This window comes from Rhodospirillales bacterium, from assembly GCA_023898785.1.
GTDB lineage: Bacteria > Pseudomonadota > Alphaproteobacteria > Micavibrionales > Micavibrionaceae > TMED27.
Genome location: CP060239.1, coordinates 2,187,263 through 2,235,379, shown reverse-complemented (window position 1 = coordinate 2,235,379; position 48,117 = coordinate 2,187,263). Strand labels below are relative to the sequence as shown.

Genomic DNA, 48,117 nt, shown 5'->3' with positions numbered 1-48,117 from the left:
AATAAATTCTGCTACGCTCTGCCAATAATCAATTATATAAGAGACAAAAATGCTGACAGGACCGGAAAAATCGAGAGTGAAAAAATTTACAGTCGGTATGGACGAAAACACCGCCAACGCGATGCTCAACCTGTTCATACTCACAAAACCCGGCTGTGACGCCGCCGCGGGCGATTTAATGATGGCCGCGCACGGCCACTACCCAAGAGTTTGCGCGAGCACAATCGGCGCATATCAACCCTATGGCCTTGTAAGAGCGGACGGCTCAATCCCCGCCCCTGTCAAACTCGCCATCCAAAAAGCCGTTGCCCAAAACTATCTGGTCATGCACGGCCCCAAAAACCCGGTTCTCAAACCAGATTTACGGGATTTCTACGAATATTCACTGACCCTGTTCCGCACGACATTGAAAAGTTTCACACCTGCCCTGCAAAGCCCGAAGGGCATAGCGGGGGCCCAGTCTTGTCCTGCCGTAGCTTTAGCGTAGTAGGCAGATCGGAATGGGATGGGGCGTTTCACTCCCACTATACCCCATCGGATCATTGAGCTTCAATAAGCAGTTTTTCAACCAATTCATGTGCTTTTTTATGAATTTTATCACTATATATTTTTGAATTTGTTTCAGTGAAGACTTCCTGCATTTCATCTGGAAAGCCATTCAAACAAAAAATTTTATCTATATCTAAATCTTTTTTCTTAATTTCAAATTCCTTAGGTATAATAAGCGCACTAAATACCTGACCATCACATGGCACTGTACAACTTGACCACGTTCTCCCCCCTAATGGTACTGTATGAGTAACCAAATTTCTTAAATTTGTTGTATATTCCAACCAATCCTTCCATGAGTCCTCCAGAATCTGGTTATAGGGATTATTTTGCAGAAACTTAAACTTCTCTTTTTTCTTGTTTTCACAATACCCCCTGATATTTCCAACCCATCCAGCCTCATTTGGTTTAATTCTTCCTAACGAAAGAGCTGCATCAATCATTTGTTTATTTAAAAGAGAATAAGAAACATCTGATAGCCGCACTATTGCTGATAAAAAAGCCTCAAGCTCAATAATTGAAACCATAAAGGACCAATAATGCGCCTTTTCCTCTGAAGAAATATTTCCTAAACTTGTTTTCCAGTCCTCAGGCGGTTGCAAAGTTCCTCTTTGCCAACCTCCACTAGTGACTTCAAGTTTCTGCGCAGCATCCAAATTACGTTTGTGATAATCGACCGCCTCAATCAAAAATATAATGCGCAAAAAGTCATTATGTTTTTCCGAAGAAAGCTTTTCGATTACATGATACAGATATTGGCTTTTTACAGATATAGTCATGAACCACCAGTACAAGAGAGAATTATTCTAAACAACAAAAAAACCGCCCAAACAGGCGGCATTTTGGAATTCGATGTAAACAGGTTTGAAAACATCAAATAGACTTTAAAGATCTGGCAGCGATCTACTCTCCCACGCCTTAAGACGCAGTACCATCGACGCTAAGAGGTTTCACGGACCAGTTCGGGATGGGATGGAGTGTTTCACTCTCGCTATAACCACCAGATCATTAAAACCTACTTGATGAAAAAATCCAATATCGTCAAAACCAAGCTTTCATTTCACGAATGCGGATTTACCGCTGCGCGTGAGCATAAGCGCAAAGCCTATGCGGATATAAATTCAAGCCAATCGAGCAATTAGTAATGGTTAGCTTCATATGTTGCCATACTTCCACATCCATCCTATCAACGTGGTGGTCTTCCACGGCTCTGATAGGGAGTCCTGGTATTGAAGGGGGCTTCCCGCTTAGATGCTTTCAGCGGTTATCCTGTCCGAATATAGCTACTCTGCGGTGCCGCTGGCGCGACAACAGATACACCAGAGATTCGTCCACCCCGGTCCTCTCGTACTAAGGGCAGCTCTTCTCAAGACTCCAACTCCCACGGCAGATAGGGACCGAACTGTCTCACGACGTTCTGAACCCAGCTCACGTACCTCTTTAAATGGCGAACAGCCATACCCTTGGGACCTGCTACAGCCCCAGGATGAGATGAGCCGACATCGAGGTGCCAAACAGCGCCGTCGCTGTGGACGCTTGGGCGCTATCAGCCTGTTATCCCTAGAGTACCTTTTATCCGTTGAGCGATGGCCCTTCCATGCGGAAACCACCGGATCACTATGACCGTCTTTCGACACTGCTTGACCTGTCAGTCTCACAGTAAGGCGAGCTTATGCCATTGCACTCAATGGACGATTTCCGACCGTCCTGAGCTCACCATCGCGCGCCTCCGTTACAATTTGGGAGGCGACCGCCCCAGTCAAACTACCCACCATACAGGGTCCCGGAACCGGATAACGGTTCGCGGTTAGACAACACAAAAGCCAGGGGTGGTATTTCACCTGTTGACTCCATGACAGCTGGCGCCGCCACTTCAAAGTCTCCCACCTAGGCTACACATGACAGTCATATTGCCACTGTAAAGCTATAGTAAAGGTTCATAGGGTCTTTCCGTCTGACCGCGGGTACGAGGCATCTTAACCTCGAGTTCAATTTCACTGAGTCTATGCTGGAGACAGTGGGGAAGTCGTTACGCCATTCGTGCAGGTCGGAACTTACCCGACAAGGAATTTCGCTACCTTAGGACCGTTATAGTTACGGCCGCCGTTTACCGGGGCTTCAATTCAGAGCTTGCACTCCTCCTTTTAACCTTCCGGCACCGGGCAGGCGTCAGACCCTATACGTCGTCTTGCGACTTCGCAGAGCCCTGTGTTTTTGATAAACAGTCGCCACCCCCTGGTCTGTGCCCCCCCACCAAAGTTGCCTTCAATGGGGGCATCCTTCTCCCGAAGTTACGGATGTAATTTGCCGAGTTCCTTCAGCATAGTTCTCTCAAGCGCCTTGGTATTCTCTACCATCCTACCTGTGTCGGTTTCGGGTACGGTCTAATGTGGAGGCTATTTCCTGGATGTCCTTCACCACCCCTCCAATCCAATAAGAAGGAATGATTTACGGCCACCGTCACACATCCACTGGCCCACGAATATTAACGTGGTTCCCATCGACTACGACTTTCGTCCTCGCCTTAGGGGCCGGCTTACCCTACGCAGATTAGCTTTACGTAGGAACCCTTAGGATTTCGGCGTGAGTGTTTCTCACACTCATCTCGTTACTCATGTCAGCATTCTCACTTCCGATACCTCCAGGCAACCTCGCGGTTACCCTTCGCAGGCTTACGGAATGCTCCGCTACCACGCATACAAAGTATGCATCCTAAGCTTCGGTGAATAGTTTGAGTCCCGGTACATCTTCGCCGCCAGAAGTCTTGTTTAGACCAGTGAGCTATTACGCTTTCTTTAAAGGGTGGCTGCTTCTAAGCCAACCTCCTGGTTGTCATGGACTTCCGACTTGCTTTCGCACTTAACTATTACTTGGGGACCTTAGCTGTAGGTCTGGGTTGTTTCCCTTTTCACCACGGACGTTATCACCCATAGTGTGTCTGCCAGGAAAGCACTCTTCGGTATTCGGAGTTTGGTAAGGTTTGGTAAGGCTCGCGCCCCCCTAGCCCTTCCAGTGCTCTACCCCCGAAGGTGTATAACCTGACGCTCTACCTAAATAGATTTCGCGGAGAACCAGCTATTACCCGGTTTGATTGGCCTTTCACCCCTAGTCACAGATCATCCCGTACTTTTTCAACAGTAGTGGGTTCGGTCCTCCATTGCGTGTTACCGCAACTTCAACCTGTCCATGACTAGATCACCGGGTTTCGGGTGTAATCCACCATACTATGTCGCCCATTTAAGACTCGCTTTCGCTGCGCCTCCACCTAACGGCTTAAGCTTGCATGATAGACTAACTCGCTGACCCATTATACAAAAGGTACGCCGTCACACGATAAACGTGCTCCGACTGCTTGTAGGCATCCGGTTTCAGATCTGTTTCACTCCCCTTATCGGGGTTCTTTTCACCTTTCCCTCACGGTACTTGTTCACTATCGGTCAATCAGGAGTATTTAGCCTTAGAGGATGGTCCCCCTATATTCAGACAAGATTTCACGTGTCCCGTCCTACTCGAAGACCTAAAGAATTTTTACGTATACAGGACTATCACCTACTTTGGTGTGGCTTTCCATCCACTTCCACTTATTAACTTTAGGCCATTGGGCTGATCCGCGTTCGCTCGCCACTACTAGCGGAATCTCGGTTGATTTCTTTTCCTCCGGGTACTGAGATGTTTCACTTCCCCGGGTTTGCCTCTTAACGCTATGTATTCACGTTAAGATACCTCAAAAGAGGTGGGTTTCCCCATTCGGAAATCCCCGGGTCAAAGAGTGTTGACCTCTAACCGGGGCTTATCGCAGCCTGCCACGTCCTTCATCGCCTCTGATTGCCAAGGCATTCACCAGATGCCCTTCAAAACGCTTGAATTCATATCACGCGCAGGGATAAATCCGCCGCATAACAAAGCGAAAAGCTTTGTTTGCAAACTTTTTCAACACTGCGTTCATTCTAAAATTGGAACAAGAATGAAAGAAATGAACATGTCCGGGCCTTTTGAACACCCGAACATTAAGTTCTCAGTTTTGTCAGACATTGGAGTTCATATCACCATTAAGCAAAGAGCCCTATGAAAAGCCCCTCACCCTACAAGCGGTGATACAAACGATCATTTAAACATCCACGGGACAAGCCCGCGAACATCAAAATGATGTCATTTCATCAGTCATTGTTTAAGTAGACAAAAACTCTTGGGGAGATTTTTGTCCCAATGACTAATTTTCAAACCTATTTACGATGTATAAGAACGACGAAGCAAACCAACGATTTGTTCGTATTATTTAGAGAAATTCACATTCCTCATTTAAACTTTCAACAAAAGCTTAAACGAAAAATGGTGGACCCTAGCGGGATCGAACCGCTGACCTCCTGAATGCAAATCAGGCGCTCTCCCAGCTGAGCTAAGGGCCCTCTTTTCGCCTTTTAAAACGAATATTTTTTATTCAGGAGCAAGTGATTTTTGACGCCGCGTATTTCACATACACAAGAATAAAATCACGCCGCTCATGAATAAAAATGGTGGGCCTGGCAAGACTTGAACTTGCGACCTCACGCTTATCAAGCGTGCGCTCTAACCAGCTGAGCTACAAGCCCTCACCAACGGATCAACCGCAGGTCGGGCCCGATATAAAAGCCCAATCGGCCGATCCAGTAATTCTTATCAAGGAAAGAAGAAATATGCGGGCAACAGTACTCGCTCTTCCGTGTTTCACGAAAGAGATGCACCAAATAGCAACCTTAGAAAGGAGGTGATCCAGCCGCAGGTTCCCCTACGGCTACCTTGTTACGACTTAGTCCCAGTCGCTGATCCTACCGTGGTTCGCTGCCTCCGTAGTTAGCACACGACCTTCGGGTAGAACCAACTCCCATGACTTGACGGGCGGTGTGTACAAGACCCGGGAACGTATTCACCGTAGCATTCTGATCTACGATTACTAGCGATTCCAACTTCATGCTCTCGAGTTGCAGAGAACAATCCGAACTGAGACTACTTTTAGAGATTAGCATCGCCTCGCGACGTAGCTGCCCACTGTAGTAGCCATTGTAGCACGTTTGTAGCCCTACACGTAAGGGCCATGATGACTTGACGTCGTCCCCGCCTTCCTCCGGCTTGTCACCGGCAGTCTTGTCAGAGTGCCCAACTAAATGATGGCAACAGACAATAAGGGTTGCGCTCGTTGCGGGACTTAACCCAACATCTCACGACACGAGCTGACGACAGCCATGCAGCACCTATTCACTCCCCGGCCGAACCGAAGACAATCATCTCTGAAAGTCCCAGGAGGATAGTTAAGTGTAGGTAAGGTTCTTCGCGTTGCTTCGAATTAAACAACATGCTCCACCGCTTGTGCGGGTCCCCGTCAATTCCTTTGAGTTTTAACCTTGCGGCCGTACTCCCCAGGCGGTGTGCTTAAAACTTTCGCTCCGTCACCGAAAGCTGAACTCCCGACAACTAGCACACATCGTTTACGGCGTGGACTACCAGGGTATCTAATCCTGTTTGCTCCCCACGCTTTCGTATCTGAGCGTCAATAACTGTCCAGTTGGGCGCCTACGCCACTGGTATTCCTCCTAATATCTGCGAATTTCACCTCTACACTAGGAATTCTCCCAACCTCTCCAGTATTCTAGACAAGGAGTTTCAAAAGCAGTTCCAGGGTTGAGCCCTGGGATTTCACTTCTGACTTTCTTGTCCGCCTACATACGCTTTAAGCCCAGTTATTCCGAACAACGCTTGCTCCATTCGTATTACCGCGGCTGCTGGCACGAATTTAGCCGGAGCTTCTTGTAGTGTTACCGTCATTATCTTCACACTTGAAAGAGCTTTACAACCCTAAGGCCTTCTTCACTCACGCGGCATGGCTGGATCAGGGTTGCCCCCATTGTCCAATATTCCTCACTGCTGCCTCCCGTAGGAGTCTGGTCCGTGTCTCAGTACCAGTGTGGGGGATCATCCTCTCAGACCCCCTACAGATCGTCGCCTTGGTGAGCCTTTACCTCACCAACAAGCTAATCTGACGCGGGCTGATCCCTCGGCGATAAATCTTTGGACCGGAGTCATTATAAGGTATTAGCTACCGTTTCCAGCAGTTATTCCTTACCGAGATGTACATTCCCACGCGTTACGCACCCGTGCGCCACTGCCCCGAAGGGCCGTTCGACTTGCATGTGTTAGGCCTGCCGCCAGCGTTCGTTCTGAGCCAGGATCAAACTCTTAAGTTTGAATCCATCAATGCCCAAAAGAATTTTTGGTATTGAAGTAATGCGTCATCATAAAGACGACGACTTCTTCAAAGACCTGCTTAATTTGCTGCTTGGTTAAAGCTTGTACACTCTAACCAAACTGTTTGTGATCATATAAATGATCACGTGCGTCATGAAAGACATACGCTTAAATTAAACAACAGTCTTCTTTATTTAAGTGCATTCAATACACACCTCACAAATGAGGCCAAAGCACTGCTGCCTGCGTATTCCTTCTTTCCTATTCACGATGTTCAAGAACCTATCCGGCACAAAACCGAATAAAAAGAAGCCTTAGAACTTCTTGTTATTCGTCTCTGAACTTTTCAAGCGATGATCCTCTTATAATCCGCCATAATCAGATCGTCAACTCAGCAATCAAAAATCTATGATTTTTAGTGCTTCACGCCGCGCTTCAGGCTCCCCCGTCTCGAGGCGTGGAGGGATATATACGCATCTCGCTCCCGCCCGTCAAACCTTTTTTTCATCTTTTTTTAATTTTTTTAAGTCCACCCCGAAAAAACAACAAAAAACACCCCTGCACTTACCTTCCAACAACAAAATATTAAGAGTTTAAACAAGATAGGGGCAAATAAAACACATACTCCCAAACAATTATATAATAATGGATTTTATTTCTACACACGCTACACTAGACAAACGCCTTCGCGCTAACGCTGGATATTCCATGACGCTCAAATAAAAAACTTTAAGGAGTCATCCCATTCCCGTATCTCTAATTCTTCTTCACATTGCAGGTGCTGTTTGCTTGTTGCTTTGGGGCACACGTATGGTCAAGCTCGGCTTTGTGCGCGCCTACGGCACATCGCTTCATCGAGCCTTGTTATACAGCACACGAAATCGCTTTTACGCCTGCGCTTCCGGTATTGGTGTAACATCCCTCTTGCAAAGCTCAACGGCAACAGCCCTGCTCCTTATCTCCTTTGTCAAAAAAAGCACCATTCCACTGACTGCCGCACTCGCTGTTCTTATCGGCGCGGACATTGCCACAACGCTCGTAGCTCAAATCCTAACCCTTAACTTATCTTGGTTGTCCCCGGCTCTTCTGATTTTAGGCGTTTCCGGACACATTATGCATGAACATGGCGGGCGCAAACGCCACATTTTTCGTATTGTGATTGGACTGGGGCTCATGCTGCTCGCACTGACTCTGATCAAACAGGCATCTGCCCCACTAACACACTCAGGCACATTGCCCCTAATTTTAGCCCCCCTTGAATTTGATCCAATCACTGCAATTCTATTTTCCGCCATATTGACATGGGTCATGCACTCCTCACTGGCCGCAGTCCTCTTGTTCGCCTCATTGGCCAGCAACAACATCATAGACTTAGAGCTTGGAGCGCTGCTGGTACTGGGAGCAAATCTCGGTGGAGGCTTTATTCCCTTTATAGCCACCTATAAAGATGGAGTTATCGCCCGACGCATAACATTTGGAAACATTATCATGCGCACCGCTATACTGGCGCTGACCTTTTTCTTTATGGACACAGCTCTGGGAGTTGTTGAAATTATGAGTCTCGATACAGCCCGCGATCTCATCAATCTGCATATGGGATTTAATCTCGTGCTGGCATTTCTTTTCTTACCAAACGTGCAATGGATTGCCAGACTGTGCGAGAAGCTTCTTCCTGAAAAAACATCTCTGCCACCAAAAGCTTATACCCCGCTTTATCTTGATAATAAGGCGCTAACCACTCCGGTCGTCGCCCTGGCCGGCGCCGCACGCGAAACATTAAGGATGGCGGAAATGGTCCAAGATATGCTGGAAAAAACCATTGAAGCCTTCAAGCAAAACGATACCACACTAGCCAAAGCAATCAGCGAAGAAGACAATACTATCGATCGCCTATACTACGAGATTAAACTTTACATGACAAAGCTGACGCAAGAAGCCCTCGACCCCAAAGAATCAGATCGCTACCTTCAAATCATTACCTTTGCCACTAACTTGGAACATATCGGCGACATTATCGACAACAGCCTGATGGAACTGGCTAAGAAGAAAATAAAGAAAAAAGAACGTTTTTCCGATAAAGGATGGGCCGAGATTAAGGACTTTCACCGCAGTGTTGTTGAAAATATGCGCATGGCTCAAACAATCTTTTTGTCAGAAGACCCTAGTCTGGCCCGAAATTTAATTGAACAAAAACGGATCGTCAGCGATGCTGCCAAATCAAGTTCAGCCCTGCATTTTGAACGCTTGCGTTCAGGATTGCCTGAAACCATCGCCACCAGTTCGCTACATCTGGACATCATCCGCGATTATCGCCGCATCAACAGCTACGTCACATCCGTAGCCTATGCAATTTTGGAAAACGCTGAAAAATACAAAAAACAGCGAAAAAAACGCTAAATAACCAGCACTAAAAACAATTTTTTACAAAACCCTCAAGGCTCTCCACGCCCACAACCAGCTTGATCATATAAATACTCATACCTCCTGTATAGCGTCACCGAGCCTAAATGCCAACTTTAAGGGGATAGCCCTATGAAAGGAATTCACAAGACTGCATATGTATGCGTATACTTACAAAGGTTGAATAGATTCAATTTCTTACGGGCATATTCTTGGCTCATGTCCTTTCAGGCACATATCATCTTAGGCATCACGTTATTTGGCTTAACAATATTTAGCCTGACCGTAAGTGCGCCTGCCCAAAACGCTCAGGCCGTCGTCGCCCCATGGAGCGTTGATAACACGGACGCACAAAGTCGCATCCGGCAATATCAAAATTTTAAACAGCTCCAGACCCGGCCCCTTCAAGAATTGAGCGCAAATGACACCAGCTATGAATACAGCCCGTCAGCCCTGCAAAAACACGCAAATAGACGCGCACAACAACCGTACAACCCACTATCCCAACGCCTCCCAGAACCGAGACCACCTCTCCCTTCACAAACGCAAACAGTCCTTTCCGCCCTCGAAAATATGTATTCCGAGCGTATCATCGATAATTTGAATCAGTTTGGCTATGATTTATTCGGTGTCCCAAATAGTAACCTGCGCGGTGTTCTTGAAAACGCGGCTAAATCGGCACCTTCAATCCCTTCCGGTGCAGTGCAAGATGATTTTATACTCGCTGGCGGCGATGAACTCGAAATCTTCTTCACGGGCCAGCGCACCGATCGCGGAACCTACAACGTAAACTCACAAGGCCTGCTCATCATCCCGGATTTCCCACCGATTCCAGCCGCCGGACGCTCAATCGGTCAAGTCCGAATCTCCATCGAAGCCGCAGCCGGAAACCTCCACAACACCAAACCCTATGTTTCACTGGCCAGCGTCCGCCAAATTAGTGTGCTGGTTGTAGGTCACGTAAAAAAACCAGGGCGCCGGACCCTGACCGTCTTCCACACCATTCTCGACGCATTGATGGAAGCAGGTGGCATCGAAAAAACCGGAAGCTTGCGGCAGATCAAACTCGTGCGTGACGGCCGCTCAACACAGATTGACCTCTACGCCCTGCTGCTCTATGGCTCCACCCATATCGATATACAATTGCGCGATGGCGACCGCATCATTATTCCCTCCATCGGCCCAACGCTGGCCATCTCCGGTGAGGTTAAACGTCCCGGGATCTATGAAATCCTGCCAACCGTGCGTGGCATGCACCACCAGCCGGAAAAACGCAGCGAACGCCTCACCCTCAATGAAATGCTTGAGCTTAGCGGCGGCGTCCTCGCCCCGGGCAAAAACCGTTTTATCAAGCTCGGTGTCACCCCCGATGGTCAGGAAATCGTGGAAGATATAGAAGATCCTTTCAAACCGACCTTCAGCGACGGCTCTATTCTCATGATCTCCAAAGGCAGCGAAAAGCGCGCCGGAACCATTGAGCTTCTCGGTCATACACGCCGCCCCGGCCTCCACGCCTTAAACGAGAATCCAACACTGAGCAAACTCCTGCCCAACGAGGATATTTTGGGTGGCGACATCTATCCCCTCATCGGCGTAATTGAGCGCTGGGACACCGACCAGCTCACGAGCCGCCTGTTCGACTTTCCGCTGCGCCTCGTCCTTAAAGGCGAATATGATCGCAAACTGCAAGACGGCGATATTGTCCATCTCTTTTCCAACGCCCAAATTCGATCTTTGAACACCCCTCAAGACAATACAGGTCGTATCGTTGCAGAAGGCTCGCTTACACAGGAAGAAGAACCCGATGCAGATACACTGCGCAATGACGAAACACTCACCGCATATCTACGCGAACGATCCGCCTTTGTCCGCGGCGCCGTGCGTTCTGAAGGCACTTACCCCGTCTCTGAAGGCATCACCCTCGACAGCGTCTTGGCCGTCGCAGGCGGCCTTGCACTCGAAGCCGACCGGTCCAACATCGAAGTCACCTCCGCCCATAACGGCCCCAGCGAAACCCGCACACGTATAAATTTGCACGAAACAAATCCTGAAGACGTTATCATCGGCACCGGAGATTCCGTACGCGCAAACCAGAAATTCAATAAGATCAAGGACAACTCCGTGCTTGTCATGGGCGAAGTCCATAACCCCGGACGCTACGACCTTGTCCCCGGTGATAAAATCTCCGACCTTCTGGCCCGCGCGGGCGGCCTCACCGATCAAGCCTACCCATACGGCGCAATCTTCTCCCGCGCTTCCGAACGCCGCGCCGAAGAAATGCGTTTTCAAAATCAGGCTCGTGAGGTTGAACTCGCTATCGGCGCAGCCCTTGAGGCTGATGATACCAAAACCAATGCCGGTAAAATCGCTGAAGCCCGTGCACTGGCGACTGAACTCCGCAGCGCCCAAGGCGTCGGACGTATCACGGTTGAGGCCGACCCCGCGCAATTATCCATCAGCCCCGAACTGGATCTCCTCCTGGAATCCGGCGACCGCCTCTATATCCCGCGGCGTAATCTAACCGTGCGTGTCAGCGGCGAAGTCCTCTCCCCGGCCTCCCTGCAATTCCGCGAGCGCAAAGCCTCGCTCGATTACATCCATGAAGCGGGCGGCTTCACCTTCCACGCCGACAAAGACCGCACCTTCGTCATTTATCCTGACGGCGCAGCCCAGCCGCTACAGGTTTCTTCATGGAACTATAACCCGGTGATGATCCCGCCCGGCTCCACCATTGTCGTACCGCGCGACCCCAAACCCTTTGACTTCATCCAAAGCGCAAAAGATGTCAGCCAAATCCTTTCGAATCTAGCTGTGACCGCCATCTTTATTGATGATGTTGCCGACAGCAATTAAATAACAAATTAACTGGGCTGAACGCCGGGAGAAGATATTACAGGCACAGCCGCCGGAGGTTCCGGGCTTGCAGATGGCGTTGTGATCTGGCCAGCTACCACTTTAATCTCGCCCAGCTTTTCCTCAGGCGTTTTCGAAGCAGAAGCCTTACTGTGCGCCGGCGCATCATTAGGCTTGCCCCTCATCACGCTTGGCGTTTCCTGCTCAACTTTGGGATCGACCACCACAATCCCGCTTCCCGGATACCAGTTCGCAAAAGCCAAAACCTTATCCGCAAACTCGTCCGGACTTTTTGCATCCTGAAACAGCGAGATCGTTTCCGGCAACTCATTCTCAAATTTATGCAGCCCCGCTTTAGGAAGCGTCACACCATTAGTAGAATCTTCTGCGTACTTTTTAATTGCTTCCGCAATTTCATAATTGTCCAGACCTTGCCCGGCCAAACCGGACGTAAACTCATCAAAATCAGCCCGCGCAGATCCAGAAGCAAAAGAAATCTGCCCCTTGCTTTCCAGCGCAGCGGAAAGAGGCGCGCCCAACTCGCCGCTCATACGTTGATTTTGAACGAAATTAATAAAATGCTCACGCGCATAAGGCCCATTGAATTTAACAATGCCGTCTTTTTCCCACTTGGCCAGAATCATGTCTTCAAAGTTGATTTTAAAAACCTTGGCATCGCTGTCATAATGCTGATATTCACTCTTTCCTTTGGAATTCATCATCCCGGTTTTGGAGAAAAACGCTTTCTTTTGTTCTTCCCCGCTCGGTGGGTTCCAGACATTAAACGCCTTATTATCCCCAGCGCGGTCTTTATCCCAAAACTTGGCCAGGCTGTTTTGCCCGCCATTGGTCATAGCGTGAAATCCTTCGGTCAGTTCGCTACGCGCCGTTGGCTCTGCCGTACCATCAAGATCACCGCGCAAACCCAAAAAGTTAGCTATCATATCGCCTAACCCCGGCCCACCATTTTGCCCCGGCGATATAAGGTTCAAATTGTGCTTAATAGCTTTGATCTGCCTGTCATTAAAATAAAAACCGAAATCCGCATCGTCATTCTTCAACAGCGCCAAAAATTCCTGCGTTCGCATCTGGTCCTTCAACTGCGTGGCCAGATCATGCGCGGTTTTTAAACGGGCATCTTTAAAGATGTTCTCAATAGCCCCCTGAACACGGCTATCGACATCACTTTTCTTATAAAGCGCGTTTAATCCGGTAATCAGCGTCTTGGCGGCCTGCGCACGCGACGCATCGTCAAATTTAGGCTTCCCTTTATCATCGCGCGGTAACAAACCGTTCACAACCTGCTCCATCGTATCCACATCGGAGCCGAACTTAAAATCATCCACCAATCTCTTGAGGAATTGCTGTGCCAGAGCCTTGGCTATACCAGTATCTATCGCCCTTTCGGCCATTCAATTACACCCTCTCATATTATTGCGTTTAGCACTTAAATTCACTGCCCATTTTTAAGGCCTTTTCCGCACCCCTATAATGCTTCCAAATCCTTAATATTCTGTTAAAATTCAAAATAAGATGAGCAAAGCCCCTGAAAAAGCAGCATTTTTTTCCATTATAACCGTCACGCTCAACAACATCGCAGGGCTAAAGACCACGCATAAATCTCTCCAGGACCAAAACTGCGATGATTTCGAATGGATTGTGATTGACGGCGCTTCAACAGATGAAACCCCGCAATATCTAAAAACCACCGACGCAAAATGGGCCAGCAGGCCGGACTGCGGCATCTATGACGCCATGAATAAAGGGGTAGAGCGCGCCAGCGGAAAATATTTACTCTTCCTAAACGCCGGAGACGCCCTCGCCGCGCCCGAAACGCTCCAAAACATCAAAAAGGCAGCTCACAATCACCCCGACTTCATTTATGGAGATTCTCTTGAAGACGGCGCTTACAAGCCCGCACGCACAGCTGATTTACGCAGCGGTATGTTCACCCATCATCAAGCCATGCTCTATAACCGCAAAGCCCTCGGCGATATGCGCTATGACCTGCGTTATAAAATCGCCGCAGATTACGATCTCAGTGCACGGTTTTTAAAAGACCACGGCAATATATTGTATTGCCCCTTCCCCATCTGCATTTTCGAAAGCGGCGGCGTTTCGCAGACGAACGCAGTATTGGGCCGACGCGAACAATATCAAATCCGAAAAGATTTACAGCTCACTGGCCCCGTCCAAAATAGAATAATTACAAGCGCCCAGGCTGCTCTTTGGACTCTGCGCAGGGTTGTACCATCGCTTTACTGGCATCTGAAATCATCCGATAATAACGCGCCCGCGACCGCGCGAAACGATACCCCGCCGCCCCATCCAGAAAACCAAGCTTAAAAATATAACAATGTACAAACGCAACTACGCCGCGAAACGGGACGTTGCGAAACGCTTCCTTGGCGAATTGACGCACCGGGCGCGGATCCACAGGCCACGCACCCTTCGCATTCATCCCCGCCTCCCAGCGCGCATAACGATGGTGACGTTCCTCCCAACTTTGCAAATCATCATAGGCATAATGCAACAAAGGCGTTTCGGTCTGCCCAATATCTTCATTCTCAAACCCATTCTTAAGCACAGGTTGATAATGCCCCTCTATCTCACCCATTCCCTCAATATCCAGATCGTCAACAACCGGAAATTCAACCTTGCGCCGATCCAGCAGGGCCAGCTTGTTATTACAAAGCCCGTGGTGAAGAAACCTCCCCTCAAACTCATAAAGTCCCTTCACAAAATATCCGGCCGCGCACCAATCAAGCCCGGCAATTTCATCAACCAGCCCGCGCGGCACAATTTCATCCGCGTCTACGAAAAACACCCACTCATATTTAAGCGCCAAATTCTCCAGACACCATTGGCGCTTTTTTGGATAACATCCGTCCCAGACATAATTCTTAATCCTCGCTCCGGCCTTGCGCGCAATCTGCTGCGTTTGATCGCTGCTATCAGAATCCACAACCCAGACATCATCAAAACGCGAAAGCACCTCTAAACATGCGCCAATACGGCGCTCTTCATTTTTGGTAGTAATAATAACGCTAACAGGAGGGTTTCCCATACACGCCTCCTACTCCGCCGCCTCGGAGGGAAGATCAGAATCCTCATCAGGATCCTGATCTCGTTTCTTTCCTGTTAATGGCCGTCGCCCGGCCGCAAAAGATGGTTTCTCATTATTATTCCCGCTCTCAGGGAAAAACCATTCCTGCTGTTTAACCTTCCCTCCCGGAAACACAGCAAATATATCCTCACGGCAAACCCCGCGCGCACTAAACACCACAAAACCAAGCAAAGCGCCAACAAATGCAAAACCCGAATAAATCAACGACCCGTCCGGCCAACGCGCCTTCACAGAAACCGAAGCAGGCACCACGATACTCGCCGCATAAGGCTGATCAATCGACACCAGCATCTTCAAGCGCTCTTGTTCCATCAACAACGCAGTCAAAGCGCGTCGATGCTCCGGATTCATGTTTTCAGCAATCGCTTTGTTCAAATATGTAATGCGCTCATTCACCTCGCGGCGAATACCATGACGAATAAGACCATCGGTAATATTATGCAGCCGCTGTAAAAACAGCGCCGCAAACTCTTTATCCGGATGCAAATACCGTAAAGCCCGCAAAGACGTTTCTCCCACAGGATCGACCTCAACCCGGCGCGCAATATATTCCGCCAGTTTTTCAGCGCTCCAGCCCTGCTCAGGCCTTGAAAAAGAAAAAGCCTTATCACGCGCCAGCCCATCGGTAATTTCCGGATCACGCAACAACAGCGCTGCAGGCGGCACACCTTTAAAGCTCACCTCAAAACGCGTAAAACTCATAACCTCACTATTTTGCTCTAATGCGCCCCCGGCATAGTTGACCGGCGAAGCCGCCATATTCATCGGACTGGCCGGAGCAAGAATCATTTCTGCCCGAAAATGTGGAACAGCACTGCTCATCATCACAAAGGCGAGCACTAAACCAATCATAAGCCCGCCGAAAACAAAAACACGCCCGGACCAAACTTCACGCATAAACTCACCCAGTGTTTGTTCACGGTTGCTTGGTGTCACTTCACTATCGTACCTGTCTTGACTCATACATGAACATCCTGATCAACCACAGCCCAGGCCCTTTCAATCCAGGCATTAATGGATTCTTTAGGCACAAAAACCTCAGATGCAGCCTTGGCCCCTTCAAAATCTGAAAACCATTTATCACTATTTTCCCGATAGCGTCGAATATGTTCGGCAAGCCCTTGTACATCGCCGGGAGCGCAAACCACCCCAGCCTTAAAGTCCTCAATAACTTTTGCCGCTTCCGAATGAGCCGGCCCGATAAACACACACGGCCTATGTGCCGCCAACGCCGAATACAATTTCACCGGAACAAGCAATCCCCCAGCCTGCCCATCCATAGAGATCAAATGCACATCACCACTTTCCATCAAATCTTTCAAACGGCTCACAGGTTGATACGGCAATAAACGAATATTCTCCAAATGCATAAGTATACGCTTACGGTTAATTATCTCATGGCGCGGCCCGTCCCCGACAAAAACAAACTCCACATCAGGATTGGTTTCATTCAAAATTTCCGCCGCCTTCAAAATCGTCTCAACCGGATGCGCACGACCAATATTCCCTGCATAAAGAACGCGAAACTTTGGCCCATGTTTTCGCTGCTCTTCATAACTGCGATAGCTTTCCGGAGTAGTAACATATACAGGTTCGCAATCATCATCCTGCAAAGGCTGCACCAATTCAGAATCTACCCAGTTGGGAATCACCGTAATTTGCTTCGGATCAAACCCATCATAGTTCAAATGCCTTGCCATGCACCGGCCAATCACAATAACTTTATCAGCCCGCTTCATGGCCGCGCGTACCCGGTTCTTCAAAAAACGCATTATGAACTCAGGAAACTTTACCCCCAGTGCCGAAAATACATCCGGATACAAATCCTGACACCAGTGAATATGATGGCTCCTTTTGAAAAACTGCAGAATTCGCCCAACAATCGCCAAGAATGGCGGATCAGTGAGCGTCACGACTAAGTGCGTCTTCGGCAAACGCAACGCTACCCACAATAACTTCATCCAAATCCAGATATACCCAAACGCACCCCCGGGCTTTTCCGCCCCCTTCACACGAACAACACGCACAGCCCCATCGCGCTCGCTCATGGCTTTCGGACCCGTAGTAATCACCGTAACCTGCCACCCCTCACGCGCAAAACTACGCGCCAGATCCCGCAAAACCCGGCCAGAAGCCCCCCGCACCGGCGGGTACACTCGGTTCAAAAAAAGAATAGACGGCCTGCGCATGGATGCTCAGATCACTCCTGAAAAATATATATATTTATCCCTTGATAACCTTACCTGAATACAACACGTCTGCATCAGTTTCAACGCCGCACACCTTTCCATCCCCGTAAAAACAACAAGAAACAACCAACGCCAACATAAGACCAAAATCCAGCGATTTAAAGCTGGCATATAAAAACACATCAATCAAAATCGGCCCGGCGAGCGCCAGCGCCAAAACAGGTGCATGAGCAAATAACCGTAGACCCGTACGCGCCAAAGCCAACAAGTAAACACCCCCCAGGGAAAAACCGACCAAACCGGTTTTAAACAACAGGCTAGAAAGCAGCCCATGTGTATAATTCACCCTAATATCGGCCACTGCTGGAGATGAAAATGTCGCACCCCATCCCTGTCCAAAAAACAAACTCAGCGGATGAATGGAAATTTCCTCCCACACTGCGCGCCATTCTTCGACGCGCATATTTCCACCAACCAACGCAGTTTTCCTCTCCATATCGTTAAGCACGTTACCGACCTCAGGCCAAAGAAAAACAACCAAAATGACCAAAAAACAGACAAGAACAAAACTCCGTCGCGCATTACGCCAAAGACATAAGCCATAAACACAAACTATACTAAGAACAAACACTCCAAGACTGGCGCGCTGCTGCATTTCAATCATCGACCATAAACTCACCCCCACAAACGCCAACAGTGCAAACGCCACCAAAACGGCGCGCAAAGTACAATCACGAACAAAAATCTGCATAGCCGTTCCACCCAAAAACACAGCGGCAAACAAAACACTTGGCATATTCGCCAGGTAGAATAGTTCTTCCCCAACAGCCAAACTCGGCACATCAAAACTCGCCCGCAAAGCAAACAAAATTCCTAACGCCGCAGCAGCATAAACAAAAGGCCGCGCCATATTCGCTTGTACCTGTATTAAAGGCCATAAAAACACCGGCAAAACCATAAAACCAAAAGCGGCAAGATCCCGAATTATAAATCCACGTTCATACCCGCCCCACAAGCCACCAAGCAATGGCACACTCAAACCAAAGATCAACAAGATTTGCCCCGTCTGCTTCCACCTCGGATCTTTTGTTCTAAATATAAAAGCGCCCATAAGACCGGAAATTCCTACACTGGCAGCCAGCAACGCAGCAATAAGCAGCTCAAGCCACCCCGGCGAATCTGGCGTTGGAGATCCCCACGCGCCATAAATCAAAATCGCAAGACACAACATACCTCCCTGAAAATAACGGGTATCAACACGCATAAGTCGGTGGATAACCCCTGTATCACTATGGGTTATGACTGCGCTCATAACCCCAGTCCCATCTTCAACGCCACCAGCACTAAAAATCCGGCAAAAACCCTACGCATCACCTCTAACGGCAATTTATGCGCTGCCCACACCCCGGCGCGCACAGCCAACAAAGAGCTTGGCAAAATCGTAATCCAGGCCAACATATTCACATAGCCAATCGAAAACGGCGGCCGTCCCGGTTCTCCCAAACCGGTCAGGATAAAACCGAACGTACCCGGCACGGCAATCACAACGCCCAATGCCGCCGCTGAACCAATTGCACGGCGCATATCCACACCACACAGGCTCATAAACGGCACACTGAGAGTAGCGCCGCCAATCCCTATCAAAGATGAAATCGCTCCGATAAAACTACCGGCAATAGAGGGCCAGGGTTGGGGCGGCATCGTTTTAAAAAAGTGAAAACGCGCCGGATTTATCGCCATAACCGCCGCCAGACAAACAATTACAACAGAAAATACCTGCTGTAACTGCACTCCCTCAAGGCGATCTGCAATCAAAGTGCCGATGACCACGCCAACCAAAACACCCACACCGATAGGCTTAACCAAAGAAAAATCAACAGCGCCTTTTTGCCAATGCGCCCGCGAAGACATCAAACCATTAGGAACAATAAGAGCCAAAGACGTTCCCACACAAACATGGATCAAACTCTCGGAAGCAAGCCCCAAAGCAGAAAATATAAATAACAGACCCGGCACTAAAACAATACCACCGCCAATCCCAAGTAAACCTGCCAAAAAACCGGCCAGTGCACCAAGAACAACCAAACCACCAATTAACACCGCCCAATTCTGAACAGCAAATTCTGCAAAAACATCCATAAACAAAATTTTTAGCACACAAGAAATAAAAAAGCAGCCCATCAAGAGACTGCTTTATTCAAAAGACTCTCATGTAAAATGAGGTCTAATAATCCTTAAAAACCTTAGTCGGCCGTGCTTTCTCATCGGCGGTTTTCTTAACATAAACCCTCGGCTTTTTTAGGATTTTCGTCGTTTGAGTATCATGCCCGCCCTGAGCATCCTCAGACGTCTCTTTAGAAACTGTTGCACTATCTTTCTGATCGTCAACCTTCAAAGCTCCGGCATCCCGGCGAGCAAGCATCGCTTCAACCTCCCGTTCTTGCTTCTCCAAATGCGCAATCAAAGCTTCACGCCGCTTATACATTATATTCTGTGAAAGCGCCCGGTGCATACGCCCATAGGCGTCTATTTCTTTCGCATTGCGCGGTTTAAACCCAAGCTCCTGCATTTCCTCAAACGAACTGATAAGAACCTTGGTGTTGCCTTTTTGCTGCTGAAGCTTCAACTTGTCCTTATATTTCACAGCAAAATGCTCTGTCTGGTCAGTAAACCCGCTCTCTCTGGGCTTCATATACAATGTGGGTTTCCCATCTTTTGCCGAACCATCATCTTTACGCAAAAATAACTCCTGCGCCAATGCCGGACCGAATCCCACGCCGAGAAAAACAATACTCAAAATAAAAAACCTGCGAATCATAAAAAACCTGCGAATCATAAAAAACCGTCCCAGATTACTCCTCCGGTAAGTATAACAGAAAAGCTTTAAAAGGCGCAAAAACAAAGATTCTTTGCCCTTTTTCAATATGTTTAAATATATTAAATCTTTTTTAACGAATTACGTACATTATAGACATAATTTCGATAAAAACGAATTGGCAAAACAAGCCAAAAATACAATGAACTGCGGCAATATAGAGGAGTGGTATAACATGCAGGTAAATGTAAAACAGTTTTTAGAAGAAGCAGGCATCACCGAGGCTTTTTATCCCGGCAAGCGTCTGGTTCATTCTTGCCGCCAACCCGGCGAATACAAAAGCCACTGTGTGGTGCTGGACTGGCGTAATCCCGACAAGATTAAAATTGAAGTCAAAGCCGGGCTATCTGGAAAAGACCTTGAACCCAAACAGCTCAAATACTATCCGGTATCTTTCCAAACCCCTACCTACGTCGATATCGAAATCATCAATGACAACAAAGATGACAAAGACGACGAAGGGGAAAAAGGCAAATCCGGAAAAAGCGGCGGCGGCGGTAAAAAACCCGCCAAGAAAAAACTTTCCGATGTGAAACTGATGGCCTCTGAAGCTTTTGGCACTGTGATGGAAGGGAAAATCCCTGAAGCCGGTAAAATCATCGAAATGGTTGTTCTGGGCACACAAATCGCCGCAGAAGCCTACAGCAACGTTATGGGTAAGCTCGCCCACGGCATAGCTCACGCAAAAATCTCAACAACCGATATGTTGGCTCAGGCAGGCAAGTTCGTTACGAAATATACCCCGCCATCCTTTATGAAACCAACAGGCGACGAGCAAGCAACCTACAAATATGATCGCGAGAAAAACGCCGACATCGGCTATAAAGCCGGACTTGGCTAACCGCAGAATTACAGTGAGCATGTAAAAATTAACCAACTCCAATAAACTCTAAAACCGCCCTTCTCCGAAAGGCGGTTTTTTACTTTGTTCCATTCACCCATGCCCTTATATTAAAACCATGAGCACAAACGGCAATGGCAATAATCGCGATAAAGACCCTGACGATAAAAAAATCATCAAATTCCCTTCCTTAGCCGAGCGGGACAAAATGTGCCGCGAGCAACATGAAGAAGAACAGCGCTGGCGCAAACAATACCGCCAAAAAAGCAAAGCCGCCCACAAAGCAAATACACAGCCTTTTTTCAAAGCCGGCAATATCCCGCCTTTTTCCCGCGCCCTGATCGCCTCATTCTGGATTGTTCAGCTCTCACTCTATCTACTGATCAGCGCCCCAGACCGCTATGAAATTTTCCAGACCTTCGGCTTCGTCCCAGCCAACTACACTAACGGCGCGCCATGGCCATGGACCGCCTTCATAAGTCCCGTCACCCATGCCTTTATCCACGGCAGTTGGATGCATCTGTTTTTTAACAGCGTTATGGGAGTGGTTTTATGCATGTTTTTCGAAAAAATCTTCGGCGCGCGCACCACAGCCATATTTTTCACACTATGCATTTTAGCAGGGGCAGCGCTGTATTTTATACTCAGCCCCTTCTCAACCCTCCCGGTCATCGGAGCATCCGGCGGCATCAGCGGCCTCTTCGCCGCGGTAATTTACATCTCTATGACACAAACCGGCAACCCACTAGCTAAGCGCTTTAGCAAACACGGCCCTTGGCCAATCCTTGCATTTTGGGCGCTCCTGATCATCATTCCGGGCCTGTTGATAGGCCAAAGCGTCGCCTGGCAAGCCCATCTCGGTGGCTATTTAGCCGGCATCAGCCTGCTGATAGGAATGAAAAAAGGAAGAATCAAACTCTAGGCCGCGTCAATATCAGGCGCTTCAATCAAAGCTTCGCTCATATGCGCCTTGTCATTGAGTAACCGGGCCGGTCCATAATGCGCATGCGGTATATCCCAAATAATCGTATTAAACGATCCATGCGGCTGCGCAACCGGGCTCCAGCGCTCATAAATATTACCTGTCTCCCGGCACACCCAAACCTTATCAGCCATAGCACCAGCCGCCCGGGAAAGATGCTCCTTAATCGCCACTTCATTACGCGAAGATCGCTCTTCCAGCATTGCAAACGCCTTATAGAGCGATGTCGTTGCCCCCAACTTCTCAGCCTCCTGCAAAAACGCCCGCGCTTCCCCCCAAAGCCCCGCCTCTATCGCAATCTGCCCGGCCATCAGCTGGACCCGCGCACTTTCGCCGCACATCTTCAAAAGCCTTTCAAGATGGCGTAAACGCGCCAGCGCATCTGGTACATTTTCATCATCTTTTAATGTCATCCAATACAAAGCCAACGCCTCATGCGGCGCCGTTTTCCAAGCCTTTAGCACCGCATTCTGAGCCTTGCGCGGATGCCCTTCACGCATGTGAAATTCGGCCAAAGAAATAGTTGCAGGCGCAAAATCAGGCGATAATTTCTGAGCTTTTTTGATTAAATACAACGCATCGGAAGAATAACCATCGGCCAGATCTTTTTCCGCCTGCGCCAGATAAAGCGCCAGCCGGTCGCTTCGCACCACTTCCGGCGCCATAACACCAGCATTTTCAACTCTGGCCAGCATCTTTTCTGCCTTTGTCCAAAGCCGCTGACGAATTTGCAAATCGTAAACGATCTTTAAAATCCACCCTTGATGCGGATGCAAATCCAGCGCCTTTTCCGCCAGTGCCAAAGCACCCTCATCATCACCGCTACCCAGAGCTGTTTGCAACAATCCCCGCACCCCCAAAAACGAAGCATCCTTATCTTCCAAGAGAGCCACAAAACTCTGCGCCGCATCTTCTTCACGACCATCAAGACGCGCGGCTTGCGCCTCTAATAATAAAGGCAACCCCGTATCCCCCTCTAGCAATTTCGATGCCTTCTTAGAATACAAAGCCGCAGCCTTCTTATCCCCGGCAGCAACAGCGGTCAGCCCCCTCGTTAAAGCACGATAACCTTTCTCCCGTGCCTTAACTTCGTTGTAACGCCGCAAACTGGAAGGAAAACCGACAAAAGTTTTAAGCACTTGATAGATAAACAACGTCAGCAGCACAAAAACCAACGCAACCAATAAAAAGAAACCCATTTGGATAGTGAAAGTATATTCCATCCACTCGATGCGCACACTCCCCGGACGCTCAGCAATCCAGACACTAAGCGCAATCAAAACACCGACTTTAATGGCAAACCACAGCGCTTTGATCATAATGGTTTCCTCATGGTTTTATAACCAAAACTCACTCAAACGGATTAGAAATATCCGAGGCTTTAGGCAAAGTATTACGTCTTAAAATATTAATACCAGTCTCTTCATTGCGAATAAGCTTTGAACTTCCCGGAATGACGCCCCCGGCTGTAATGCCGAGCGCTTTCCCATAGGCATGTGTATTCACGCTTTGCGTCAACATCCCTTTGAGCTTTTCTGTCATCAACGTCACATTGGCTTTATCCAGCCATTCCGCCATATACAGCCCCGCAGGCCCATCTAACGTTTCAACCGTTGCAATAGCTTCTTCCAGATTACCCTCTTGGAGAAGCTGATCCGCCGCTGCAAGCTTAGCCTGCGTTTCAGTACCGGAAATCAATTCGCCGTCTTTTTCAACCTGCAAAACCTGATTTATCCGCGCCTTCGCACGCTCTCCCAAAGACACATCCTCGCCCTGCAACGAAGCCACAACAGCCTCACCTGCCAACGATCTAAACTCATTACTTAATCCAGACGGTGTAAGAACTCCGCTTTGCGCATGCGGCGCAAGCCTCTCAAGCGCTGAGCGAAGCTCCGTATCCTCTTCACCAACCAACCCCATCAGCACATTAAAATCATTGCCAAAGGCCGCATTATCCCGATTCAAGGACGAACGGAACTGCGTCATAGCCAAAAGCATTGCCGCCGCCTTCAGATCAGTAGCTGGCACATTTTCAAACGTCTGGCCCAGTGCCTCACTTTGTCCACGCGCAGAATCGAGCGTACTTTCAAACAAACCGGATCCAGCGCCAAGCTGCCCTTCCAGCCCCCCTATAATGCCACTCAACTCCTCCATCGCTTGATCAAGCTGGTTTTTCCCCTCCGTATCAGTTTGCATCTCTTGCAGCTTTTCCAGCATACCAGCCAATACCGGCGATCCTGTCATCTCCTGCAAATGATTTTCCAACTTTTCCGCACGTTCACTCAAAGTGCCAGCATTTTCAGCCAAAACATCGGCGGAAACTTCCTGCACCTTTTCCACCGCTTGCCCCAACTGCTGTTTGGCCCGCCCGGCCTGATCCTGCAAAGAAGCAAGCTGTTCATCAAGATTGTCCGGAATCAACGTACCAAAAAACGATTGTCGATCTTTAACCGCCGCCATTTCACCTTCAGTTTCCTGCATCCGCGCCTCCAAAGCGCTTAAACGATCCGGCCTGCCGTTATTATCAATTTTCTGCGGCCAAAGAAGTGCAGCCACTCCAATAGTTACCCCCAAAATGATAACAATAATCAACCAGCTATGACGTGACAAAACATGCTTTTCTTTCTGAGCCATATTGCCTTGCATCGCTGCAGACGCCGCCAAAACAGAACGCCGCTCTGTAGTCATCGTCAACTTACCTTCCTCTGCCTCTCCATCTGAAGACTCTGCCTGTAAATCAGAAACAAGCTTCTGCTCCAAAACGATTGCATCGTCTCTCGCAGCTTTACGCTCAGCAGGTTCTCCCTTATTATTCTCATTCGCTGGCGGCGCATCAGGAAGAATGTCGCTCAAATCAACATCATGAGCCACCGCCGCCTCTAAAATAACCTGCCTGCGAGCCGCCGGAATAACATCCCGCTTTTTCCACCCCTGAATTGTAGTCACAGCCACATCAATCTTCTTGGCCATAGGGCGAATGCCGCCAAAACGCTCAATCACTTCCGCCGCATTCTCAATCGGTCTATTTTCGGATTTGCTCATACCTTGTCTCTCCACATCATCCTTATCAGTCTGCAATTTTTCTGGCCCTTTCACGCAATACCGCGCAACCAGATCCATCATGCCCTGACGTTCAGGCTTATCTGCAACATAAGCACCTTGCCACAATTCAGGGCGTACGCACTGTAACACGGATTTGCTCAGGCACAAGGCTTTTATACCGGCGAGAACTTCGGTTAAACCCGCGCCCTCTATAAGTTTAAGAAAATTTTCAGCCGTACGCCTGGAAAAAAATGTCACCGCCTGAACACGGCCATTTTCTAAAAACGCACACCCTTCATCGCTAAACGCTTCAACCATCGGCGCATCATAAACAATCAACTGACCGACATTATATCCCGTATTCTGCAGTGCCTCTTTTAACGGATAGGCGACATGCGTGGAACGCACATGCAAAAGCGGACACTTCATATCCGGCACATGCCCTTTGATATAATCCGCCAGATTGGCAGCATTGCCCCGAGCGCTGTAAACTTTCTTAAACCCATGCTCATAGGCCATTTCCTGTGTCTGCCGCCCAACAACATAAACCGGAAGGCTGCGGTCTTTATGGGCCTGCGCATATATTTCTAGAGCATTCGCGCTGGTAAAAATCAGCCCCTGATAATAACCCAAATCCGGCACATGAAAGTCGAGCGGCTCGATGATGCTCATCGGCTCAACAAAAGCCTCATACCCTCTCCCTGCCAAATCATCGGCAAAAAGCCCGGCCTGTGTTTTGGGCCGGGTTACCAAAATCACCGAACGTTGGCCGTTCGCCTGTTGGCTGCTCACCTGAAGAATTTTCTCAGCCATCGTCGACAATCTCTTGATTAAAAATCTCTGGCGGCACACGGCGTTTTAGACGCTCACCAAGCACACGCCCGAGCGATTGCCCCTCTTCAACCGTCTGCACAGCTCCGCGAATTTCATCGTCGAAACGCTGCGCCCCGTCCAATGAGACCACACGGACCCGTAACCACAATTCACCATCATCCAGCACCCCATACACCCCGATCGGCGTATGACAAGACCCGTCCAGAATCCGCAAAACCTCCCGCTCTGATTTTACGCAAACCACTGTATTATAATCAGAAATATGGCTAAAAATGGATAAAATATCATTATCGGACGCCCGCACCTCAATCCCGACAGCACCCTGCGCCGCCGCCGACAACATCTCCTCTGGCTCCAGAATAATATCCACCTCACTAGCCAACCCAAGGCGATTTAATCCCGCCATCGCCAAAAGCGTACAATCAATCACCCCACCACTTTCTGGCCCACGCAATTTATTAATCCGCGTCTGTACATTGCCGCGAAACGGCACGATCTTCAAATCAGGCCGCGCCGAAAGCAAAAACGCCCCGCGCCGCACGCTCGCACTGCCCACGACGGCAGCCTGCGGTAACACCGCCAAACCTTCATTTTTTAATTGGCTATAATCAGCTAACTCTTTTATTTTATGTGAAAATAACAAGGCATCGCGCGGATCTTCTCGCTCCAGCATATGTTCCACCACCAGCCCCTCAGGCAGAGTTGAATCCATATCTTTCATCGAATGCACCGCCGCATCAATCCGGCCTTCCAGCAACGCCTGCTCGATCTCTTTGGCAAACAGTCCCTTACCACCATCAGCAGCAGACAACCGCATCTCACCATCCGAGGGCTTCCAATCGCCCGAGGTTTGAATGACGACAATCTCGGTTTCTAAACCCGGATGCGCCTCAGCCAGCTTCATACATACTGTACGTGTCTGCGCCATCGCCAATGGCGAGCCCCGCGTCCCAATCTTTATTGTTCTGTTTGAGTTGCTCATGTATGGTGCAGCCTTAATTTAGAAGATAACATTATGAACATTTTAGGCATTGAAACAAGCTGTGATGAAACCGCCGCCGCCATCGTGAACGATAAAGGCGATATTCTCGCCAATATCATCCTTTCCCAGCTTAAAGAACACCAGGCCTTTGGCGGCGTCGTGCCGGAAATAGCCGCCCGCGCTCATATTGATCACCTCCATACCCTCATCAAAGCAGCCATGGATGATGCCGAACTAAAATTCAAAGATCTTGACGGCGTGGCCGCCACCTGCGGCCCCGGCCTGATTGGCGGCGTGATGATTGGCATGATCGCCGGCAAAGCCATCGCCGCCAGCCAAAACCTGCCGTTCATCGCCGTCAACCATCTCGAAGGCCACGCCCTCACCCCGCGCCTGACCGACCAGATAGCATTCCCTTACCTCCTGCTGCTCGCCTCCGGCGGCCACACACAAATTCTCGTCGCCGAAGGCGTCGGCCAATATACACTCTGGGGCACAACGCTGGACGACGCTGCCGGTGAATGCTTCGATAAAAGCGCGAAACTGATGGGCCTGCCCTATCCCGGCGGCCCGGAAATTCAAAAAATGGCCGCCGAATGCAAAGACCCGACCGCCGCGCTTAAATGCTTCGCCCTCCCCAGCCCGATGAAAGGCCGCAAAGAACTGGATTTTTCCTTCTCCGGCCTTAAAACAGCCGTGCGCCTTGCCGTCGAAGCGCTCCCCGAAGGCAAACTTCAACGCACAGACATCGCCGACCTCGCCTGCGCCTTCCAAAGCACAATGGCCGACGTCATAGCCGATCGAGCCCACCGCGCGATCAAAAAGTTTAAAACCGAACACAACCCTCAAGAACCAACTCTCGTTATCTCCGGCGGGGTCGCGGCCAATACCGCCATCCGCCAGCGCCTTGAAACCCTGTGCAATGAACACAATATGCGCGCCTACGCCCCGCCCATTTCACTATGCGGAGACAATGCCGCCATGATCGCCTGGGCAGGATTAGAGCGCTTGCGCAAAGGCCTATCCGACCCATTCGACGTAAAGGCCCGCCCCCGCTGGCCACTAGATACGCTCACCGCTTGACCACCACGCATAAGATAAGGCATTCTCATTCCCATGTCAGAATCCAATCTTAAAATAGGCGTTGTCGGCGCAGGGGCCTGGGGCACAGCCCTTGCCCAAATGCTCAGCAACGGCGGGCGCGATTGTCTAATCTGGGCGCGTGAACCCGAAATCGTGGAATCCATAAATACCCGCCACGAAAACACCGTCTTTTTACCCGGCATCGCTCTATCCAAACCCTTGCGCGCTACAGGCGACCTTACCGAAACCATCCAACGCGATATTGTATTGATGGTTACACCCGCACAACATCTACGCACCACACTAAAGACCATTAAAAACGACCTCCGCCCGGAAACCATTCTCGTCCTATGCTCCAAAGGCATCGAACTGGATACCGGTCTGCTGCTCTCCGAAGTCTGCGAACAAATCATCCCTGAGGCAAAAATCGCCGTCCTCACCGGCCCCACATTTGCCAGCGAAATTGCCGCCGGACTTCCCGCCGCTGCAACCATCGGCGTAAGCGACCCCGAAACCGGAAAAACCCTCCAAAACGCCCTCGGCGTCAAAGGCTTCCGCCCTTACATATCCAATGACGTAATCGGCGTTCAGCTTGGCGGAGCACTCAAAAATGTTATCGCCATTGCCTGCGGCGTTGTCTATGGACGAAAGCTCGGCGAAAGCGCCCGCGCTGCCCTTCTCACGCGCGGCGTGACCGAAATATCCCGTCTCGGTAAAGCCATGGGCGCACAGGAAGAAACCTTTATGGGTATGTGCGGTATCGGCGATCTGATGCTCACCGCCTCGTCCATGCAGTCACGAAACTTTTCCCTCGGCGCCGCATTGGGTGAAGGCAAAACCCTGGAAGAAATCCTAAAACAAAGAAACGCCGTCACCGAAGGCGTACACACCGCTCACGCCGCCCTTAATTTGGCCGAAAAATACGACGTCGAAATGCCCATCACTCAGGCCGTATACCAATGCCTGCATGATAATCTGCCCGTCGATCAGGCAATCGAAAACATGCTCACCCGCCCACTAAAATAAGGATCTGCTTCAATAAACATCTGTAACACCACAGACAAAAGGAGTGATTGAGATGTCTGATGAGAAAATATCAAATGTAGGAGACAAGAAACGGAAAATATTTTTTTAACAACGCTCTTTTTGGTTTTTTGCATCGCGCTGCTTATTTTTACAAATACACGAAGAGACCTAATCAGATATGTTTTCAGTGTTCCAGAATCCAAAGATATAGTACTGGGACATGAAGGAAATTCTCAAGGATTTTACACAACAGATGAAGAGCTAAAAAAAGCACCACCCCAGAGCATTACGAAGCCTGGAAAAATAGACTTCAGAAGGAAGTGACAGATGATTGACGATGAAGATTATAAAAGTCTTCTTTTTCCTTATAACCTTATTGGGGATGATGACGGGCTAAGTGAAACAGCATTGGTTCCTGATCAAGAAGTTCATAAAATTGGCATAGATTATATTATTGAATACTCATTCTTTACCTCGCAATCAGATATTCTCTATTCAGGCTATTATCTCAGCACAGATGAGGAGGTAGTAAAGTTTATTGGCTCATCGGACTACCAACAAAATATTGAGGACAATTTGAGACTTATTTTTGCTCCGTCTCTAAAGGAGAAATAAAATGCATTGCCCCATCACAAAAATTAACATCCCGCGTTTCCTTATCGCCACAATCGTTGGTTTCGCCTTTGTTTTTGGACTGGACTTTCTGGTCCACCAAAACCTGTTTTCAAACATATATGAACAAACCACGCACCTTTGGAGACCGGTTGATGAAATAGCAAGCTTCATGCCCTATATGTTTGGATACCAGGCCCTGCTCGTCATCATCATCGGCTTTATCTATACTCGTAATCACAAAGGTAAAGGCATCACCGAAGGCCTGCGCTTTGGCCTACAAATCGGTGTCTTGCTAGCGCTGCTCAACGCCGCCGCCTACATCTGGATGCCCATCCCCAAAGCACTGGCTCTAAGCTGGGCGGCTGTCGGCCTGGGAACGGGTCTCGGCCTCGGTATCATCTTCTCACTGCTTTATAAAAAATAGGAAACGCGCACATGGCCTATTGGTTGTTAAAATCCGAACCTTACAAATTCTCCTGGGACGATCAGGTTAAAAAAGGCAATGGCCGCTGGGAAAAGCGCGTCCGCAATTATCAGGCGCGCAATAACCTCGCCGCCATGAAGCCGGGCGACAAAGGGTTTTTCTACCACTCCAATGAAGGCAAGGAAATCGTCGGCATTCTGGAGGTCACCAGCGAAGCCTACACTGACCCTGATCCTGAGAAAAACGAAACCGGAAAATTTGTCACCGTTGATGTCAAACCGCTTACAGCGCTTAAAAACCCGGTCACGCTGGCGGACCTAAAATCCCATCCCGTTCTGTCAAACATGAAAGTCGTTAAACAGGTCCGCCTGTCCGTTTCTCCAGTCACAGAGGAAGAGTGGGAAATTGTCACCGCCATGGGCAGTGCGTAAGCGAATATACGCAACATCGCTCTAGCGACATCTTCGTTATGGCCGTCTGGAGCATGTACTATACTATCATTCGCGTTAGCACATACCCTAAACACAAAAAATTAAAACAATAACAATAAATTATGAAATTAAGTTGGCAAAAAACATTTTCATCATGCTATACTTTAATTATGAAAAATATATACAATTTTAGACAAATAAAATACAAGTTTTACCAATTCCTGTTGGACGAACGCGGATCGACCGCGCTAGAATACGGCCTGATGCTAGCCGGTTTCAGCCTTGCTATCGCAGGCGCAACAAGCCTCATAGGTAATGAACTCTCCACAACCATCCACGATGGCCTCTCCCCGCTACTAAGCACACAAATTGAAAGCAGCGAAGGCGGAACATCAGGACATCTCCTCCGTTAAGATAAATTACGTTTGCCGACCCTTACGTAAGAAAACAAGCCACGCGCGAATTGTTTATTGTTTTAGCTCTCTCTTTTTAATGGCATAGTAAACATCTAATCATAATTTAAGGAGTTTACGCATGGCCGACACTTTCGCCCCCTCCAAAGACATTCTGGACAACGTAGGCATATCGGAAGACCAGTACAAAGCCATGTACAAAGGTTCAATAGAACAGCCTGAAATTTTCTGGGCCGTGCAAGCCAAACGCATCGACTGGTTCAAAAAACCCACCATCATCAAAAACACATCCTTTGAAGGTGACGTTTCCATCAAATGGTATGAAGACGGCCAGCTCAACGCCTGCTTCAACTGTATCGACCGCCACCTGCCCGAAAAAGAAAATGACGTAGCCCTGATCTGGGAAAGCGATGAACCGGATATCGATAACAAAGTTACCTACGGCGAATTACTCAAAGAGGTCTCCCGCCTGGCTAACGCCCTAAAACAGCTTGGCGTAAAAAAAGGTGACCGTGTCATTATTTATATGCCCATGGTTCTGGAAGCCACCTATGCCATGCTGGCCTGCGCAAGAATAGGCGCCGTGCACTCCGTTGTCTTTGGCGGGTTTTCCCCACAATCTCTGCATGATCGAATCGTCGATTGCGATGCAAAAATTGTCATCACCGCCGATGAAGGCGTGCGCGGTGGCAAAACTATTCCTCTCAAGAACAATTGCGACGAAGCAGTCAAAAACACACCAGTCGAAAAAGTTCTCGTCCTTGAACACCGCGACGGCGAAATCAGTTGGGATAACAACCGCGATGTCTGGTGGCACGACCTTGTCGATGACCAACCCAATGAATGCCCGTGCGAAATCATGCATGCCGAAGACCCGCTATTTATACTCTATACCTCCGGATCGACCGGAAAACCCAAAGGCGTCCTGCACACCACAGGCGGGTATATGGTATATGCAGCCTTAACCCACGAAGTCGCTTTTGATTATAAACCCGGAGAAATTTACTGGTGCACCGCCGATGTCGGCTGGGTTACAGGCCACTCTTACATCGTCTACGGCCCGCTTGCCAACGGTGCAACAAGCTTGATTTTTGAAGGCGTACCAAATTACCCCGACTGGTCACGCTTCTGGAACGTAGTGGAAAAACATAAAGTCAATATCTTCTACACCGCCCCCACCGCCATCCGCGCCCTGCTCCGTGAAGGCGACGAGCCTGTGACGAAAACAGACCGCAGCTCACTGCGCATTCTTGGCACCGTCGGCGAACCCATCAATCACGAAGCCTGGATGTGGTATTATAACGTCGTTGGTGAAGGACGCTGCCCTATCATAGACACATGGTGGCAGACGGAAACCGGCGGCTTCATAATCACCCCCTTGCCCTGCCACACCCTCAAACCCGGCATGGCGCAAAAACCGTTTTTCGGCATAAAACCCGCTATTGTCGATAGCGAAGGCAAAATTCTCGACGGAGAAACCGAAGGCAATTTTGTAATTCTTGATTCCTGGCCCGGACAAATACGTACCGTATTCGGCGACCATGAACGCTTTATTAAAACTTATTTTTCTGACTTCCCCGGCATGTTCACAACAGGCGACGGCGCCAAGCGTGACAAGGATGGTGATTACCGCATCACAGGCCGCGTTGACGATGTCATTAACGTTTCCGGCCACCGCCTTGGCACCGCTGAAATAGAAGATGCCATCAACGAACATGCAGACGTCGCCGAAAGCGCCGTCGTCGGATACCCACACGAAATTAAAGGCACCGGCATCTACGCATTCGTAACCCTAGCAGCAGGAAAACAACCCAGCGAAGAGATCAAAAACGCCGTCATCCAAACAGTACGCGCTGAAATCGGTCCGATTGCCTCACCCGACATAATCCAGTGGGCCCCCGGCCTGCCCAAAACCCGCTCCGGCAAAATCATGCGTCGTATCCTGCGCAAAATCGCCACGCATGAAGAAGATCATATCGGCGACACATCAACACTGGCCGACCCGGCTGTCGTTGAAGACCTCATCAAAAACCGCTCGAAATAGCTAATCAAGCTGCTGCAACAAAGGAAATTCCTGTGCACCAGCGGAGGTTGGACAATCAAGAAAAGCAAACCCCTGCCCGCCGCCCGCTCGGCGCGGTAAAATATCAGCCCCTCCATTCATAATCTCGGCTGTATTACGAATAGAAGCCCCCAAAGCTTTGGCAGCCTCAGGATCGCATCCGATAGATGAAAGCTGATTGGAAAATATCCGATATTGTTCCTGATAATGATAGAGTTCGCTCAGAAGTCCAGTCCTGTGCTCCCACATCAATGACGCCAACATGTCCGGATTATACTTTGCCGCCAAAGTTGAATCCTTGGCTGATGTGTTCAAAAGATCGGTAAAATGATGACCGTAGCGCTCCAACTCAGGCCCCAAACGCCCCACCACATCACGAAAACCCAGCGTTCGCGACACACTAAACAACAATGGCATAAAAACTTTCTGAACCAGCGCATGTTCATCATGCCCCTGCCCATTCAATTCCCCCATCGTGCCCAGCAACGAATCCACAGGCTCATCCGCATCCGGCCACCTCATCCGAAAGTCATGCGCATCGCGCAACAACTGAGAAAACAGAGCACGATCAGATAATAACAACGCCTTCTTAAATTTCCCAAGCGCTTCCTCCTGTATATCACACGCCCGAACCATAGCCTGTTGGTTAAATCGATAAACCGGCATCCACATCGTCTCAGAACCAACTGACGCGCGCATAATCGTCGCACCCAGCCCCGTGGCCTTACCCTTAGTCGCATTAACCAAAACCCGCAAAGCCGCAGTATTTTCATGCGAAAAAGCTCCCAAAAGCTGATCATGAATATATGCAGGCAAAACTTTAACATCCATGCCCAAACGCTGATTAATATCCATCAGCTTCGCATGCGCATCACGCTCTAACGCATTCGCATTTTCCGGTAAAGCCTCAATCACACAGATTTGCCCCGCAAACATTTCGGGATAGCAGTGCAGCTCATCCCCCGGAGAAGCCTCACGCCCAACCAGCATATGCGCACCAAAATGCACGCGCCCCTGTTCAACATGCGGTAAAATTTGCTGCAAAGCATACACCTGCGCGGAACCACGGTTGGTCACAATGCACCCTTTCGGTAAAACCCCGCGCACAAACCGTTGAACGTCGCCCATCTTGTCAATCGGCACACATTGATCAAAGACTGCCGCCCGCCGCGCCGCCTGTAAAAACGAATTCATATCCGAAAGCACACATACATTCTCAGCGCCTCGCTCTTGTATAACATCCTGCAATGCCGCGCATATTTGCGGATCACGGTCATACAAACAAATCTCGAAATTTGGAAAATTCTGCGCATACGCTAGCGCCAGCGAACGACCAATCACTCCGGCTCCAACCAGCAAAACCGTCTGCGGCTCAAAAGAAGAAGCTTTTTCAGAAAAATCTGTCATCACAAAAAATCAACCCAACTCTTTTACACAAATAAGCAAGAGCCAGACACTATAAGTATTTTCATAAAAAATGAAAGGGGTTTATTGAAATTTCTTCACAACCGCTTGGTACTGCTCTGGAGTAAAAGTTTTCGGAACCGGATAATTATAAAGATCCTGCATCACCGCCAATGCTTTATCCTTGTCCCCTCCGATAAAATACATATGTGCAAGCCCAATGCGCACATCCAATAAAATCGGATTCGCTGCCAAGGCTTCTTCCAGCAAGGTCTGTGCTTTATCACGCCCCTTCGGGTCGATATCCGGAAAACCGGCAAAATAAATCAAAGCCTTACGATTGAGCAAATTCACAAACCCTGGATTAAGCGCACTGGCCCGGTCAATATAATTATGTGCTTCCTCATACATTTTTCGGCGCTGTTCAGGAGGCATGTTTTGCCGCTTCGCATTAAGCATATGCAACCGATACTTCGCCTCAACATCATACAATGAGGAATAATTTTTAGGACTGTAGCGCCGTGCCTGATCAAGCGCCAAGCGCGCTTCTTCTTCCTGACCGGCCTGCATCAGGGAATCAACTTGATTTAAATAGTGCACACCCGCCGTTGCCCGTGCTATCCATACCATTGGAGCAAAAACAATAACAAGCAAAGTCAAATAGATAGCCATTTTTATCCAATTATGATGCGCCTCTAGACTATAACGAGAACTCTTCAACGCAGCTTCAGTCGCAATAAACCACCCCGCGAGCAAAAACGCCGCCAAAAAAAGATTGATCGGCATGTAGAGATGAAAGCTGATATGCGCATGCCCGGCCAAAGCCAACAGCCCGCAAAAACACGCATATATCCAACCGCGTTCCAGCGAATTCGGAGCACACATCATCGTCGCTCGAACAGTACGAATAAGAACCAAAAGCAAAACCAGATAAAACAAAACCGGGGCCATCACCCCCATCTCCGCCCAAAACTGTAACGGGTCCATATGTGCGAAATACCCGTCGCTATAATCTTTTGGATGTCTGTACCGCGGATAAAAATAAGTAAACGTCCCCAAACCGGTCCCGCCCCAGAAATGATCCTGAATCAAATGCCTGGTTGAAGCCCAAATAAGCTTGCGCTCAGACACTGTTTTAGACTCAACATCCTGCGGCGCGACAACCTCAAGAAACGATCCGCCAAAAGACTTCGTACTTACCGCATGTACAACAGCAAAAAGACTGAAAGCCACAATCGCTATTGCAACAATGCGCCGCCAATTCATCCCTGCCTGCCCGCGCACAAAGATAAAAAACACCGCCAATACAATCAAAAACGAAAGCAACCCGCCTTTACTCTGCGTCGTAAACATCGCCAGCAAAAACAACGCGCTTAAACCAAATCCAATCAGCATCAAAGCCCGTCTGCGCGCGCAAAAATACAACGCCAACGCCGGAAACAGCGCCATATTAAACACCACAGCCAGATTGTTAGGATTAAGCATCGGATGATGCACACGCCTGCCCGGCTCAATTGCAAAAAACTGCACCCCCGCCCAAACAGAAACAATCGCTACCGCCACCGCCAACGCACCCATATGCACCTGCAACCAACGCAATGGCTGCGGTGTCACCACCAATGCAAAAAACATAAACGGCAACACACTGAAAATAATTGCAAACAAAGTACTGTTATAGGTATTCGTAGACCAACTGATACTGATGATCACGTAGAACCAATACGCCAGCAAAGCAAAAACCAGCGGCCCACGCGGCAACTCCCAAACCTGTTCACGCCCGCGCCACAATGAAAAAGCAGCGAAACAAGCCATCGCCATCAAATGCGGAAAAATAAGAATGTTATCTGTACCGCGAAAAAACATCCCGCTTGCAAAACTAACCAAAATAAGCGGTACAGTAAGAAAAAAGGGCCACAGATATTGTTTCTCGACCGAAATCATACCCTACAGCCCTCTATCAAACAAATTAAGTAAAGGCCCTAGCCTCTAAACCATACCAATCGCGGTTTTATAAAGATCTAAAAGCTCTTCAGATTCACGGCGCTTCTCATAATCCATCTTGCGCAAAGACACAATCTTGCGCATCGTTTTGGCATCAAACCCAACGCCTTTAGCCTCGGCATAAACTTCCTTTATGTCTTCCGCAAGCGCTGCTTTTTCCTCCTCAAGACGCTCAATCCGCTCAATGAAGCTACGCAACCGCTGTCCGGCCACACCGCCAACATCTTGTGATTCACCACCACCGGAAGCCTCACTATCATTTTGTGTTTCAGTTTCATCAATTTCATCAACTTCATAATCGACAGCGGCATCGGACATAAAAACTCTCCTTAAAAGATTTATATTGATTCGGATGGCCCAATTGTAACGCCCGAGACCAAACTGTGAAGCCTCAATTCATAAAAACCAAACGTCTTTTGATAAACGATAATTTTAAGGCTTCTTAACCGACCTACCGCTCCAGCGTTCAACAAACGTACCAAGATCACCCTTCGCCTCTTCGTTCCGGCCAACTTGCACCTGCAACAAAAAATGCTGATTAGTGGCTTCCACCCCTTTATAACTGGTTGTACCTTTTTTCAAATAACTAACTGTCACCGGCACCTGGTAAAGCCAACGATAACGTTTATTAACCGCACCTTCATTCAGCAAAAGGGGCGGTGCACTCACATAGCTCTGTACGCTATACTGTGAAGATTGCAATACATCCATAATCTTATTGTCTTTTAAAAACGCCTCAAACTCACTACGCCCTCCGGCATCAAAATGAACAAACGATTTCTTTATATCGTCTTGATAGTTCTGACCGTTAAAGTTCAAAGAATCAGACACAGCAGTCACGACCCAAGTAGAAATAATTTCTTCCGAGCGATGAGGCAAATGAAGAGGAACCATACTGGCCTCACTATGCGCCGCACCCCCTCCCTCATTCGCGGCAACCACATCATCCTCGGCGAAAGGCGCTTTCAGAGTCTGAGATGGGTCCGGCCCTGCATCACGCAAAGACGGAAAGAAAAATTCAAGCAGCTTACCGGCATGCGCTGGCTGAGAAACAAACATAGCCCCAATACAAAAACACACAAGAAAAAGAAAACGCTGCATTACGACACCCTTTTAACCTTGTTAATAACCTTACCCAATTGCATCACATTTTCGATACGTCTGTCTAGGAAAGCTCTGGTGTTGTCCAGCGTTTCTGTTTCGTCATTTAAAAACGCCAGCGTCGTCGAAACGATAACCCCCGAAAGCAACCCCCGCTTGGTATAGTGATTGTAATCTGTAGCCCTATCCCCGGCATACCTCCAAATCTTATCTGCACTGTGCCACACGAGCCTGGCTCCACAAGGCTTATTCATCGGAACCATCCAAAATTGTAAACTCTGACGCAAAGCCTCCTTATGCTGTGCAAGCCACTCAAAACGCGCCATCAAGGCCGTAGAAACACGGTCCCGAATGCGCAAATCTTCAGGGTCAACCTCTTGCAAAACCTCCAGCATCTTTCGATCCGCCAAATCGGAAAATGCCGCCAGCACATCTTTAAGCTTACCGGGAAAAAGAGCATGCAACCCTTCGGCGCTATAACCCTCTTTTCGCGCGATACGCTGAACCAAAGACCAATGCCAACCGTCGAAGGCAACCTCTGGAAGCACTTTTTCTAAAATCTTATCTTTGTTTTGAATATCATCAGCCTGTTTCATATCTGGATAATGTCATTTTTACCTAGACATTCCAACCAAAACCGCCATCTTATCTCCCATGAAAAATAAAGCAGACTTCAAAGAAAACACAATTGGCACGAAGCTAACGCGCTATGGCAAAGTTTCCGGCACCATGGCAGGACTGGCTGCCAAAATCGCCGGCGAAAAATTCCTCGGACTGAAAATCGAGCGCGAAGAACATGCTCAGGCGCTCATGACGGCGCTGGGAAATCTAAAAGGCCCGCTGATGAAAATCGGACAGATTCTGGCGACTATTCCAGAAGCCCTTCCTCCCGAATACGCCAATGCCTTTCAAGAACTTCAAGCTGATGCCCCGCCAATGGGCTGGCCATTCGTCCGCCGCCGCATGAAGACCGAACTCGGACCGGACTGGGAAAAACGTTTTGAAACGTTCGAACACGAAGCCGCCGCCGCAGCCTCCTTGGGACAAGTTCATAAAGGATTAGCTAAAAACGGCCAAGCTATTGCTTGTAAACTACAATATCCTGACATGAAAAGTGCAATTGAGACTGATTTAAATCAGCTCAAAATCATTTTCGGTATCTATGAACGCTACGATAAAGCCATTCAGACAAACCAGATCTACGCCGAATTAGCCGAACGCCTTTTAGAAGAACTCGACTACGCCCGCGAAGCCAAGCACTGCAAACTTTACGAATATATGCTTAGAAGTGAACCGAGCGTCCACGTCCCCCACGTCATCGATGACCTATCTACCGACCGCCTGCTCACCACCAGTTGGATGGAAGGAAACAAAATCCTAACCTATAAAGACGCCCCGCAAACGCAACGCAATGCCATCGCCATGAATATGTTCCGCGCGTGGTATGTCCCGCTTTATTATTACGCCACCATCCACGGCGACCCGCATTTAGGAAACTACACCGTGCGTGAAGATAACAGCATCAATTTGCTTGATTTCGGCTGTGTCCGTATCTTCCCACAAAAATTCGTCGGCGGCGTCATCGACCTTTACCACGCATTAATGAACAAAGACAATGAGTTAGCCGTCCACGCTTACGAAACCTGGGGCTTTACAGACCTGACCAAAGAACAGGTCGAAACCCTGAATATCTGGGCCGAATTCCTCTATGGCCCGATCATGGATGACAAAGTCCGCGCCATCGGCCACGCCGACGGCGCCGTTTACGGGCGCGATACCGCCGAAAAAGTCCATGCCCGTCTCCGCGAACTCGGCCGACAGCGCGGCGGCATAACCGTCCCGCGCGAATTCGTTTTTATGGACAGAGCTGCACTGGGCCTCGGCTCTGTCTTTATTCACCTCAATGCGCAAATCAACTGGTATCGGGTCTTTAACGAACTTATAGAAGATTTTGACGTTGACGCTCTAGCCACCCGTCAAAAAGAAAGCTTGACCCGATTCGGTCTCCTCAAAACGTAATTCCGCCAAAAATCATTCAGAATCACCAACCGATTCGCAAATATTAAGACATTATAAAAACTATAAAAAACCATAAAATACGTACACCACCTCTTTGTACGCATCATTATGGAATAATTTGTGCATATCCACAGGTCTCAACCTCATTTTTTTAGAAACGATAAGGATTTAGTAAGGTTTCTTATTCATACTTGAAGGTGAGATTCTTAAATTGTTGTTGTTTTACAAAATCTGGGGCTTGGGGGCTTACGCAGGTGGACGCGAATAAATTTTTCGGCATATTTTCACGCATGACGCACATCCGCGCACAGCAAACACACATAAACCCAACCCAAAACCCAAAACAACAACGCCCCCAAACAACAAAACGCTTAAATGAACGTGGCAACGTGTTCTTCACCCTCTTTGGCGCTGTCGCCATCGTCGGCGTTCTTGGCGCCGGCATCATGTCCACCATGCGCGGCCCCCTCTCTACCATGGTCGAAGTCAATCGCCGCGAACAGGCCAAAGCCGAAGCCCGCGTCGCCGCCTCTCTCGTCCTTGTCAACGCAAGCGATGAAGCTGTTGAAATCATCTGCGAAGGCGGAACGATTGGCGTTGACGAAGACGGCTATACAGAAGGCCCTGAACCGGTCGGCGGCGGCGGCCCAACTGGTGGCGGAACGCTACCTGCTGTCGGCGCCCCTCAAAACGACCCTTGGGGCAACGCTTATGGCTATTGCGCATGGGACCACGGTCTTGCCGCCGCTGATTATAGCGGTTGCGGCAACTATCTCGCGGGAAACGTTGACACCAATAATATAGCCATTGCCGTTTTATCCGCCGGTCCTAACGGCGTTTTCAATACGACTTGTGTTGATCATGCGGGCGGCTATATGACTCCCAATACCGGCGGCGGCGGCGACGACATCGTTGTATCCATGACATATAATCAGGCCATTGCAGGATCGGGAGGGCTGTGGAATCTAAAAGCCACCGATCCTAACATCGCAGAAATCAACAAAAACCTTGAAGTCACCGGCGGCGGTAAGTTTACTGACGTCCTCGACCTCACAGATGCCGCTGCTCAGCTTCAGCTTGGTGAAAAATCATTAACCTTGCCAACGCAAGCTACACTGACTACCTGTAATGGCGCCAACGAAAACCTGCTGCGTATTAATACAGGACCAAACCCGGATGTTGTTGAAATCTGTAACGAAGATGATGGTTCCCCCGGCAGCTTCGCCTGGGTATCAGTGGCAGCAGGTGCAAATCTCTGGAGCCAAAACGGCTCTGACATCTATTATGGTTCAGGAAATGTCGGCATCGGCCTGAACAACCCCAACGATGCTCTCGACGTCGTTGGCACAGCCGAGATCACGGGCGCAACGATTTTGGGAAGCACACTTGGCGTAACCGGAGCCACCACACTCTCAGGAACGCTCGCGGTTACCGGAACATCGGCGCTTAACAATGATGTCACCATCACCGGCGGCGCCACAGGCGGCACGACCGATGCCCTCAGCGTACGCGATAGCTCCGCCTCCGTTATTTTCACGGTACAAAATGATGGCACTGTTGGTATCGGCTTAAGCAACCCAGCCGAAGAACTCGATGTTTCCGGCGACATTCAGGCTTCAGGCATTTACCTGCTCGATGGCACACAAATACTCAGCAATGGCGATGACACCTCCAATATCCTGCTTGGCGATGTCGCCGCATTCAGCTCAAGCTCAAATTACATGAATCTCGGCGATGCCATCCACGCAGACCTGACCACAGCAAACAAACGCGTCGGCATCGGATTTGCTGACACATATGATGTCAGTGCCTTTAACGACACACTCGAAGTCAACGGCACCGTCGACATCTCTGATACGCTCAATGTAACCAACGACACAACTGTTGGCGGAGATCTCACAGTCTCCGGCGATGATATTACCATGGCCACCAACACCGCTGGCCATATCATGGTCGCCGACGGCACCAACTTCAACCCTGTTGCGATGAGCGGCGACGTGGCAATTGACGGCACAGGCGCAACCACCATTCAAAATGACGCAGTTCAGGAAGACGATATAGATGCCAGCAGTTTTGGCGCAGGCACAGGCGCAACCTGTCTAAAAACTGATGGCTCAAGCATCTTCACAGAAGCTTGTTCCGGCGGCGGTGGCGGTGATGGTCTCGGCGGCAAAGGCCTGCCGGATGTTCTCGCTAATGATAACGATGCAGCTGGCGCAAACGCAATCGGTTTTGGCGGTGTAGCGATTGGTTCTACAACGCTAAGCTCCGGCACAGCCACTCTCGAACTCGACGTCACAGGAGAAATCGGCGCCACCGAATATTGTGATGCAGACGGCAATAACTGCTTCACCACCGGCGAGATGAATCAGGACATCGCCGAAGTTCTTGGTGTCGGCAACAATGCAGGCGGTGCCACCAGCCTGATCAACCTGCCGGGCCTCGCCATCGGCTCAACCGTCTTCAGCACCGGCGCACAAACACTAGAAGTTGATATCACCGGAGATGTCGGCGCTACCAATTACTGCGACGCGGACGGAAATAACTGTTTCACAGCAGCAACAGTTTCTGGCGGCGGCGGCGGAATCTGGGAAAATGCCTCCAATGTTGTGCGCCTGTCAAGCTCAGGAGCTCACGCAAATGCGGATTTTGTGTTTGGTAGTCCGCAACTCGAAGATGACGGGAATGCCAGCCACGATTCCCGCATATATTTCGATAAATCCAAAGGCGCCTTCCGTGCGGGATCTGCTACTGGAAACCAATGGAATTACTCCAGCTCCGGCCAATATAGTGTAGCGCTCGGTTACGATACAACAGCTAGCGGAATTTACAGCACAGCCACAGGGTACGGAACAGTAGCCAGCAATAACTGGAGCACCGCGATCGGCGCCACCACAGTGGCCAGTGGCATGGCAAGTACGGCGATGGGTGCCACCACAGTGGCCAGTGGCATGGCAAGTATCACGATGGGAAGCAGCACAACAGCCAGCGGAGCTATCGCTACAGCCATGGGCTTTGACACAGTCGCCAGCGGTAGTACGGCCACGGCAATCGGTGAGAGCACGGTAGCAAGCGGCTCTTACAGTATCGCGATGGGACGAGATGTTATTGCCGGATCTGGCACAGCCGGTGATGGCTCAGGTGACGGCTCCATTGCGATGGGGTTAAGAAGCCCGCCAGCTCCAATCGGAACAAAACCAAAAATCACAGGAGATCAATCCCTCGGCATCTTCATGGGCGATCAGGATGGCGGTGTTGTAATGAGCTCTTCCAACACGCTCGGCCTGTTTGGCGGACGCATGATTCTGGATCCTAATGTTCCCGCCACAGAGCTTTCAACCTCCACCGGCGGGGAACAGGACCTGGAAATGGACATCACAGGAGATCTGGGCGCTATCAATTATTGCGATGAAGACGGGAATGACTGTTTTACAGCCGCCGATATTGCCGCCCTGTCCGGCAGCGCCCTGCCCGGTGCGCCCGACCGCGGCATCCAGTTCAACTCCGGCGGCAACTTCGCAGCCGAGGCCAACTTCACCTATACGAGTGCAGGTGACCTCATTGTCGGGTCTTATCAACTCGATGATACCGGCACGGGATCAGAAGACAACCGCATGTTCTTTGATGTCTCCAAAGGCGCCTTCCGTGCCGGAGGTGTTGGAGGCACGCAATGGGATGATGGAAATGTCGGAACTTACAGTACCGCGATGGGTGCTGCTACCACCGCTAGCGGCTATTACAGTACAGCGACGGGGGGTGCTACATCAGCAAGCGGTATCCTCAGTACCGCTATGGGATATGGCGTAATAGCAGGAAGCGGCACTGCCGGAGATGGTGCAGGCGATGGTTCCTTCGCCATTGGTTTGACCGATGAAACCGTCACCATCACCACACCGTCCCAAATCACAGGCATCCAGTCCATGGGGATCTTCATGGGCGATCAGGACGGACTGGTCATGAGCGCATCCAATACCATGGGGCTCTTTGGCGGCAAAATGATTATAGATCCTGCCGTTCCCGCAACACAGCTTGCCGCCTCCACCGGCGGAGAGCAGGATCTGGAGCTTGATGTGACGGGCGATATCGGCGCGGTGAATTACTGCGATGCCGATGGAAATAACTGTTTTACCCCAGACGAAGTCGGCACCGGAGTTTTTGAAGATAATTCCGGCGTAATCCGCTCCACCAGTGGCACGGTTAACTATACCACCGCAGATTTTGTTTTCGGCTCCCCGCAACTTGCTGATGATGGCGATGCCAACCACACTTCCCGCATGTTCTTCGATAAATCCAAAGGGGCCTTCCGGGCGGGAACTGCTACAGGCGCGCGATGGGATGATGCCAATGTCGGGACTTACAGCGCAGCCTTTGGCTATGATGTAACAGCCAGCGGTAACAATAGTTTTGCAACCGGAAATTCGGTAGTAGTTTCCGGCTACGCAGCCTTTGGTGTTGGAGAAGGGCTGGGTGTTACGGGAACACACGCCGCGGCGATCGGACAGACTATAACGTCAAGCGGCTGGGCAAGCTTTGGACAAGGACAATTTATCTATGCGCTCGGAAATCTCTCTCATGCATCTGGCTATGAGGCAGGAGCAAGCGGTGTCCTCGGCACGGCCAGAGGAAATTATGCCTCGGCCTTAGGCTGGGGCAGCACGGCCTGGGGTAACCATGTCACCGCCAGTGGTGATAGCGCCTACGCACTGGGTCTGATTGCCTCCGCAACGACAATTACAACAGAACCAGAAGTCACCGGCAATCAGTCCATGGGGATATTCATGGGCGATCAGGATGGCGGTGTTGATCTATCTGATGCTAACACACTCGGCCTCTTCGGCGGGCGAATGGTCATAGACCCGAATGTCCCGGCTACAAATCTTTCCGCCGACACAGCGCTGGAAGTCGACGGCACGATTAAAATGGCCTATGGCGGCGAAGCCTGTGATGCGTCCCGCGAAGGCGCGATCCATTACAACTCCAGCGACAATAAATTCTACCTTTGTAAAACCGCCGGGTCGTGGGATGAAATCACCACCGGCACACCATCCGCCGCCGCGCCAGACCGCGGGATCCAGTTCAACTCCGGCGGCAATTTCGCCGCCGAGGCCAACTTCACCTATACCTCCACCGGCCGTCTGGGCATCGGCACCGCCACGCCGGCCACCACGCTCGATGTGACCGGCACCGCCGCCATCTCCTCCACGCTGGGGGTCACCGGCGCCACCACCCTGGCCTCCACCTTGCAGGTCGACGGCAATATCACAGATAGCGACAGCGATGTGACGATCAATGACGGCCTGAAGGTCACCGGCTCGGCCGATATCGATACCAACTTGAATGTCGACGGCAACACGACGCTGCCCACCGGCACGCTGGCCGTGGCCTCCTCCACCGCCTCCACCGGCGGAGAGCAGGATCTGGAGCTTGATGTCACCGGCGATATCGGCGCCACCAACTATTGCGATGCGGACGGGAATAACTGTTTTACAGCCGCCGATATTGCAACCCTGTCCGGCAGCGCCCTGCCCGGTGCGCCCGACCGCGGAATTCAGTTCAACTCCGGCGGCAACTTCGCAGCCGAGGCCAACTTCACTTACACCTCGGCCGGGGACTTCATCGTCGGCTCTTATCAGCTCGATGACACCGGCACAGGCAATGAAGACCGGCGCATGTTCTTCGACAAATCCAAAGCCGCCTTCCGCGCAGGCCGCGTCATAGGCACAGAATGGGATGATGCGAATGTCGGCAACGAGAGTATCGCGCTGGGCACGGCCACGACGGCCAGCGGCGCGCAAAGCGTCGCGATCGGCGCAAATGCGCAAGCCACTCAAATATCAAGTATCGCGATGGGTTGGAACGCCCAGGCCACCCACAATAATGCCATGGCCTTGGGGTGGAATGCAGCAGCCAGCGGCCTTAACAGCACTGCACTCGGAAATAGCGCGGCCGCCAGCGGAACAAACGCTGTGGCCATTGGGGACAACAACACCGCCAGCGGTGAAGACAGTACCGCGATGGGCGTAGGAAGTACCGCGAGCGGGGATTACAGCACGGCGATGGGCTCAACGACCACAGCCAGTGGCGCCGTCAGCTTCGCGATGGGCCGCTCTGTAATCGCCGGTTCCGGCACAGCCGGGGATGGCACTGGCGATGGCTCTTTGGCCATTGGCTTGATTGATGACACCACCATCGTTTCCACCCCGCCCCAAGTCACGGGCATCCAGTCCATGGGGATCTTCATGGGCGATCAGGATGGCGGCGTCGTCTTCGCCTCCTCCAGTACGCTCGGCCTCTTCGGCGGGCGGATGATTCTGGATCCTAATGTTCCCGCGACACAGCTTGCCACCTCCACAGGCGGGGAGCAGGATCTGGAAATGGACATCACAGGAGATTTGGGCGCTATCAATTATTGCGATGAAGACGGGAATAACTGTTTTACAGCCGCCGATATTGCAACCCTGTCCGGCAGCGCCCTGCCCGGTGCGCCTGACCGTGGTATCCAGTTCAACTCCGGCGGCAACTTCGCAGCCGAGGCCAACTTCACCTATACGAGTGCAGGTGACCTCATTGTCGGGTCTTATCAACTCGATGATACCGGCACGGGATCAGAAGACAACCGCATGTTCTTTGATGTCTCCACAGGATCTTTCCGCGCCGGCAGCGTCTCAGGAAGCCACTGGAATTACACCAGTTCCGGCCAATATAGTGTAGCCATGGGGTCTGATACAACGGCCAGCGCAAACTTTGGTTTTGCCATGGGAACAGGCTCAACCGCCAGTGGCATGGCGGGTACGGCGCTCGGCGCAAACACCGTTGCCAGCGGCATGGCAAGCGTGGCGATGGGTTCCGGACCCATTGCCAGCGGTAATATCGCCACCGCCATGGGCTTTTACACCGTAGCCAGTGGTGGCACAGCCACCGCCATGGGAGAAAGCACGGAAGCCAGTGGTCTGGCCAGCACCGCAATGGGACATTCGGTTATCGCAGGAAGCGGCACTGCCGGAGATGGTGCGGGCGATGGATCCTTCGCCATTGGTTTGGTCGATAATGCCGTCACCATCACCACCAAACCAAAAGTCACCGGCATCCAGTCCATGGGGATCTTCATGGGCGATCAGGATGGCGGCGTCGTCTTCGCCTCCTCCAGTACGCTCGGCCTCTTCGGCGGGCGGATGGTGATTGACCCGAATGTTCCAGCGACAAATTTGGCCGCCGATGTTGCCCTCGACGTAACAGGCGCCATTAAGCTTGATTACGACAGCACGGCTTGCTCCTCGACCATACAAGGCGCGATCCGGTATGACTCCGGCGGCACGGCCCTGAACTACTGCGACGGCTCGACATGGCAGACGATTGCTAATGGCGGCTCGACCGGCCTGTGGACCGACAACACGACCCATATTTCCTACCAAAGCGCCCATATCATCAAAACCGGGGAAACCATGACCTCCGCCGGGTTTGACGGATTGACGACAAAAGGGATGATCTGGCACACAGATAAACAAGCTTTGCGTGCAGGTTCTGCGGTTGGATACAACACGCGCTGGAATGAGGCCAGTATCGGCACATTAAGCGCCGCCTTTGGCAATCGAAACCGGGCCGCAAGCAATTACAGTTTTGCCGCCGGCGATAACAACCTTGTCGTAGGCAGTTCCTCCGCCGCCTTTGGCACGGACAACACGACATCAGGAAACTATAATTTTGCCGCCGGATGGAACAATGATACTTTTTATGATGCAAGCGTCGCTTTGGGGATCGATAATGTTGCAGGAAGCTCTACTCACAATGGCTATGCTTTTGGTAAAGGCAATATAGCCGATGGCTATAATATGGCTATTGGTCGCTATGTCAGCGCAACCGGGAATGGATCCGTCGCGATTGGGGCGACTTATTCCACGGCTACGCGGCCTATTGTTTCCGGGGCAGACTCGATTGGGATCTTCATGGGCGACCAGAGCGGTGTTAATTTGACGCAGGCTAACACCATGGCCATCATGGGCGGCAAGGTCGGTGTCGGTATGGTCAACCCCAGCGTGGAACTGGATGTCACCGGCGACATCGAATATACCGGCACGATCACGGACGTCTCCGACCGCCGCCTGAAAACCGACATCACGCCGCTGGACCGCGCCGCGATGGTTGAGCGCCTGATGCAGGTGGACACCTATTCCTTCCGCATGAAAAGCGATAAGAAAGGCCAGATTGAATACGGCGTCATGGCACAGGAACTCGAACAGATCTTCCCCGAACTGGTGCGCACCGCCGATGATGAGATGGGCACCAAGTCTGTAAACTATGTCGGCCTGATCGCCCCGATGATCGAAACAACCAAAGATCTCAAGGCCGAAAACGACACCTTGCGCACCGAAATCGCGCAGATCAAAGCCGAGCAGCACGCCGCACTTGAGGATCTCCGCCGCGATGTTGCGGGCCTCAAAGCCCATACCGGCTACGGCATCAGCAAAGCGGAAATAGGCCTGCTCATGCTGCTGGGGATCATGCTCGGCAGTCTGGGGAGCCTAATCATCACCCGCCGCAAAACATAAGGAACAAAAAAGGCAGATGTCAGCTATGAAAACACTAAGATCAATATATGCACGACATATCCTGCTCTCAGGGCTCATAATGCTGCCCATGCTTAGCCC

29 protein-coding genes, 2 tRNA genes, 3 rRNA genes and 1 pseudogene are annotated in these 48,117 nt (G+C 50.2%); 14 read left to right on the top strand and 21 right to left on the bottom strand.

Annotated features, from left to right (window positions below):
- Positions 1-49: 49 nt before the first annotated feature.
- The gene (locus H6859_11040) at positions 50-487 is read left to right on the top strand and encodes a hypothetical protein (protein USO05629.1); all 438 of its coding nucleotides are present in this window, start codon (positions 50-52) and stop codon (positions 485-487) included.
- Positions 488-539: 52 nt separating this feature from the next.
- Here the strand turns inward: H6859_11040 and H6859_11035 are convergent, their stop codons facing one another.
- The 6 genes from H6859_11035 to H6859_11010 form a co-directional block, all read right to left on the bottom strand.
- Complete coding sequence (locus tag H6859_11035) at positions 540-1,328, bottom strand: hypothetical protein (GenBank protein ID USO05628.1); 789 nt, start codon at positions 1,326-1,328, stop codon at positions 540-542.
- 111 nt (positions 1,329-1,439) lie between these two features.
- Positions 1,440-1,554, bottom strand: a 5S ribosomal RNA gene (gene rrf / locus H6859_11030).
- Between the two features lie 107 nt (positions 1,555-1,661).
- A 23S ribosomal RNA gene (locus H6859_11025) occupies positions 1,662-4,441 on the bottom strand.
- A gap of 438 nt (positions 4,442-4,879) precedes the next feature.
- Positions 4,880-4,955, bottom strand: a tRNA-Ala gene (locus tag H6859_11020).
- A 106-nt stretch (positions 4,956-5,061) separates the two neighbouring features.
- Positions 5,062-5,138: transfer RNA gene (locus H6859_11015), tRNA-Ile, on the bottom strand.
- A gap of 142 nt (positions 5,139-5,280) precedes the next feature.
- Positions 5,281-6,768, bottom strand: a 16S ribosomal RNA gene (locus H6859_11010).
- The 16S, 23S and 5S rRNA genes sit together here with 2 tRNA genes alongside, the layout of an rRNA operon.
- A 789-nt stretch (positions 6,769-7,557) precedes the next feature.
- Here H6859_11010 and H6859_11005 point away from each other — a divergent pair.
- Together H6859_11005 and H6859_11000 are read left to right on the top strand one after the other, a co-directional pair.
- Positions 7,558-9,165 (top strand): Na/Pi cotransporter family protein, encoded by a 1,608-nt coding sequence (locus H6859_11005; protein ID USO05627.1) that lies wholly within the window; start codon positions 7,558-7,560, stop codon positions 9,163-9,165.
- Positions 9,166-9,387: 222 nt separating this feature from the next.
- Positions 9,388-12,021 carry an SLBB domain-containing protein gene (locus tag H6859_11000; GenBank protein USO05626.1) on the top strand — a complete coding sequence of 878 codons (2,634 nt, stop codon included), beginning with the start codon at positions 9,388-9,390 and terminating at the stop codon, positions 12,019-12,021.
- 8 nt (positions 12,022-12,029) lie between these two features.
- On the opposite strand, the gene H6859_10995 is transcribed toward H6859_11000, so the two are convergent.
- From H6859_10995 to H6859_10965, 7 genes are all read right to left on the bottom strand, one after another.
- Entirely contained in the window at positions 12,030-13,433 is a 1,404-nt protein-coding gene (locus H6859_10995) for a hypothetical protein (protein ID USO05625.1), read from the bottom strand.
- Between the two features lie 794 nt (positions 13,434-14,227).
- Positions 14,228-15,088 carry a glycosyltransferase family 2 protein gene (locus tag H6859_10990; GenBank protein USO05624.1) on the bottom strand — a complete coding sequence of 287 codons (861 nt, stop codon included), beginning with the start codon at positions 15,086-15,088 and terminating at the stop codon, positions 14,228-14,230.
- Between the two features lie 9 nt (positions 15,089-15,097).
- Positions 15,098-16,111, bottom strand: coding sequence for a hypothetical protein (locus tag H6859_10985; GenBank protein ID USO05623.1), 1,014 nt, complete (start codon positions 16,109-16,111; stop codon positions 15,098-15,100).
- Positions 16,108-17,337, bottom strand: coding sequence for a glycosyltransferase family 4 protein (locus H6859_10980; protein USO05622.1), 1,230 nt, complete (start codon positions 17,335-17,337; stop codon positions 16,108-16,110). The genes H6859_10985 and H6859_10980 overlap by 4 nt, the downstream gene beginning before the upstream one ends.
- 34 nt (positions 17,338-17,371) lie before the next feature.
- Positions 17,372-18,649 carry an O-antigen ligase family protein gene (locus H6859_10975; protein USO05621.1) on the bottom strand — a complete coding sequence of 426 codons (1,278 nt, stop codon included), beginning with the start codon at positions 18,647-18,649 and terminating at the stop codon, positions 17,372-17,374.
- Entirely contained in the window at positions 18,646-19,476 is an 831-nt protein-coding gene (locus H6859_10970) for a sulfite exporter TauE/SafE family protein (protein ID USO05620.1), read from the bottom strand. Before H6859_10970 ends, H6859_10975 begins: the two co-directional genes overlap by 4 nt.
- A gap of 85 nt (positions 19,477-19,561) precedes the next feature.
- Positions 19,562-20,134, bottom strand: a complete 573-nt coding sequence (locus H6859_10965; GenBank protein USO05619.1) for a hypothetical protein — start codon at positions 20,132-20,134, stop codon at positions 19,562-19,564.
- 253 nt (positions 20,135-20,387) lie between these two features.
- On the opposite strand from H6859_10965, the pseudogene H6859_10960 reads away from it, so the two are divergent.
- Both H6859_10960 and H6859_10955 read left to right on the top strand, forming a co-directional pair.
- A pseudogene (locus H6859_10960) lies at positions 20,388-20,633 on the top strand (hypothetical protein).
- 538 nt (positions 20,634-21,171) lie between these two features.
- A complete protein-coding gene (locus tag H6859_10955; protein USO05618.1) occupies positions 21,172-21,975 on the top strand; it encodes a rhomboid family intramembrane serine protease in 804 nt (267 codons plus the stop codon).
- Here H6859_10955 and H6859_10950 read toward each other — a convergent pair.
- The 3 genes from H6859_10950 to hemC are packed head-to-tail and all read right to left on the bottom strand — an operon-like array spanning position 21,972 to position 26,893.
- Entirely contained in the window at positions 21,972-23,354 is a 1,383-nt protein-coding gene (locus tag H6859_10950) for a heme biosynthesis protein HemY (GenBank protein ID USO05617.1), read from the bottom strand. The two genes, H6859_10955 and H6859_10950, sit on opposite strands and share 4 nt — an antisense overlap.
- A 31-nt stretch (positions 23,355-23,385) precedes the next feature.
- Positions 23,386-25,890: a uroporphyrinogen-III synthase gene (locus H6859_10945; GenBank protein USO05616.1), complete on the bottom strand. Its 2,505-nt coding sequence runs from the start codon at positions 25,888-25,890 to the stop codon at positions 23,386-23,388.
- Complete coding sequence (gene hemC / locus H6859_10940) at positions 25,883-26,893, bottom strand: hydroxymethylbilane synthase (protein ID USO05615.1); 1,011 nt, start codon at positions 26,891-26,893, stop codon at positions 25,883-25,885. Before hemC ends, H6859_10945 begins: the two co-directional genes overlap by 8 nt.
- A gap of 33 nt (positions 26,894-26,926) precedes the next feature.
- Between hemC and tsaD the strand changes: the two genes are divergently transcribed.
- The 7 genes from tsaD to acs all read left to right on the top strand — a co-directional run bounded on the left by tsaD (position 26,927) and on the right by acs (position 32,929).
- Positions 26,927-27,976: a tRNA (adenosine(37)-N6)-threonylcarbamoyltransferase complex transferase subunit TsaD gene (gene tsaD, locus H6859_10935; protein USO05614.1), complete on the top strand. Its 1,050-nt coding sequence runs from the start codon at positions 26,927-26,929 to the stop codon at positions 27,974-27,976.
- Positions 27,977-28,009: 33 nt separating this feature from the next.
- The gene (locus tag H6859_10930) at positions 28,010-29,002 is read left to right on the top strand and encodes an NAD(P)-dependent glycerol-3-phosphate dehydrogenase (protein ID USO05613.1); all 993 of its coding nucleotides are present in this window, start codon (positions 28,010-28,012) and stop codon (positions 29,000-29,002) included.
- A gap of 327 nt (positions 29,003-29,329) precedes the next feature.
- Positions 29,330-29,617 (top strand): hypothetical protein, encoded by a 288-nt coding sequence (locus tag H6859_10925; GenBank protein ID USO05612.1) that lies wholly within the window; start codon positions 29,330-29,332, stop codon positions 29,615-29,617.
- Between the two features lies 1 nt (position 29,618).
- Positions 29,619-30,041, top strand: a complete 423-nt coding sequence (locus H6859_10920) for a hypothetical protein (GenBank protein USO05611.1) — start codon at positions 29,619-29,621, stop codon at positions 30,039-30,041.
- Positions 30,042-30,052: 11 nt separating this feature from the next.
- Positions 30,053-30,472 carry an EVE domain-containing protein gene (locus H6859_10915; protein USO05610.1) on the top strand — a complete coding sequence of 140 codons (420 nt, stop codon included), beginning with the start codon at positions 30,053-30,055 and terminating at the stop codon, positions 30,470-30,472.
- A gap of 170 nt (positions 30,473-30,642) precedes the next feature.
- Positions 30,643-30,885: a hypothetical protein gene (locus tag H6859_10910; GenBank protein ID USO06770.1), complete on the top strand. Its 243-nt coding sequence runs from the start codon at positions 30,643-30,645 to the stop codon at positions 30,883-30,885.
- Positions 30,886-31,006: 121 nt separating this feature from the next.
- Positions 31,007-32,929 carry an acetate--CoA ligase gene (acs, locus tag H6859_10905; protein ID USO05609.1) on the top strand — a complete coding sequence of 641 codons (1,923 nt, stop codon included), beginning with the start codon at positions 31,007-31,009 and terminating at the stop codon, positions 32,927-32,929.
- On the opposite strand, the gene H6859_10900 is transcribed toward acs, so the two are convergent.
- The 5 genes from H6859_10900 to H6859_10880 all read right to left on the bottom strand — a co-directional run bounded on the left by H6859_10900 (position 32,930) and on the right by H6859_10880 (position 38,049).
- Complete coding sequence (locus tag H6859_10900; GenBank protein ID USO05608.1) at positions 32,930-34,354, bottom strand: prephenate dehydrogenase/arogenate dehydrogenase family protein; 1,425 nt, start codon at positions 34,352-34,354, stop codon at positions 32,930-32,932.
- Positions 34,355-34,435: 81 nt separating this feature from the next.
- Positions 34,436-36,292 carry an O-antigen ligase family protein gene (locus H6859_10895; GenBank protein ID USO05607.1) on the bottom strand — a complete coding sequence of 619 codons (1,857 nt, stop codon included), beginning with the start codon at positions 36,290-36,292 and terminating at the stop codon, positions 34,436-34,438.
- A gap of 45 nt (positions 36,293-36,337) precedes the next feature.
- On the bottom strand, positions 36,338-36,670 hold the full coding sequence (locus H6859_10890) for a DUF2312 domain-containing protein (protein USO05606.1): 333 nt from the start codon (positions 36,668-36,670) through the stop codon (positions 36,338-36,340).
- A gap of 114 nt (positions 36,671-36,784) precedes the next feature.
- Positions 36,785-37,453, bottom strand: coding sequence for a DotI/IcmL family type IV secretion protein (locus tag H6859_10885; GenBank protein ID USO05605.1), 669 nt, complete (start codon positions 37,451-37,453; stop codon positions 36,785-36,787).
- Positions 37,453-38,049: a COQ9 family protein gene (locus H6859_10880; GenBank protein USO05604.1), complete on the bottom strand. Its 597-nt coding sequence runs from the start codon at positions 38,047-38,049 to the stop codon at positions 37,453-37,455. Before H6859_10880 ends, H6859_10885 begins: the two co-directional genes overlap by 1 nt.
- 58 nt (positions 38,050-38,107) lie before the next feature.
- On the opposite strand from H6859_10880, the gene H6859_10875 reads away from it, so the two are divergent.
- Both H6859_10875 and H6859_10870 read left to right on the top strand, forming a co-directional pair.
- Positions 38,108-39,472, top strand: coding sequence for an AarF/ABC1/UbiB kinase family protein (locus H6859_10875; GenBank protein ID USO05603.1), 1,365 nt, complete (start codon positions 38,108-38,110; stop codon positions 39,470-39,472).
- Positions 39,473-39,726: 254 nt separating this feature from the next.
- Positions 39,727-48,018, top strand: coding sequence for a tail fiber domain-containing protein (locus H6859_10870; GenBank protein USO05602.1), 8,292 nt, complete (start codon positions 39,727-39,729; stop codon positions 48,016-48,018).
- The last annotated feature ends 99 nt before the right edge of the window (positions 48,019-48,117 follow it).

Excerpts from the sequence above, each read along its gene's own strand:
- H6859_10900 (USO05608.1), bottom strand. The coding sequence starts at position 34,354 with ATGACAGATTTTTCTGAAAAAGCTTCTTCTTTTGAGCCGCAGACGGTT.
- H6859_11040 (USO05629.1), top strand. The coding sequence starts at position 50 with ATGCTGACAGGACCGGAAAAATCGAGAGTGAAAAAATTTACAGTCGGT.
- tsaD (USO05614.1), top strand. The coding sequence starts at position 26,927 with ATGAACATTTTAGGCATTGAAACAAGCTGTGATGAAACCGCCGCCGCC.
- H6859_10930 (USO05613.1), top strand. The coding sequence starts at position 28,010 with ATGTCAGAATCCAATCTTAAAATAGGCGTTGTCGGCGCAGGGGCCTGG.
- H6859_10915 (USO05610.1), top strand. The coding sequence starts at position 30,053 with ATGGCCTATTGGTTGTTAAAATCCGAACCTTACAAATTCTCCTGGGAC.
- H6859_10970 (USO05620.1), bottom strand. The coding sequence starts at position 19,476 with ATGGATGTTTTTGCAGAATTTGCTGTTCAGAATTGGGCGGTGTTAATT.
- H6859_10910 (USO06770.1), top strand. The coding sequence starts at position 30,643 with ATGAAAAATATATACAATTTTAGACAAATAAAATACAAGTTTTACCAA.
- H6859_11000 (USO05626.1), top strand. The coding sequence starts at position 9,388 with ATGTCCTTTCAGGCACATATCATCTTAGGCATCACGTTATTTGGCTTA.
- H6859_10890 (USO05606.1), bottom strand. The coding sequence starts at position 36,670 with ATGTCCGATGCCGCTGTCGATTATGAAGTTGATGAAATTGATGAAACT.
- H6859_10885 (USO05605.1), bottom strand. The coding sequence starts at position 37,453 with ATGCAGCGTTTTCTTTTTCTTGTGTGTTTTTGTATTGGGGCTATGTTT.
- H6859_10945 (USO05616.1), bottom strand. The coding sequence starts at position 25,890 with ATGGCTGAGAAAATTCTTCAGGTGAGCAGCCAACAGGCGAACGGCCAA.
- H6859_10995 (USO05625.1), bottom strand. The coding sequence starts at position 13,433 with ATGGCCGAAAGGGCGATAGATACTGGTATAGCCAAGGCTCTGGCACAG.
- H6859_10955 (USO05618.1), top strand. The coding sequence starts at position 21,172 with ATGAGCACAAACGGCAATGGCAATAATCGCGATAAAGACCCTGACGAT.
- acs (USO05609.1), top strand. The coding sequence starts at position 31,007 with ATGGCCGACACTTTCGCCCCCTCCAAAGACATTCTGGACAACGTAGGC.
- H6859_10875 (USO05603.1), top strand. The coding sequence starts at position 38,108 with ATGAAAAATAAAGCAGACTTCAAAGAAAACACAATTGGCACGAAGCTA.
- H6859_10985 (USO05623.1), bottom strand. The coding sequence starts at position 16,111 with ATGAGTCAAGACAGGTACGATAGTGAAGTGACACCAAGCAACCGTGAA.
- H6859_10975 (USO05621.1), bottom strand. The coding sequence starts at position 18,649 with ATGAGCGCAGTCATAACCCATAGTGATACAGGGGTTATCCACCGACTT.
- hemC (USO05615.1), bottom strand. The coding sequence starts at position 26,893 with ATGAGCAACTCAAACAGAACAATAAAGATTGGGACGCGGGGCTCGCCA.
- H6859_10980 (USO05622.1), bottom strand. The coding sequence starts at position 17,337 with ATGCGCAGGCCGTCTATTCTTTTTTTGAACCGAGTGTACCCGCCGGTG.
- H6859_10990 (USO05624.1), bottom strand. The coding sequence starts at position 15,088 with ATGGGAAACCCTCCTGTTAGCGTTATTATTACTACCAAAAATGAAGAG.
- H6859_10920 (USO05611.1), top strand. The coding sequence starts at position 29,619 with ATGCATTGCCCCATCACAAAAATTAACATCCCGCGTTTCCTTATCGCC.
- H6859_10880 (USO05604.1), bottom strand. The coding sequence starts at position 38,049 with ATGAAACAGGCTGATGATATTCAAAACAAAGATAAGATTTTAGAAAAA.
- H6859_10895 (USO05607.1), bottom strand. The coding sequence starts at position 36,292 with ATGATTTCGGTCGAGAAACAATATCTGTGGCCCTTTTTTCTTACTGTA.
- H6859_10925 (USO05612.1), top strand. The coding sequence starts at position 29,330 with ATGATTGACGATGAAGATTATAAAAGTCTTCTTTTTCCTTATAACCTT.
- H6859_10950 (USO05617.1), bottom strand. The coding sequence starts at position 23,354 with ATGATCAAAGCGCTGTGGTTTGCCATTAAAGTCGGTGTTTTGATTGCG.
- H6859_11035 (USO05628.1), bottom strand. The coding sequence starts at position 1,328 with ATGACTATATCTGTAAAAAGCCAATATCTGTATCATGTAATCGAAAAG.